The organism is Streptomyces sp. NPDC107559 (assembly GCF_055657365.1).
Map to the genome: position 1 here is coordinate 1 of NZ_JBVKBD010000033.1, position 56,272 is coordinate 56,272.

Consider the following 56,272-nt stretch of genomic DNA (forward strand, 5'->3'; position numbering starts at 1 on the left):
GGTAAGACGGGCACACGTGCCCGCACAGCGCGGTGAAGCAGGAAGCCACCAGAAGGGCCAGACGGCCCAGGCTGGAATCCCCGTCCTTTAGGGCGCGGAGCACGTCAAGAGATCCGCCGCCTGAAGACCGTCGCGTTCGCGCACCTGGACCATCGCACGCCCGCCAGGCCCTCCAGGTCGTGCGCTGGAGGGCCTGGCGGGCCCTGTGCTAGAAGGTCAGGTTCCAGGCGTCGATCTTGCCTGTGTCGGAGGCGGCGTTGTCGTTGACGCGCAGCTTCCAGGTGCCGTTCGCGACCTCCGAGGAGGCGTTTACGGTGTAGGTCTGGGCGATGTTGTCGGCGCTGGCGCCGGTGTGGTTGTGCAGCGTGTAGACGGTGCCGTCCGGCGCCACCAGGTCGACCTTCAGGTCACCGATGTAGGTGTGCTTGATGTCCACACCCACCTTGAGGGTGGCCGGGGCGTTGCCGGTCACGCCGGTTATGGCGATGGGGCTCTCCACGGTCGCGTTGTCGTTGATGGCGAAGTCCGCGAGGTTCTCGAAGTACTTACCGGGCGGCGGGGTGGTCCCGACGGCCTTGAGGGCGTCGACTTGTCCTTCGCCGAAGAACGAATTGTTGGCCGTCGTGCCCGTGCAGCGGCTGTCCGAGGGGCAGGCGATGTCGTTGGCCTGGGCGGCCAGCTTGGCGCGGATCTGCGCCGGGGTGATGCCCGGGTTGGCGCTGGCGATGAGTGCCGCCACGCCGACCACGTGCGGGGTGGCCATCGAGGTGCCGCTCTTGCTGCCGTAGCCACCGCCGGGGACAGTGGAGTACACGTTGCTGCCCGGCGCCGCGACGTCGATGACGCCCTGCCCGTAGTTGGAGAACGAGGCCTTGGTGACACCCGTGCCGTTGGCCGCGACCGTGACCACGCCCGGCAGTTCGGTCGGGATGTCGAGGCAGGCGTTGGTGATCGTGCGGGTGACCGGCGTCGAGTCGTTCGGGCTCGCGGAGTCGGTCGTCTTGTGGGCGAGGTCGTAGTTCTCGTTGCCCGCGGCGGCGATCTGGAGGGAACCCTTGCCCTCGGCGTACTCCTGGGCGCGCTTGACGCCCTCGATGATGGCGGCCTGGTCGATGTTGTCCGGGCAGTTGAACTGCCACGGGTCCGTGTAGTAGCTGTTGTTGGTGACCTTGAAGCCGTGGTCACCGGCCCAGACGAAGCCGCAGATGGTGTTCTCGGCGAAGAAGAAGGAGTTGCCCGGCTCAGCGACCCGGACCGCGGCGATCTTCACCCCGGGGGCCACGCCGACGACGCCCTTGCCGTTCTTGGCCGCGGCGATGGTGCCCGCTACGTGGGTGCCGTGCGTGTCGACGTCCCGCCAGGCGCCGACACGGGTGTCGGGCTTGCCGTAGGCGCAGGAGACCGAGTCGGCCGCGTCGAAGTTGGGCGCCAGGTCCTGGTGCTGGTCGTCCACACCGGTGTCCAGGATGCCGACCGTGACGGAGGCGGAGCCCGGGTTCACGGCCCAGGCCTGGTCGGCCTTGATCTGGCTCATGTCGGCCCGGACCGGCTCTCCTGCCGGGGTCGAGGCCTGGGCCGGGTTGGCCGGGAGCGCCGGGTTGTAGGCGTCGGCCGGGACGTCCGAGGTGCGCGTGGCGCCGACCTGCTGCACGCCGGCGACGCCGCGCATGGTGGCGGCGAATGTGCTGGACGCCGAGTGGGCGACGATCACGCCGATGGCGTCGAAGTTCGAGAAGACGGTGCCTCCGTTGGCCGCGATCGCGGAGCGGACCGCCGAACTGTCACCGGGGGCGGTGATCACGAGGTAGGCACGCGTGCCGGCCACCCAGGTCGCACTCTGGGAAGCCGGCACGGCGGCCGCAGCGTGGGCCTTGGCGGCTGGCGCGGGGGAGGGGCCGATGGGGAGCGTGCCCGCGAGGGCGCCCGGGGCGCCGAACACGAGGGCGGCACCGAGCGTGGCCGCCAGGACCAGCGTGCGTCTGGTCCGGCTCGATATGTGGGGTATCAATGCGTCCTCCGGAGACGGCCCGGCCGTGCTGAGGGCACCGGCCAGGCCGTACGAAACGAGTGGTGGATGCAAGATGCCAGGCGTGTGCTCCTGTACGGAAGTACCTTTCCGTACAGGGGCGTTATAGGGGAATGGCTGAAAAGGCGTACTCCGGGCATCGGGGGTCGGGATCCGCCGGGAGCTCTGCGACGTCGACCGCACCCTGGCGTACGCCGCCGACCTGGTGCCGGCCATCGACGGGGTGGACCGGCTGCTGGCGTGGTGGACGGCGAATAGGAGAAGGCGACGATGAGCATGTTCGGGGACGGCCTGGACGCCGCGGTCCACAGGGCGTTCACCCGCCCGGCGCCCAAGACCGCACCCGCGCAGATGCGCTACCTGGTCAAGCAGTACAAGGGCACCAGGGCGGTCGCCCAGTTGCTGCGGATCTCCCAGGGCACCGTCGAGCGGTACGTGAAAGACCAGATCAAAAACCGCGCCCGGACCTCGCCGCATGCCTGGAGCGCGAGGTGAAGGCCCGCTGGCAGCCCCAGATCCGGGCCAGGGCCCGCAAGAAGGCGGCGACCACCGGCGGCATCTTCTGGCGATGAGCGCTTTCGCTGACGCAGGAACGCTACGGCATCCGCTTCAGCCGCGCCGTCAGTAGCGCGGTGAGCCGGCCGGTGCTGCGTTTGGTTAGGCTGGCCGGCGACCGCGTGAGCTGCCACCACGCCGCCGACTGGGTCGAGCTTGGGAGCGTCCGGCGGCAGGTTGATGGAGGTCCGTCGTAACCGGGTGGTGAGCGCTTGTCCCTCAGGCGTGCGTACCGGCGCAGCGTCTTCGGGCCGATCCCTGCCGGGCGGATGGCCCTGGTCCGCCCAGCAGGTGATGCCGGCCTTGGCGAGAGCGTCGATGATGCCCCGTGCCCGCGTGCCGCCCGAACGTCGTGGACGGCACGGCCAGGGCCGGTGAGGCGCGGAGGCGGCGCCCCTTCGGATCGGCTGTGACCTGCAGGTTCATGCCGGGTTTTCTGTGCTTGCCTGAGCGCAAGGGACGGTCGGCGGCGGTCCGGTCGATCGGCAGAGGCGTCCCGTCCAGGATCACAGAGGCCTTCATCGATGCGGCCCTTCGGTTTCGGCGAGTGTGGGCCGAGGGCGGCCAGGGGCTCGACGGCTTCGGTGACGCACCGGTGCACGAGGGTGGCGCCGATCCCGAAACCGGCCGCGGGCTGGACACAGGACTGGCCGTCGCAGAGGTGGGCGAGGTGAGCAGGGCCTGTCGGCCCGCGCTCAGGCTCGCCATCGGGTGCCTGCAGAGCAGGATCACGCGTGGTCACCGGTCGCGACGTTGTCCTCAGAGCCGAACTGCAGGTTTGCCACATGTGCATCCTGCGGGGGGCGTGCTCGCGAAGTGAGTGCGAGTGGGGCGCCCGACGCGCGCGCTATCTGAGAGCAAAGTGCGGGGCACCCAGTGGACGTTCGGGTAGGAGGCGAACTCCCTGCCGTGTCCCACCAGCCCTCCACCAGCGTGATCCGGCGGCCCGGCAGCCGGGCGATCAGCTGTCGGAGGAGGGCTGATCCCTTCGCGGGGGTGGGGTTGACCATCAGCACCCCGCCCGCGGCACGGTGAGCAGGCTCTCCTGCATGTGAGAGCGGCTGGCCTCGGGCGAGATGGGAGCTGCCGCGGTCGTCAGACCGTTCCTCCGAGCCGCTGCGGGACTGACATGAAAGCCAACTCTTTCGCCGCCCGAAGAACGTCAACGGCCGTGATCTGGGGGATGCCGGCGCCTTGCTTTGTTGGTGAGTTAAGGGTTCTGGCACACATTCCGCGAGGACGATCAACGGCGTTCTGCCACCGTGACGTCCCGTCACCTGGCACCGTGGTGCGCGTACATTCACGATTCCATGACCCGGCAGAGCCGTTCGTCGCGGTGAGTTGCGCCAGGCTGTTCAGGCCCGTTGCAGCTCGGCGAGGTCGCTCAAGGAGGTGGACGGCCTGCCTGCCGTTCCGCCGGCCGCGCGGTGCGGGTCGGTCCGCGGGTGGCGGTGGTGCCGGCGGTTCCCGGTGTGCTGAGCCTCCGGTCCGGTGCGGGAACGGCGCCGTGGATCGTCGTAAGGCCCGCTTCCTACAACGCCGGTATGTCTATCTTCTTCGAGGAATCCGACACTAGTGTCTGGAGCGGCCTGACGCCGACCTGCGGGGAGCCGCACTGCGATGACTGTGTCCCTGAATGCTGCCGAAGCCGCCGCGCTGGCCGCCGTGGACGAGGCCGCCGTCGGCCGGACGCTGCTGGAACTGCTCGCTGTGCCGAGTGTGACGGGCAGTGCCGCCGAGTCCGAGCTGCAGCACATGCTGGCCCGACACTTCCAGCGGCTCGATCTCGAAACCGACTTGTGGTCCATGGACCTGCAAGAACTGCGTGCGGACCCTGATTACCCGGGCGCCGAGGTGCCGCGGGACGAGGCGTGGGGGCTGGTGGGCAGCACCCACGACGGCGGTGACGGACCGGTACTCGCCCTGCAGGGCCATGTGGACGTCGTTCCTCCGGGCGACCGGGCACGGTGGGTGGGCGACCCGTTCGTGCCCCGGGTCACCGGTGACATCGTCCACGGTCGTGGTGCTTGTGACATGAAGGCCGGTCTGGCGGCCGTGCTCGCGGCCATGACAGCCATCCGCGCCGGTGGGGTGCGTCTGCGAGGCCGTCTCGCGGCGCACTTCGTGGTCAGTGAAGAGGACGGCGGGCTCGGCGCGTTCGGCACGCTTCGGCGCGGTCACACCGCGGACGCATGCGTCATCGCCGAACCGACCGGCGGCGCGCTGATGACGGCGAACGCAGGCGCTCTGACCTTCCGCATCGAGGTCCCGGGCCAGGCGACCCACGGCAGTACCCGCTACGCAGGCGTCAGCGCCCTCGACGCCTACCTGCCGCTCCACCACGCTCTGGCCCGCCTGGAAGCCGCTCGCAACGCCGACCCCCACCCGTTGATGGCCGCCTACCCCGTCCCCTACCCGCTGTCCGTAGGGACGGTCCACGCCGGCGACTGGGCCAGCAGCGTCCCCGACCTCCTCGTGGCCGAGGGACGACTGGGAGTCCGGCTGGACGAGGACCCGGCCTGCGCCCGCAAGGAACTGGAGGACTGCATCGCCCGGGCCTGCGCCGACGACCCCTGGCTGCGCGCCCACCCGGCCACGGTGACCTGGCCCGGCGGTCAGTTCGCCAGCGGACGCATGCCGGACGGCCACCCCCTGGCAGCCCAGGTCGGTCGCGCCCACGCCGACATCACCGGCGGCAGGCCGCCCGGGGAACAGGGTGCGCCCTACGGCAGCGACCTGCGCCTGTACGCCGGACACGGCATCCCCACGCTCCAGTACGGGCCCGGTGAAGTCCGCTGGGCGCACGGGCCCCAGGAGCAGGTGTGTCTCGCCGATGTCCTGACCGTGACTCGCGCACTGATCCTGGCCTCGCTGCGTATCGTGGGCACGAGGTAGCCCTGCATGCGCGGGGACGCCGCGCAGACACGGCTGCCGGTCCGGTCCAGTGGCTCCGGCTCGCCCCGGCAGCGCTGCATCCAGGGTGCCCCCGGGTGCCGCGCTGCCCTGCCCGGGGCTGCCCAGGCGTCCCAGCGCTGGGGCTACCGGTACACCGGCTCGGGAAAGTCGATCTGGTCGGAGCAGGACCTTCCCTGAGCCCGGCTTCGGATCGGCGCCTGGCCCTCCCGCGTGCGGCGGGCCCGGCTCAGGCGACCGCCGCCAGGGTGTCCGCGAGCCGTCGCCGCGCCGCACGCGCCGCAGGGAGCGCCGCGAGAGCGACCGCACCCAGCACAGTGGCGGCCCCGAGGGCCAGCAGCAGTGCCCCCGGAGGGCTCTGCGCGATGCCCGCCCCGATACCGCTCGATACGCCCTGCTGGTCGATCAGCCAGAGCGCGAGCGGCACCCCGAGGGCGGCCGCGGCGAGGAACGCCGCCAGCGCCGTACAGCCCGTGGCCGTCATCGTGACCGCGGTGATCTGGCGCGGGGACAGGCCGATGGCCTTCAGCGCCAGCAGGTCGCGCTCGCCCTCGCGGACCGTGCCGCCGATCGCCGTGAGCAGCTCGACCAGTCCGATCAGGGCCAGGACGAGGACGAGGCCGGCCACGACCCCGCGCAGCGGCGAGAGCTCGTCGGCCGGGTTGGTCACCGCGTGCACGTCCAGCTGGTCGTGCCCGGCGGTGGTCAGACGCCCGGCGACGGTGTGCGGGTCCGCGCCGGGCCGCAGGCGCAGCTGGTAGAGGGCCGGGGTGATGCCGGGGTCGTTCTCGCGGAGGGTGTCGAGCGAGGTGGAGATGACGCGGCCGGCGTTCTCGGGTTCGATGCTGCGACCCACGATGTGCAGGATCTGCGGTTGGTCGCCGACGGTCATGCGGACCCAGTCGCCGACCCGCACGTTCAGCAGGTCGAGCAGGCCCTGACCGGCGACCGCCTCGTCACTGGCGCGGGGGGAGCGGCCCTCGGCGACGGCGTAGGGGTAGGGGGAGCGGGCGGTGCCGAGGCCGCTCAGGACGATGGTGGCCGTCTGGCCCGGGACCAGCGCGGCCACTTCGACGCCCGGGTAGACGGCGGCGACCTGCGGATCGCGGTGCAGCAGGCCGCGTACGTCCGCATCGCTGATTCCGTGGTGGGTGTGGACGGTCAGCGCGGCGGGGACACCCACCTTCTGCGGCTCGCTGTGGAAGCGGTCGAGGGTGGTCCACGCGCTCATGGCCACGACGATCAGCAGCAGCGGCAGCGTGAGGCGCGCCACGGTGGTCAGGGACCGCACGGGCCGCGCGACGGCCGCGTGCCAGCCGAGCACCAGGCCGGCCGGCACGCCGATGTCGATGGCGCGCCGCATCACCGTGGACAGCGGTCCCCTGGACCGGGCAGGGGTGATCAGCCGCCGCAGTGCGCGGCGTGCGGCGGTCGAGGGACCTCGGTGCGGGACCGGGCGCGCCGCCTGCGAGGGCGCCGACCACGCCGTCGGCGTCGGCCGGGTGCCCGGTACGGGCGGCACACGGCCTGCCCGCCAGGCGGCCAGCCCCGTCGTCGCCGCGATGAACAGCACGGCTCCCGCCGGGATGGCGCACTGCGCCAGGGTGTGGCCGGGCAGGATGCGCCACATGCGGACGGCGTCGCCCAGGCGGCCCGGGACGAGGCCGCCCAGGGTCTCGGTCACGGCCGACGCGGCCAGCGCGCCGAAGACGGCGTAGGCGATGTGCTGGCAGAGGAAGACGCGGACGACCTGACCGGGCGTGAATCCGATGGCCTTGAGGACCGATATGTCCCGCAGGTGGCCGCGGATGCGGGTGGCGATCGCCCCGTGCACGGCGAACCCCGCGGCGATCAGCGCGCCCAGGCCGAACAGGCCGAGCACCTGGCCGAGGAGCCGGTTGTCGCCCTGGGCCGCGGCGCGGGCCTGCTGCCAGGTGGAGACCTCGCCGATGGCACCCGTGCCCAGGAGGGTGACAGCGCGCTGGACGGCGTAGTCGGTGTCGGCCGGGTCGACCAGGCGAAGACCGACTACCTGGCCGGTGGGGTGCGGCACGGCGGCGGGCAGGGCCCAGACGAGACCGGGCTGCTCGCCGGCGCGGTAGCGGTCCTCGGGGCTGTCTGCGACCCCGACGACGGTGACCTTTTCGTCGCCGCCGGGCAGGCTGAGCGTGTCACCGGGGCCGGCGAGCAGAGCGCGGGCCAGGCTGCTCTCCAGGACCACGCCGCGGGGGGTGCCGGGGGCGAGCCAGTGTCCTGCGGTCAGGAGAGGGCGGCCCACGCGGGGGAGTTCGGGGGTGGCCCGCAGTTCCACGGCGGCCCGGGTGCCGCGGGAGGCGAGGGTCGTCGCGTTGGTGGCGTAGGGACCGGCGACCGCCTCGACCCCGTCCACGCCCCTCAGCTTGCCGAGGTCGGTCGCCGAGCCGGTGTGCAGCCAGACGTGCGCCCCGCGGGCCTGGGTGAAGGTGCGCTGCCAGGGGTTGGTGGCGTAGCCGAACAGCGCGGTGGCCAGCAGCAGCGACATGACGATGCCGGCGGTGGCGAGCACCAGGAACAGCGCCTCCCCGCGGTGGGTGCGCAGATCGGAGTGTGCCCAGCGCAAGGTGGCGCGCATGAGATCCATCCCTTTCGGGGGTCGTCGTACATCCGCAGGAGGGCGCGTCAGTCCTTGAGCTCGAGCACCCCGGACGCCCCCGGCCGGCGCGACGGCGCCCTGTCGAGTTCGGCGTCGTCGGCGATGCGCCCGTCGAAGAAACTGATCACCCGGTCCGCGGCGCTGGCGAGCCGGGCGTCGTGGGTGACCAGGACGATGGTCTGCCCCCGCTGGTGGAAGCGGGACAGCAGCCGCATCACCTCGCGGGTGCCCTTGCTGTCGAGGCTGCCGGCGGGTTCGTCGGCCAGCAGCAGCGGAGGGTGGTTGACGAGGGCCCGGGCCAGTGCGACGCGCTGCTGCTCGCCGCCGGACAGCTCGCCCGGCAGACTGCGCTCCTTGCCCGCGATGCCCAGGTCCGCGAGAAGCTCCTCCCGTTCGGCGCGCGCCCGCTTCGGGGAGGCACCGGCGAGGAGGGCGGGAAGCTCCACGTTGTCGGCGACCGACAGGCTGGAGACGAGGTTGAAGAACTGGAAGACGATGCCGATGCGCTTGCGGCGCTCGACCGCCCAGCGGGCCTCGCGCCAGGTGTCGGTGCACTCGCCGTCCAGCCAGAGGGAGCCGCTGTCGGGCTGCTGCAGCCCGCCCAGCAGGTGCAGCAGGGTGGACTTCCCGGCCCCGGATGGGCCGGTGACGGCGACGAACTCGCCGTGGCGGACGCTCAGGTCGACGCCGCGGACGGCGTGTGCCGGGCCGCTCTCGCCGTAGTGCGTCCGTATCAGATTCTCTGCGCGCAGCACGGGAGCGGGGCTGTCGCTCACTCCAGCTCCTCCAGCTCTTCCTGGCACCGCTCCAGCCAGTCGAGGTCGGCCTGAAGGTGCAGCATCGCGCCCTCGATCAGGAGGTGGGCGATGCGGTTGTCACGGTCTTCGGCGCCGGCCAGTTTGGACAGGTTACGCATGGAGTTGAGGTACTGGCGCCGTTGTTTGTTGATGAGGGCGATCCGGTCGGCGAGGCCGGTTCCCGGGGCCAGCGCCAGCTTCATGAAGAAGTCGTCCCGCACCCGTGGCTCGTCCTCGGGCCGTTCGAACCAGGCGCGCAGCTCTTCCTGCCCGGACTCGGTGAGGCGGTAGACCTTCTTGTTGGGCCGGCTGGACTGTTCGATGTCCTCGCCCTCGATGAGTCCCTGCTTCTCGAGGCGTCCGAGGGTCACGTAGATCTGGCCGACGTTCGGCTGAGGGTACGCGGAGCCCAGCAGTTGCTCAAGACCCTGCTTGAGCTCGTACCCATGGGCAGGTCCGCGTGCCAGAAGGGCAAGGAGGGGCTGACGCACTGCCGCGGTCCTCCCGTCCTCGTAATGTGTCCCTGGCCTCTAGTATCGCCCATACCTAACGGGTATACATGGCCTTCGGCCGTGGCGATGATGCCAGGTGGGTACGTGCGCAGGGAGGAACCTATGCGGTGGACGAAAGCCGCGGGTAGATGCCTCCTCGTTCTCGGCGTGGTGCTGACCGGGTGCGTCTCCTCGAACGAGGGGGAGACCGATGGCGGGGGCGGCCGCGGGCCGCTGACGCTGGCCACGGCAGGTGACCTCACCGGCTATCTGGGCACGGTGCTCGACGGCTGGAACCGCACGCATCCCGGTGAGCGGGTCACGCTCGTCGAACTGCCGGACTCCGCCGACGAGACGCACGCGCAGATGGTCACCGATCTGCGCGGCGGCGACCGGAGCCGGTTCGACGTCCTTAACATCGACGTCACCTGGACCTCGGAGTTCGCGGCCGCAGGATGGATACGCCCGCTGGCCGAGGACCGCTTCCCGCTCAAGTCGTTCCTCGAGCCGGTCGTGGAGACGGCGAAGTACGACGGGCGGCTGTACGCGGTTCCCTACGTCACCAACGCCGGACTGCTGCTGTACCGCAAGGACATCCTCGCCAAGGAGGGTGCGCCGCCGCCGACGACCTGGGCGGAACTGGAGCAGGACGCGAAGACCATCGCGCCGAAGTACGGTCTGGACGGCTATGCGGGCCAGTTCCTGCCCTACGAGGGCCTGACCGTGAACGCCGCCGAGACGGTGTACTCGGCAGGCGGCACCATCCTCGGCGGCGAGGGCGACCGTGTCACGGTGAACTCCGCGGCCGCCCGCCAGGGCATCGACTTCCTCGCGCGGGGCCTGCGCGAGGGGTGGATACCCAAGGCGGCACTCTCCTACAAGGAGGAGGAGTCCAAGCAGGCGTTCCAGGACGGCCGGCTGCTCTTCCTGCGCAACTGGCCCTACGCGTACGCCGTCGCGTCGGCGCCGGGTTCTCCCGTCGCCGGGAAGGTCGGCGCGGTACGGCTGCCGGGTCCCGACGGGCCGGGGACCAGTGTGCTCGGCGGCTCCGATCTCGCCGTCAACACCCATGCCGGGCACCCGGATTCGGCTGCCCGGCTGATCGCCTACCTGACCAGTGAGCAGGTCCAGCGCCAGGTGCTCACCCTCGGCGCGCTGCCGCCCGTGCGGGCCGCCCTCTACACGGACCCGGACCTGGTCAGGCGGTTCCCCTATCTGCCCACCCTGCGCTCGAGTGTGCTCAGCGCCGCTCCGCGCCCCAAGAGCCCGCGCTACGACCAGGTCAGTCTGGTGGTGCAGGCGGTGGTGCACGACGCGATGACCGGACACGAGTCGTCCGACGCGGCCGTTCGGCGGTTGGCCGAGGAGCTCGCCGCCATCCAGGGGCGCTGACCCCACCCCTCCTCTAGTTACTTGTTAGGTAACGCCAGGGTCACGAGTTGCCCCTTTAGGGTCTGATTTATGCGCATTTAAAGGACGTATATCTCGCGGCCTGTGCACTTTTCATTGACACGCTCCAGACATGTTTACTTAACATGCATGCATAACCACTGAGCACATAGAGACAGGCACTGGGTTGAACATGCACCGCTGGTGGCGCGACGCAGTCATCTATCAGGTGTACGTCCGCAGCTTCCTCGACAGCACCGGAGACGGCATCGGCGACCTCGCCGGAGTCCGGGCCGGCCTGCCGTACCTGAAGAAGCTGGGCGTCGACGGGATCTGGCTGAGCCCCTTCTACCCCTCGCCGCAGCACGACCACGGCTACGACGTGGCCGACTACTGCGACGTCGACCCGACCTTCGGCGACCTCGCCGAGTTCGACCGGCTGATGGCCGCCGCCGGACGACTCGGCATCCGGGTCCTCCTCGACATCGTCCCCAACCACTGCTCCTCCGAGCACCCGTGGTTCAAGGAGGCACTCGCCGCCGAGCCCGGCAGCGCGGCCCGCGCCCGCTTCCACTTCGCCGACGGCCGCGGCCCCGACGGCTCCGAGCCGCCCAACAACTGGCACGCCATGTTCGGCGGCCCGGCCTGGACCCGCATCACCGAGGCGGACGGCCGCCCCGGCCAGTGGTACCTGCACATGTTCACCCCGGACCAGCCCGACTGGAACTGGCGCAACCCCGAGACCGGCGCCGAGTTCGACCGCGTGCTGCGCTTCTGGCTCGACCGCGGCGTCGACGGCTTCCGCATCGACGTCGCAGCCGGACTCTTCAAGCACCCCGAACTCCCCGACTCCGACGACCCCGAGGCCGACGCCCGCACCCGCGACTCGGTCAACCCCCTCGCCTGGAACCAGCCCGAGGTCCACGAGGTCTGGCGCCACTGGCGAGCGGTCTGCGAGGAGTACACCGCCCGCGACGGCTCCGAACGCCTCCTGGTCGGCGAGGTCTCCGTCCCCACCGCCCGCGAACACGCGCAGTACGTCCGCCCCGACGAACTGCACCAGGCCTTCTTCTTCGACCTGCTCGGCGCGCCCTGGAGCGACGACGCCTTCCACAAGGTCATCTCCGAGGCCATGCAGGACATCGCCGGCACCGGGTCCACGGTCACCTGGGTCCTCAACAACCACGACCAGGTCCGCACCGTCACCCGCTACGGCGAACCCACACCGGAAGGCAGCGGCCTCGGCCCCGCCCGCGCCCGCGCCGCCGCCCTGCTCATGCTCGCGCTGCCCGGAGCCGCCTACATCTACCAGGGCGAGGAGCTCGGCCTGCCCGAGGTCATCGACCTGCCCGACGACGTCCTCACCGACCCGATCTTCCGCCGCACCGGCAGCCGGGACCGGGTCCGCGACGGCTGCCGGGTCCCGCTGCCCTGGTCCGGCCAGGCATCCCCGTTCGGCTTCACCTCCGGAACCGAGAGCGCCCGCCCCTGGCTGCCCCAGCCCGACTACTTCGCCGAGTACGCCACAGACCGCGCCCTCGCCGACACCCGCTCCTTCTGGCACCTCTACCGGGACGGCCTCCAACTGCGCGCCTCCCTGCCGCAGTTGGGCGAGGGATCACTGCGCTGGCTGGACACCCAGCCCGGCGTCCTCGCCTTCGTCCGCGGCGACGGCCTCGTCTGCGCCGTCAACTTCACCACCGCGCCCGTGCCCGCGCCGGTCGACGGCACCCCTCTTCTCGCCAGCGGCCCCTGCCCGACCGGGGTCCTCCCCGGCTCGACCGCCGCCTGGTGGATCAACGACCTCTGATCATCCAGCAGTCACCAGCACTCGAAGGGACATCAACGATGATGCGACGACGTACGACCCTGCTCACGAGCTGCACCGCCCTCACCCTCGCCCTCGGCGCCACCGCCTGCGGCGGCAACGACGCGGTCAGCGCCGGCGGCGGGGACAAGGCACTCAGCGGCCAGACCGTCACCGTGGCCGGGGTCTGGTCCGGCACCGAACAGAAGAACTTCCAGAAGGTCCTCGACGCGTTCAGTGCCAAGACCGGCGCCAAGACGCAGTTCGTGTCCACCGGCGACAACGTCTCCACCGTCGTCGGCAGCAAGATCGAGGGCGGCAACGCCCCCGACGTCGTCATGGTCCCGCAGGTCGGCGTCCTCCAGCAGTTCGCCAAGCAGGGCTGGCTCACCCCCCTGTCGGCCACCACCCAGAAGTCCGTCGACGCCGGCTACGCCTCCGTGTGGAAGAAGTACGGCAGCGTCGACGGCACCCTCTACGGCCTCTACTTCAAGGCCGCCCACAAGTCGACGGTCTGGTACAGCCCCGACGCCTTCAGCCAGGCCGGCGTCAAGCCCCCGACCTCGTACGACGACATGCTCAAGGTCGGGAACACGATCTCCGACTCCGGCCTGTCCGCGTTCTCCGTCGCCGGCCAGGACGGCTGGACCCTTACCGACTGGTTCGAGAACATCTACCTCTCCCAGGCGGGCCCCGAGAAGTACGACGCCCTCGCCGCCCACGAGCTCAAGTGGACCGACGCCTCCGTGGTCAAGGCACTCGGCACCCTCGGCAAGCTCTTCAAGGACAAGAAGCTCGTCGCCGGCGGCCAGAAGGAGGCCCTCAACACCGACTTCCCGGGCTCGGTGGAGAAGGTCTTCGGCCCCAAGCCCGACGCCGGCATGGTCTACGAGGGCGACTTCGTCGCCGGCGTCGCCCACGACCAGTTCAACAAGACCATCGGCAAGGACGCCGACTTCTTCCCCTTCCCGCCCGTAGACGGCGGCAAGGCCCCGGTCGTCAGCGGCGGCGACGCCGCCGTCGTCCTCAAGGACGGCAAGAACGCCAAGGCGGGCATGCAGCTCCTCGAATACCTGGCCACCCCCGAGGCGTCGGCCGTCTGGGCGAAGGCGGGCGGCTACCTGTCCCCGAACAAGAACCTCCCCCTCGACTCCTACGGCGACGACGTCACCCGCGCCACCGCCAAGTCCCTCGTCGACGCCGGCGACTCCGTTCGCTTCGACATGTCCGACCAGGCCCCCGCGGCCTTCGGCGGCACCAAGGGCGCCGGCGAGTGGAAGCTCCTCCAGGACTTCCTGCGCGACCCGTCCGACCCCAAGGGCACCGCGGCCGAGCTGGAGACCGCCGCGGCCAAGGCCTACAAGGGCTGACGGATCATGACATCCACCCTGGTCAAGGAGACGGTCGGCCCGCCGTCCGCCGGACCCGCCGAACGTGCCCGCCGCTCCCGGCGGCGGGCACGCCTCGGCGCCGCGCTGTTCGTCTTCCCGGCACTGCTCCTGCTCGGCGCGCTCGTCGTCTACCCCGTGCTGTTCTCCGTCGGCCGCAGCTTCTTCGACGCCTCCGGCACCCGCTTCGTCGGCGCCGACAACTACACCGAGATGTTCCGCGACCCGGCGACCCTCAAGGCCGTACGGAACACCGCCATCTGGGTCGTCGTGGCCCCGACCCTCCTGACCGGCCTCGGCCTCGTCCTGGCCGTCCTGGTGGAGAAGGTCCGCTGGGCGACCGCGTTCAAGCTGCTGCTGTTCATGCCGATGGCCGTGTCCTTCCTCGCCGCCGGCATCATCTTCCGGCTCGCCTACGACGAGGACCCCTCCAAAGGCGTGCTCAACGCGGCCGTCGTCAGCGTCCACGACGCCTTCAAGGACACCTCCGCCTACCCGACCGCGAGGGCCCGCGAGGGTCACGGCCAGACCGGGAGCCCCGACGGCTCCTACCGCACGAGCGGCCGCGTTTCGCCCGGCACGTCCGTGGACTTCGGGATGGTCGGCATCGCCCCCGCCGACGTCCCCGCCGACGCACGGCCCGCCTACCCGGCCGCCCAGCGGACGGCCGCGGACGACGAGGTCGGCGGAGTCGTCTACCTGGACTTCACCCCCGGCGGGGGAGGCAAGCAGGGCGTGGTCGACCGCAAGGAGAATGGACTGCCCGGCATGCGGGTCGAGGCGGTCGACGCCCACGGCAGCACCGCCGCGAGCACCACCACCGCCGTGGACGGCTCCTACCGCTTCTCCGGCCTCAAGTCCGGCACCTACACGGTCGAGCTGCCCGCCTCGAACTTCGCCCAGCCCTACCAGGGCGTGTCCTGGCTCGGCCCGGCCCTCGTCACGCCGGCCATCATCGGCGCGTACCTGTGGATCTGGACCGGCTTCGCCATGGTCCTCATCGGAGCAGGACTCGCGGCCCTGCCGCGCGACGCGCTGGAGGCGGCGCGGATCGACGGCGCCAACGAGTGGCAGATCTTCCGGCGGATCACGGTCCCGCTGCTGGCCCCTGTACTGACCGTGGTCTTCGTGACGCTCGTCATCAACGTGATGAAGGTCTTCGACCTCGTGTACATCATCGCGCCGGGCCCGGTGCAGGAGGACGCGACCGTCCTCGCCACCCAGATGTGGCTGGTGTCGTTCGGCGGTGGCAACAACCAGGGCCTCGGCAGCGCGCTGGGCGTGCTCCTGCTGTTGCTGGTCATCCCGGCCATGGCCTTCAACGTCCGCCGCTTCCGAAGGAGTCAGCGATGAACGCGATCCGGCGCGGCCTGGGCAACAGCCTGGTCCAGGCCTTCCTCGTGGTGACCGGCCTGGTCTGGCTCACCCCGCTGGCGGGACTGCTGGTGTCCTCGCTGCGCTCGGCCCAGGACACCGCCAAGGGCGGCTGGTGGACCGCGCTCTCCAGCCCCGGCCAGCTGTCCTTCGACAACTACTCGGCGCTGCTGAAGAACTCCGGCATGACGCAGTCGCTGTGGAACACGGTGCTCATCTCCGTGCCGACGACCTTCCTGGTCGTGGTCATCGCGGCACTCGCCGGCTACGCCTTCGCCTGGCTCGACTTCCCAGGACGCGACGGCATCTTCCTCGTGGTCGTCGCCCTCCTGGTGGTCCCGGTCCAGATCGGTCTCCTGCCGGTCGCGAAACTCTTCGGCGAACTGGGCCTGTTCGGCACCATTCCCGGCGTCGTGCTCTTCCACGTCGCCTACGGCCTGCCCTTCGCGGTGTTCCTCCTGCGCAACTACTTCGCCGAGATGCCGAAGGAGATGCTGGAGGCGGCCCGTATGGACGGGGGCACCGAGTGGCGCATCTTCGTACAGCTGGTCCTGCCGGTGGGCCGCCCGGCCATCGCCAGCCTCGCCATCTTCCAGTTCCTGTGGGTGTGGAACGACATGCTGGTCGCCCTGCTCTTCGCGGACAGCTCCTCGCAGCCACTGACCGTGGAACTCCAGTCGCAGATCCGCCAGTTCGGCAGCAACATCGACGTCCTCGCACCCGGCGCGTTCGTGTCGCTGGTGGTCCCTCTGGTGGTGTTCTTCGCTTTCCAGCGGTACTTCGTGCAGGGGGTCATGGCAGGCTCCGTGAAGTGAGGCGCCCCGGCGCGGGTGGGCAGCTCGTGAAGCTGCCCACCCGTATTCGATCCTTTGGCGCCCTCACCGCCACATCTGTACGAACACGGCACGCGGCTCAGAAGAGTACCGCCAGGGCTGTTTCGGCAGCGACGATCGTCAGGCCATGAAGGTGAGATGGGCGGGCCCTTGCCGGAGCCGGACGCTGGCCACGACTGTTTCGGAAAGGGCAGATTCCTTACGGACAGGCCGAACGGCGGCACGTCCGGCGCCGGCTCCGCCTGAAGCAGGCTCTGCTCGGCAGGTCTCGGGGCGGCCTGACCAGCAAAATCCATCTCGCCTCGGACCGCAGATGCCGCCCGCTCGTGCTTGTCCTGACCGCGGGGCAGGCGGCTGCCAGTCCGCAGTTCATCCCTCGAGACGAGAGTGTCAGCGCGCCGGGTCAGGGCCACAGATCGGCTCTGGCCTCGCCAGCGCAGCGGAAGGACGAGGCGGCCGCCCTCGGCGAGCTGTTCCCACCATGCGGTGGGCACGTCCCACAGGCCCACGGCGGCGAGCATCCGGTCGTAGGGCGCGTTCTCCGGCGCGCCAGTTGGGCGACCAGGACGAGATGGCCGCGCAGCTGGGCTATCTGCTGACCGTGGGCGCCCTGCCGCAGGTGTCGCTGGGCATCATCCCAAGCGCGACCGTGGCGCGCCCCATGTGGCCACTGGAGCTGTTCCACGTGTATGACGACGCGCTCGTGTCGGTGGAGCCGCTGGCGGTCCGGGTGCAGGTGACGCAGCCGTCCGAGATCGCTCTGTACGTGAAGGCGTTCGAGGAGTTGCGCGTCCTGGCGGTGCACGGGGCAGAGGCGCGGGCGCTGATCGTGCGCGCCATCGAGGCTCTCCACTGACTGCCCCGGACGCTCGGGCTGTCGGGTGATCCGGCGTCGGGCCGGACGGCGGTCCGTACCCGCACCGTGCTGGAGCGGCTGCGCGAGTTCGACGACGTGCCCGAGGTGTCCACGGTCCTCGCCGAGCACGGGCACCTGCTGCTCATCTAAAAGACCCGGCCGCATCGAGGCGCGGCCGGGTCGGGGTGCTCGTGCTCAGGGGCAGAGGCTCGCCTTGAGCGCGGCGTTGATGGCCGTGGCCTCGGCGTCGGTGACCTCGTGCTGGGAGGTGGAGAACCAGATCCTGGCGGTCTGGTTGGCGTTGCCTTCGCCGGTGATGGTGGAGCACTGGTTGCGGGCGTTGTCGATGGCCTTGTCCTGGTCGGTGACAAGCGAGGGGTCGATGGCCTTGAGTACGCCGATGAGCGCGGCCTGGGTGGCGGCGTCGGGCTTCGGCGGGATGCCAGCGGCCTGCTCGGCGTCGGCAATGTCCTTGCTGCTGACGGCTGTTGGCGTGCTGCTCTTGGCTGCGTCGGCCTCGCTGCCGCTGTCGCTGCTGCTACAGCCGACGAGAGTGACGGCGAGCAGTGCGGTGATGGCGGCCGCGGTGGTGCGGATGTGCATGATCCCCCCTGAGATGTTGCGCGTGAGGGACATCATCCGGCATCTCGGCTTTTGGTGAAAACGTGGGTTGGCCTGGCGTCCGGAAGATCTCCGGGATGCTGGGATCGGGTAATCGGGGCACGCTGATGTCATGACCTCTGCAAGACCTGTGATCGTGTACCCGCCCGACGAGCAAGGCGCCCGCCGTGTGCGCGCAGACGGGGCCATCCTCGGCCTTGCCTACTCGGTCCGGGACGTGGCGTCGCTGCTCCAGACCGCCGGCCTTCAGAGCTGGGACGAGATGGACGTGGTCCGCTCCGAGATGATCGAGTGGCGCGGCGGCGGGCCCGAGGTGTGGACGCACTGATATCCAGGAGTAGGCAGAGGGCCGAGTCCGCTCACGCTACCCGCGGAGTCGGGCGGCAACGGTAGGCGTCAGCAGTTACTCCAGGAGTAGTCGTCGGTCGCACTATCGACACATTCCTTGAGGTCGTTGACTGCGTCGTTCTGTGTGGCCTGGTCGATCGTGTCGAGGATTGTCTGAGCAGACGCCCGATCTGTCGCGGTGAAGCATGTGGGGTTCTGCAGGATCGCGTCGGTGAGCACAGCCCGTATCGGCGTCGTGAAACCCGATCCGCGCGTCAGTCGGTGTGCTCGATGGCCTCGAACGTGATCGTCTGGCGCGTGACCGGTCCATCACAGTGGCTGCATGCCTGTGTGACGGCCAGGTCGTGTCCGCAGGAGTGACGGACCCGGAGGGACGGTTCGGCTACGGCCCACTTGTTGCCCCATCGGAAGAGGCCGAGCAGCGTCGGCTGCAGGTCCCGGCCCGCCTCGGTGAGGTGGTATTCGTATCGGGGCGGATGCTCGCTGTACTGGCGGCGTTCGACGATGCCGGCGGCCTCGAGTTTGCGCAGTCGGTCGGCCAGGATGTCCTTCGACGCCCCCGTATAGCCCGCGATCTGTCCGAATCGGTGTACGCCGTAGGTCATTTCGCGGATCGCCAGCAGCGACCATTTTTCGCCCAGTACCTCGAGTGAAGCGGCCAGGGCGCAGGCCCTCACGCTCACGGGTTGGTCCGTCATGCCGAGTTTGCCGTCCGGTGCATCAGTGGTTGCCATGCCTCCAGGGTAGTCGGTTGGAGTTTCCAACTGACCCGTGTACTGTCGGTTGAGTCAGTCGTATTTCACAACCCGCTCTGGAGCAGTTCACCGTGACTCATGCAGAGCGTGCGCCCGCTGTCGGGCTCGACGCGTCGGACAACGAGCCTGAGGCCGAGACGCCTGTTCAGCTTCGGCGGGCCCGCTGGGTGCTCGCGCTGGGCAGCCTGGGCGCCTTCGTGGTCTTCCTGGACACCACGATCGTCAACATTGCCTTCCAGACGATCAGCCGGAGCTTCGACACCACGACGGGTCATCTCGCGTGGGTGCTCAACGCCTACAGCCTCGTCTTCGCTGCGATGCTCATCCCGGCCGGCCGCATCGCCGACCGCTACGGTCGCAAGCAGACCTTCATGATTGGCATCGCCGGCTTTGCTCTGATGAGCGCCCTGTGCGGCCTTGCGCCGAGCGCAGGCATCCTGATCGCCGGCCGTGCGCTCCAGGCGGTGTTCGCGGCACTCGTCGTGCCCTCGTCCCTCGCCCTCGTCCTGCACGAGTTCCACGCCCAGCGCAGGCATGTCGCCATCGGCGTCTGGGGCGCCATGGCGGCCGCAGCCGCAGCAGTCGGTCCGACCCTGGGCGCCTTGCTGACCGAATACGCCTCGTGGCGATGGATCTTCCTGGTCAACATCCCGATCGCGGCGATCATCCTCGGCTTTGGCAAGAGCCTCCTGCACGAATCCCGCGATCCCCATGCCTCCGGCATCCCGGACGTCCTCGGAACCGTGCTCATCGCTCTTTTCCCGGCGCTGCTGAGCTATTCCATCATCGAGGGACCCACCCGCGGCTGGTCGGACGGACTGGTTGTGGTCGGCTTCGTGCTGTCTGCCCTGGTCCTGCCCGTCTTCCTGTGGCGTACGTCCAGGGCGGCACGACCCATCATGGATCTTGCACTCTTCAAGGAGCGGCAGTTCCGCGATGTCAACGCAGCGACGCTGCTGTTCTCCACAGCGTTCTTCGGACTGCTCCTGGCCAACCTGATCTACCTCCAGACGGTGTGGCAGTACTCCGTCCTGCGAGCAGCGCTTGCCAGCGCGGCGGGGCCGGTCGTGGTGACGATCGTCGCCCGATCCACCACCAAGCTGGCCAGCGTCATCGGACACAGGAAGGTGCTGCTCGCAGGAGCGGTCCTTTGGACGATCGGCTGCCTGGGCTTCGCCCTGTCCGTGAATGCCTCGCACCACTGGGTGACGCACTGGCTGCCGTGGACGCTGCTGACCGGCCTCGGAATCGGCTTCACCCTGCCCGTGCAGTCCGGCGCCGCGGTGGCGAAACTGCCCCCGAACCAGTTCGCAGTGGGTTCCGCCATCAATTCCAGCTTCAGGCAGCTGGGCGCCGTCCTGGGCATCAGCCTCTTCGTGGCAATTCTCGGAACGCCCTCTCCGGCCACCGTAGTGGACACCTTCCATCACATCTGGTGGGTCTTCGCCGCTCTGGGACTTGCTGCCGGCGTCGTTCAGGCGCTGCCTCAGTTCCGGGGTGCTGGTGCCAGGGCCGAGACGGGCTGACCCGTTGATGTCCAAGGTCTCGGCCGCATCTTCTGCATCTTGGTTTGGCAGGCCGCACGCCGCTTGGCCGCACCTATATTGGCGAGGTGGACGAAGCCCAGGCGAGCGGTCAGGTATGGCGGGACGAGGTCCGTCTGCGTCCGACGGCTGAGCAGGATCGGGACGCGTTGGCTCGGCTGGTCAAAGTGGACGCGGACTCCTTTGAAGCCGAGTTGTACGAGCACGCGGCTGATCCCCAAGTGCTGCTGATCGATCGCGCCCAGAGGTCGCGGGCCGGACAGTACGCCAGGCACGTGCGGCGGCTTCTGGAGCGTCGCCGGCGCCAAGGCGGCTGAGCGGCGGCCTTCGGACCATCGGATCGTTGGTTGACGTGTGTCGTTGCGGGATCAGGCCATCGTGCCCGTCTTCTTCGGCGGCCCGGGCAAGCCAGGTCCTCTTGAGGGGGTGCGGGCCTGGACGGCTCGGCTCTTCCAGGACCTGGACAGGACGACCCAGCTGGTGGCGGAGGGCAGGACAGTGAGCCTGCAGATTCCGGTAGACGTCATTTTCGGCGAGGACGACCCCCACCTCGGCCCGGACGTGGCCAGACACGCAGCCGGTCTGCTGCTCCGCGACACCAGCCTGAACTTCATCAACGCACGCCCTTGGCTGCAGTGGGATGAACCCGAGGCCCTGGCCAAGGTGCTTACCCAGTCGAGGTAGCGAAGCACCCTACCCCACAAGGGAGTTGTGGCACCCAGCAGAACCAAGGTACCCGCCGGCCCGGACCGCGACGGCCGTCGATCCCAGCGCAAGAAGGCCGTGCACGCTCTGGTCCACAACCTGCTCGCCCAGGGCTATTCACGCCGGGCCGTCGCCCGGCACCTGGGCTGGAGCCTTAGCACCGTCCTGCGCTACGCACGTGCCGTCGACTGGCAGGACACCCTCCGCGAGAACCGGCCCCGCCCCACCAGGCTGGATCCTTACAAGCCTTACTTGGAGCGGCGGTTCGCCGCGGGATGCACGAGCGTCACCCGTCTGCACCACGAACTCCTCGCTGAGAACGCCCCGTCACCTACCAGATGGTCCGCGTCTACATCGCCACCCTGCGTGCCGCACCGGCAACAGCGCCTCCTCCACCGCCGACGGTCCGGCAGGTCACCGGCTGGCTCACCCGCCACCCCGCGACCCTGAGCGAGGACGACCGGACCGAGCTGACGAACGTCCTGGCTCATTGCCCGGAGCTGGATGCCGCCGCCCGCCACGTCCGGGATTTCGGTGAGATCCTCACCGGCCGTCTTGGGGTCAGGCTCCCCACCTGGATCGACGCCGTCGATGCCAGCCAACTGCCCGGCCTCACCGGCTTCGCACTTCATATGCTACGAGACCTCGACGCCGTGACAGCCGGACTCACCCTGGAGTGGAGTTCCGGCAGTGTCGAAGGTGCTGTGAACCACATCAAGAAGATCAAAAGGCAGCTCTACGGTCGAGCCGGATTCGAACTGCTCCGAAAGATGATCCTGCTGCAATGGCCTCTACGGCCACCAGGCAGCATGAAACTGGCGCCTCGTCACGCCATACGCAGGCCCCGCAACACACCAGCCTTGCAGGGCTGGCGAGCGATACCGAAGTGAACGACGGAGGCAAGACATGAAGACAGAAGCAGGCATGGATTCGCTCGGCTGGGCGGTGGCCTGGATGTGCGTGACCTTTACCCGCGGCCTGAGCCCAGAGGAGGTCTTCACCCGCTACGGGGCCGACCCGGACCAGGCGCGCCTGCTCGACTGGGACGCGGCCTCGGACCTGGTCTCGGGCGACTCCGACGATGGGATGGTCTCGCTGCTGCGGTCCGGGAGGATCGGTGACTGGGCCTTTTGTGTTGAGGAGGAAGGTGATATCGGCTTTGGGGAGGAATCGCTCGCAGAGTTGTCCCGGGGCACTGAGACCTACAGCCTGGCGACGACCGATGGAATGGACGTCTTCCAGTACTGGCGTGACGGCCAGTGCGTCGAGTACTTCGAGCCAGGCATGGAGCACACCCGGTCCGAACCACTCGGCCACTGGTGGGAACGGGTGGAGGCGGCACTCGCCGTGCACGAGGGCGAGGGTGCCGGGATGGCGCCGGTAGTGGCCCTCGTACTCGACCACCTCGGCATCACTCTGGACGACGCTACCCTCGCCGGGCCCTGGCCCAGCCTGACGCTCGCCGAGGACGACGCGCCGTCGGCGCCACCGGGCGACACCTACGCGGGCGAGGGACCGGTCCCGCCAGGGGCTGTCGAGATCTTGTAAGGCCCTACAGCGGTCACCCTCGCGTTCACTCCCCAAGATCTGTGACAGAGCCGTTCTTCGACCGCAGCTTGTTCAGCAGCAGCTGGTGCAGCTGATCCCAGACGCCGGCCTCGTTCCAGGCAGCGAGGCGGCGCCAGCAGGTCATGCCCGAGCCGAAGCTGAGCTCCTGCGGCAGGTACTCCCATTGGATACCGGTGTGCAGCACGAACAGGATGCCGCACAAGGCCTGCCGGTCGGGTGCTCGCGGTCGTCCCTCGACCCGCTTCGGCGGCGGATCGGGCAGCAACGGCTCTATGGGCGCCCACAGTTCGTCCGACACAGTCCAGGGCCGCGACTGACGCGTCCCCATGGCCCCATCGACGAGCAACCAAGCCGACAGTCAGATGATCAACCCGCTTCTGTTAGAGCCAGTTGACGATCCCTCCGCTGGTCAGCAGTTGATGGGAGAGTTACCGGAAGTGACTCGGCAGTAGTCCGACCCGAGTCCGCCGTCGACGGTGCCGGCGTTTGGGCCGACGGTGATGAAGTCGCTGTCGGCTCCGCCGAGAATCCTACCGGTCACCGCAGTACCGGCGTTGGCCGTGATGGAGTCGCCACCAGCGCCGCCGTTGATGGTGCCGGCAACGATGCCGTTGATGACGATGTAGTCGCTGCCGCCCAAGCCGTTGACGCTGTCACCCACGGCGAGGGCGCCGCAGCTGATGTAGTCGGAGCCGGTAGTACCGCTGACGGTCGTACCGGATGCAGGGCTGCCGTTGACCGTGCATGACGTCAGGGCTTGCGCAGGCGTTGCGGTCAGGGCGAGGGGAGCGGCCAGGAGAGAGGCGGCGCAGAGCGTACGTATCGCATGTCTGATCATGAAATGATTGGCTCATGGCGATTTCATGATCGCAATGCTGCACCATCGGTGGCGCCACCGTTCGGGGGCAGTCTCTCCCCGGGCGGGCCATCGAGACTGACGGTCAGCTGATCGGGGGGTTGAGCTGGATGTCCGAAGCCGGATTGAGCTTGACTCCATCGGGGATCTTGGATTTCCCGGTGTGCCAACGTGATCACCGGGCATGCTCGGGGCTGGGAGCAGCTGGACGGGCTTTGGCGCGACGCGGACGAACCTTCCCCCAGCGCTGGAGACATCCCGGACCTGGGGAAGGGCGAGGTCTTCGCCTGTCATGATCTTGGTATGGCTGGTGTGATCACGGCTTCGGAGCCTTCGTGGATAGTCCCGTTCGCCGGGCTGAGCCCGCGGCTCTTTCGGAAGCTGATCACAGCCCTCCGCAGTGAGGGCGCGGACGAGGTCCGCCCGGGGCGCCCGTGGTCGCTGCCGCTTGAGGCGGGTCCTGTTGGTGGCTGCATACGGGCGCACCAACCTGGCGTTGCGGCAGCTCACTCCACTGTTCGTCGTCTCGAAGTGCGCGGCCAATCGGGTTGTCACTCACACGGGGCCGTTGCTGGCAATCAAGCAACGGCAGCGGTTCCGCAAGGACACGGTGCTCATCGCGGACGGCACTCTTGTGCCGACCCGTGACCACGCTGTCGCGGAGCAGTCGAAGAACTGTCGGTATTCCACCAACCACCAGGTCGTCATCGACGCAGAGAGCCAACAGGTCGTTGTCGTGGGTCGTCCGGTGCCCGGCAACCGCAACGATTGCAAGGCCTGGTCTGAGCCCATCGGCGTCACGCAACCACCTTGGGAACGGGAAGGCGTCGACGACTGTCTGCCATCCTCCACCCCGCAGGACACCGGCGAGAACACGACTGAGCCGCTGGATCCGAGCGTGGTGAGCCCGCTACTGATCTGGGCGATCCGCATGGTCGACGACCTCGCGGACGACATCCTGGCCGCCTGGGTGGAATGGCGTCGCATGCAGCAGCTGGCCGCCACCAACCCGAGCTCGCCCGCAGGACTGGCCGCGCTTGATGACTACCTCTTGCCCCGACTCGCCGCGGGCACGGGCCTGCCGACCACCGAGTGGCGCGGCAAGACTGTCCTGGCCGCCACATTCATCGCGGCCACCGTCGGCTGCAGCGTCAACCAGGTCAGTGGCTTTCGACATCGCCACGAGCTCAGCACGCTGCAGCCAGGGCCCTGTCCGCTCCCGGTTCCGGTGACTGGGCAAATCGACGGCAGGCCCTGGCGCGCGCACCTCGATGTCAACGACGTCACGCCCTTGATGCGTCAGTTGGCCACCGCCGCGGTGATCGTCTGCCTCTATCTGACCGGCATGCGGCCGCAGGAAGTACAAGGTCTCCGGTCCGGATGCTGCCCCGATCCCGAGGACGGCGGCCGTCACCTCATCCGCAGTCACCACTACAAGAACGTCACCGACGACGACGGCCAGCACGTCTCGGCCGGGGAGGAACAGGAGGTCCCCTGGGTCGCCATCACCCCGGTCGTCCGCGCCATCCGCGTCCTTGAACGCATGGTCCCCGAGGGCGAACTGCTCTTCAGCTGCGCCCATCACGACTTTGCCCGCGGCCGCCAGCGCGGCGGCGCCTTGAAGAACAGCAGCATGAACCAGCGGATCGAGGACTTCATCACCTGGATCAACCGGGAGACCGAATCCCATGGGCTGCAGAACCAGGGCGTCCCCCAGGACCCTCACGGCGCCATCGGGCTCGGGCGGTTCCGCCGGACCCTGGCGTGGCACATCGCCAGCAGACCTGGTGGGCTTGTCGCACTCGCGATCCAGTACGGCCACATGCGCACCGTCCTCAACGCCCATACGTCCAGCGGCTACGGCAGCCGAAGCCGTCGCGGCATCCACAGCGTCCTCGACGTCGAGACCGCCCTCGCCGCTGTCGACACCGCCGCGCGGCTGCGGGACCGCCTCGCCGCCGGCGAGAAGATTTCCGGGCCCGCCGCCCGATGAGCCGTCACCGCCGCCGCCCAGGCGCCACGATTCGAGGGCCGCATCGTCACCCAGAAGTTCGCCAAACAAGCCGCCGACTACCTCGCCCGTGACGGCCTGGTCCTGTTCGATAGCCCCGACGCCTCCCTGATCTGCGTATTCAAGCGCGACAACGCGCTTTGAGAACCAGGACCCAACGCAACCGCCCCGAACCAATTCGACTGCCGCCCCGGCTGTGGGAACGCCGTCCGCCTTGACGGCCACGCGACCGAACTGCTGGAAGAGACCGACCGCATCAACCAACTCGCTGCCCTCTCCTCAGCCGCTGGCCAGGCGCCTCCGCATCGCCGCCGAGCAATACCGCGCCACCGCCGACACCCGCCACTCTGCCGCCCAACCCGCCGAGGACCTGTCGTGACCGAGCAATCCACCGACGAGCGGACGCGCATCCGTGCAGCCATCGACCGGCTCCTTACCGGCCGGCCCACAGCCTCCGACGGCGCGCTGACCGTCGTCGCTCTCGTGGTCGAGGCCGGTGTTCACCGCATGGCCCTTCAGAAGCGCCATGCCGACCTGAAACACGAGTTCTACGAGCGCGTACGCGCCGAGACGAAGCAACTCCCTGAATCGGACAAGCGGCTCCGGAAGACCGTCTCCGATCTGAAAGAAACTGTTGCCGCGCAGAAAGCCGAAATCACGGCACTTCGGCACCAAGTCACCCAGCTCGCGCTCGCGAACGCCGTCCTCAGCCGCCAGGGACACAACCTGAACGAGAACCCGGAGGAAGTACCGGACAATGTCGTCCGCCTGCACCCGAAGGAAGGGTGACCGCCAGATGCCCCCGCCGACCGTAGGTCCAGGACACCTCGTTACCCATTAGTCCCTGGCCAGGAACTTGGTGACGGTCTGGACGAAGTCGTCCGGACCGTCCACCCACGGGCTGTGCGCGGCACCTGCCTGGACGATGTGCTCGCCGCGCGGGAAGAGCCCAGCCACCTCAGCGGCGGAGTCCGGACGCGGGGAACCGTCCAGCTCGCCGGAGATCACCAGAACGGGCACATCCAGCTCAGCCAGTACGGCGCGGGCGGCGTCCGCGCCGTCGAAGGCGCCCGGAGCCAGGTAGGCATCCGCCGCCTCCAGGTCGAACCACTCCTCACACGCGGCGGCGTGCGCCTGCGCGGCGGCATCCCAGCGACCGTAGGACAGGCGGTCGAGCAGCACGAAGTCCGCGTCGCTCGCCTCCCCGGACACCGCCCGCTCGAAGGCCGGCCGGACCTCCTCGTACCAGGGCTCCTCCCGGCGCAGCTCCAGCGCCTCGCGCCGCCGCTCGACGGGGAAGTCGATGCCAGCAGTGCGCGCCCGCGCGCAGACCAGGACGAGCGAGCGCACCCGCTCCGGGTAGCGGGCCGCATAGGCCAGCACGAGGTCACCGGCGGCCGAGTGGCCGAGAAGATCCAACTGCTCCAGCCCAAGGGTGACGCGCAGCGCCTCGATGTCCTCGGCCTGCCGGTCCACCCGGAAGCCCGCGAGGTCTGCGGGCCTGGCCGAGTCCCCCGTGCCGCGCAGGTCCAGCAGCACCAGCTCCCGCTGCGCGGCCAGCCCACCGAGGTCGCCGAAGTAGGCGGAGCGCATCATCGGCCCGCCGGGGATGCAGACGAGCGGTCGGTCACCCCCCGAGCCCTTTCGGTGGTAGGCGAGGCGGGTCCCGTCGGGCACGTCGAAGGTCAGCATGAGCGGGATGCTTGCAGGTGGCGCGATAACCCGCCACGGAATAAGCGACCTGGCGCACCAATCCTGCACGCCCTTCGAAGGGCCTCCCGCTTCTGAAAACGATGCGTGGACCCTCTCGCCCGCAACCGCGAACATGCAGGCCACCCCGATGCAGCCAGCGGACGGCCGACCAGGCCGCCCACCACGGCTCCCGCTGGCCTGGTCGGCCCTGTCCCGGATCCGCGAACGAGTGGGCGACCGAGACGGGTCTCGACAGGCAGCGCGACGAGCCTTTGCCCTGGGTGCTTTGGATCTCTGCCCGCTGGCGGCCGCGTTGGACGGCTCCCGGCAGACGCCGTACGTTGGCGACCTTGCCGGTCTCGCGCCGGACGTGTTCCGAGTGGCGAAGGAGCCGCGCCCACAGGACGCGTGGATGGGATCGGTGCGCAACGCCGTGACGATTTTCTTGTCCCCGCACCTGCGGAGTGACCTCAGTTCCCTCTGCGCACCGCCCCCGCCAGGATCCATCCCTCCACTGCCTCGTACTGCTTTCTGTTTTCCTCAGCCTTCTGCCGCCCGGATACCACGGTTCCCAGCCACCCGAAAGCGAAGCCCAGTGGGATCGACGCTATTCCCGTCGTGGTGAACGGGAACCAGTTGAAGTCCGCCTGGGGGAAGGCGGAGAGCGGGGAGCCGGACACCAGGTTGGTGCCGGTCATGAGGACGAGGGTGGTGAGGGTGCCACCGATGAGGGTGGCCAGCAGGCCCGCGCGGGTGAAGCGGCGCCAGAAGAGGCTGTAGATCAGCGCGGGCGCCAGTGCGGAGGCGCCGAGGGAGGCCGACAGGAGAGCCAGCGGCTGCAGGTTGTGGTGCTGGACGAGGGTGGCCAGCAGGAGGGTGGGGGCGCCCACGGCGAGGGCGGACAGTCGTGCGATGGTCATCTCGCGGCGTGGAGTCGTCTCCCGCAGGCGACTGGCGAACACGTCGTGCGCGAGGGAGTTGGCGCAGGCCAGGATCATGCCGGCGACCGAGGCGAGCAGGGTGAGGAAGAGCGCCGCGGTGACAGTGGTAAAGAGGAAGGTCCCGGCGGTTGACACGTTCTGTCCGAACGCGGCCCGCGAGCCGAGCAGGTACGCCGTGCTGCCCTGTGGGTCGGCGCCCGCGATGACCTCGCGCCCGATCAGTGCCGTAGCGCCGAAGCCGACGACCGTGATGATCAGTACGAAGAGGGCTACGCACGGCACCGCCCAGGACATCGATCGGCGTACCTCGCGGGCACTGTTGGCGGTGTACATGCGCATGGTGACGTGTGGCAGGCAGGCGGCGCCGAGGACGACGGTCAGCTCCGAACTGAGCATGTCCAGACGGGGGCTGGAGCTGCCCGCGAATTCGAGACCCGAGTGCAGGAAGGACGATCCCACCCCGCTCTGCTGTCCGGCCGCCGCGAACAGCGTGCCGAGGTTCCAGTCGAAGCGGTGAAGCATCAGTACGGCGACGACGACGCCGGAGCCGAGCAGCATCACGATCTTCATGATCTGGATGAGGGCGGTGCCCTTCATACCGCCGATCGCCGCATAGCTGATCATCAACGCGCCGAGTCCGATGATGCAGCCCGTCTTCAGCGAGTCGTTGGAGAAGCCGAGGATGAACGCCAGCAGATCGCCGGTGCCGGCGAGTTGGATGAGCATCATCGGCACCAGCGCCACGATCGTCGCGCCGCATGCGGCCATGCGCACCGCCCGACCCGGCATCCGCCGCGCGAACGCGTCGCCCATGGTGAACCGGCCCGCATTGCGCAGCGGTTCGGCCAGCAGGAACATCATCAGCATGAGGGAGAGGGCGATACTCAGTGCCAGGACGACGCCGTCGTACCCGTCGAGCGCGATGACCCCGCCCGTGGACAGGACTGTCGCCGCGGAGATGTAGTCCCCGGCGATGGCGAGGCCGTTGCGCATCGGTGAGAGCGATCCGTACCCCGTGTAGAACTCGTCGAGGTCGTCGTGGTCGGGCCCCGCCATCACACACAGCAGCAGCGTGATCGTGGCGACCGACGTGAACGCCACCAGCGACATGGCCTGTGCCGAACTGCTGAACCCGTTCACAGCTCGCCCTCCCGCCTGGCGTCCAGTACGGCAAGCCGGCGGATGCGCTCGGCGAGCGGGTCGACCCTCCGCCGCGCCGTGTACTCGTAGAGGGCGATCGCCAGGCAGGTGACGGGTACCTGGAGCAGCCCGAGCAGCAGCCCCGTGGACAGCCCGTCCGAGACAGTGCCTGTCATCAGCGACGGTACGAACGCGGACAGGAAGAGGAACAGCGCGAAGTACCCGAGTGCCGTGAACGTCGCCACGCGCCGCAGTCGGCGGTACGCGCTGCGCAGGACGCGCAGGTCGCTGTGGTTGCCGAGCGCCGGACGGCGCGGAGTTCTTCTCTCCGGCTCGGGCTCGGGCCGCTGTGGCGGTTGCCAGGGGTAGGCGGAGTATGGGGGTGATGAGTCGAATGAGCCGTGGGGCCAGTCGTATGAAGGCGGTAGGTGGCGGCGTTGGTACTCGGGGGACGAGAACGCGTCAGTCATCCCGTGTCTCCTTGCGTGGCTCGGGCCCGTGCGGACCGCAGGGAGTGGGGGGTGAGCGGGACGCACGTTACTCATAGGTATGCGCGGTGCGGAAGTCTTTTGACAAACTGGTTGGTCGGTATCAAGCGCGGAGCGCCAGGTGACGTGCCACAACCAGGCCCGCGTTCAGAATCCGCGTGTGCGTTCGGCCGCGTCACGCTGCGCTCGTCCGAGGGGGATCTGGTGAGTGAGCCGGGCGGCCTCCCTCGACGTTGGCGGCGACGGCAACGGCGAGGGCGAGAGCGGTCGCGGCGGCGAGGCCGTCCTCGGTACGCCCCTGGATCAAGGCCAGGGCGCTGGTGTAGATGAGGGAGCCGGGCAGGAGGGGCCGAGTGACGCGGTAACGTAAGGCAAGGGCAAGAATTCCAGGTGGTTGGGGCCAGCCCAAGCCTGCGCGAGGAGACCTGAGCGAAGCGCAGTGATCGCGGTGGCACCGGTCACGGTGACGGTGTTGAAGTCGGCTTGCTCGGCGAAGACCCCGCAGACGGCCCAGGTGATGCCCGCGTTGAGCGCGACGACGGGGAGGATCCGGCGGGCGATCACACACGCGATCAGGCGGCCGCCGTTCCTGTCTCCTGGGCGAATGTCCTCGGCGGTGAGAAGACCCTGGCGCCGACCATCGACCCGACCATCATGGCGGTGAGTGTCGGCAGACTCGGCTTGACTGCAGGCGGAGGCCCCGGCTCCGGGGTGTCGGCCGCGCCATCGGTCATGACACACCTCGTTCGTGGACGCTCACGAATGGTTTGGGGGGTCGGCTACTGATCGGGGGTGGCTCCCTCGCCGCAGCCGACCTCAGCCAGATCACCCGTGCCGTGAAGCGCAAGCTCAAGATGCTGCAGTACCGACCAGAGGTCATCAATGGCTGCCTCGCTGGCACCGGCCTCGTGCTGGAAGCGTGAACACGTGGCCAGCCGATCGGCGATGGGGACTGCGCAGTCGGAGTCTAAAGTCGCTGGTCAGATACGGTGACGGGATGAACGAGAGCCTGCCTGCCGACGTAGCCGACGTGCTTGCGGCAGTTCTGAACGGGGTCACTCCGGTTCATGTCGCGCTCCAAAGGCAGGTTCCGCACCTCAGTGTGCGAGCGCGCTGCACATGTGGGTGTGGCACCGCCTACTTCGAGCTCGACACCAGCAAGGTGGACCCTGCACCCACCGGCCCCGGCACTGTTGTGGCGGCCGAAGCGCTGCTCTTCACCGAAGCGGGTGAGTGCCCAGGTGAGGTCCTGGTCTTCACCCAGGGCGGCTACCTGTCCTGGCTGGAAGTCTGTTCATGGAGCGACGACATCGAAGTAACACTGGCCGCCGCGCGTCACTGGTTGCAGACACGCTCTTGATCCCGAAGGACCAGCGCCCAACGGGCTCCGCGACACCGCCGACATCACGAATTCAAGTTCAGTGGCTGTCGGGCTTGGCGAAGGTGAGGACGCCGCCGTGCCGGCGGGGCCGCCCGCCCTTCGGGCCGGAGCGGGTCGCGGAGCATGACCCGGTCCGAGCGCAGGCGCACGATCAGCACAACCGGCAGGTCGGCCAGGGCGTGGGAAAGGTAGGTGACGTCGTAGCCGGCGTCCATCACGATGAGGATCTCCGGGGCGCCCTGCCGCCAGTGCCCGGCTTGCTTCAACCGCTCGATGACGTCGCGCAGTTGGGTGGCGGTGACGAGCGTAACTGGTCCGTCTTGTGGTCGCCACGTCCATAGACGTGGCAGAACAGCCGGTCGTCGCTGGTCGGGGCATCGGGGCATCGGGGCATCGGGGCGGAGCCAGTTGCTCACGTCCACGGTCAGCGTGATCCGCCCGTCACCGGCCTTTGGCAGCGGCAGGCCGGCCAGCGTGCGGCGCAACCGCGTCGGTTCCAGCCAGCCGCGGTCCAAAGCCGCGTACAGCGCGCCGTGCCCGCGCCGGTGCTCGACCGCCAGCGACAGCTCGACCCGGGTCTTCACCGGCCCGTCCGCGTACAACACCGCGTCCGCGAGTTCGAAGAGCGCGTCCTGGCGGGCGTAGAGGCATTCATAGAACTCAACCCGAAAGCGGGACAACACGTCCAACGCCTCGCCTGCGGGCGAATCGACAGACAGACTCATACGCAGCGGCCGTTCTCTTGTACTTCGTGACTCAACATCTCGAAGCGTGGAGAACGGCCGTCTCCGCTGTCCCGGGAAGAACCGCAGATGAGCAGGTCGAGTGACCTGCGACGTTAAACGTCAAGCTAGGAGTACCTCGACGTCGAGGAAGTGCTGGAAGCAGATGGCGATGCCTTCGTCGCGGGCGGCCGTGGTGTCGTGCATCTGTCCGGGCCACAGGGCATCGGTCCAAAACGTGGGGCGTTGCCCGTCGGCGACGACGGTGGCCTTCATCGTTGTTCTCCTTTTCATGCCGGAGACACCGAACGGAATGACGGCATGCGAGATACGCCCGGTACTGCCACCGCACTCCGATATGCGGCAGGTCCCGACCACCGTCCCCCGCGTGACGCGGCGCCCGCACGATCGCCTCGGCTTTGGTTCTGCGGCATGGCCTCGTGCAAGATCCCCTCCAGGACCACCGCGACGCCGGCCTCGATTCTCTGAAGCACCGGATGTCCTCGCGGCCGATCCGACGCCGGTCGCGGGCGGAGTTGCCGTGCTTCCCCGCCCACGAGGGTGGTTATCGTCCGGCCTGCAAGGCTGCCCAGGTCTGCGGGCCGACGTCGCCGTCGACGCCGAGGCTGCGGGTGGTCTGGTAGTCGCGCACGGCTTGTTCGGTGTTGGGGCCGAAGTCGCCGTCGATGCCCACGGTGCGGCCGAGTGCCGCGGTCAGTGCTCGCTGCAGTCGGCTGACGTCCGCGCCGGTCGACCCGTTCTGCAGCGCCGGTGTCGAGCCGTACGACAGCAGGGCCGTCCAGGTCCTGGGGCCGATGTCACCGTCGGCCGTGAGGCCCCGGGCGGACTGGAAGGCCTTCGTCGCCGTTTCGGTGTTGGGCCCGAAGTCGCCGTCCGGTTCTCCCGGATTGTGTCCGGCGGCGATCAGCCGGCATTGCGCCGCCTTGACCGGACTGCCGGTGGATCCCTGCTGGATGAGGGGGTACGCAGTGAAGTCGAGGTTGACGCCGCTGCAGGTGGGCGCTGGTGTGCCGCCGCAGTTGTTGCTGGTGACGTTCCGCCAGGTCTGGCCGTTGGCCTGGCCGTACTCGACGCCGTTGAACCAGGGGCGGATCCGTTCGGAGGTGGAGTTGCCCCAGGTGGCGGATCCGTTGTGTCGGCGTCGTAGGCGAGCTCGAAGTGCAGGTGCGGGTGGTTGTTCGAGGTAGGCCCCGTCCTGCCGACCCGGCCGATCAGCTGGCCGCGCTGCACCGTCTGGCCGACGCTGACATCGCGGCTCTGCAGGTGCAGGTATGTGGTGAAGTAGCGCTGCCCGTGGTTGATCTGGATCACGTTGCCGGCGTTGGAGTGGTAGAAGGACTGCCGGACCGTGCCGGAGGCCGGAGCCAGCACCGGTGCTCCTTCGGTGCCGACCTGGTCGGGCTCGCGGACCATGTCGAGCGCGGGTGCGTGTGCCCAGGTGTCGAGTCGCCACTGCTGGCCGCAGGTGAAGGGCAGTTGGAAGGCGATGGGCGGGGCCGCCGCGGCGGCCGGCGCCGCGGCCTGCCAGGGCAGGACGACGAGGGCGGCAACAGCCACGAGCAGTCTGCCGAGCAGCCCTGGGCTGCGCGTGCGGATGAGGGATATCAACGTGTCTCCTTCTTTGGTGCCGAGTTCATGCGTGTCTGGCGCGGGGTGTGCGGGCGGCGATGGGACGGCAGGTGCCCTTCCGCTGTGGCTGGGCGCTGCGGGACGGCCGCGTTCGGTCGCGGTGTGCCGCCCGCATGGCGGTCACGATGAGGGCCGAGGTGGGGGCAGCCATGTACGGCCCTCATCGTGAGCTCGCCGGCGGGGGAGCGACCGGTGCGTTGAGCGTGCCCTGCGTCGGTATAGCCCGGATATTTCCGAAGGTCACCCGGCCGCCCTGGGCGGTGGTGCCAGGCACGGACCGCTTACAGGGGAGCACGCCGCGTCGGCGGCGTGCCCGGGTCAGGGCTGCGGGCAGAGCGCGCCGGTGTCCTGGCCGGGGAGGTGGCGGTCGAGTTGCGCCGCGGTGGGCGGTGGGGCGGTGGCTCGGCAGATGCGCCGGATGGCTTCGGTCGCGGTCAGCGGCCAGTGGATGATGCGCTGGTCGGCTCCCGCGGACAGCAGGGTTCCGTCCGGGGTGAACGCCAAGCCCTGCACGTCTGCCGAGTGGCCGGTGAGGGTGGCGATGCGCCGGTGGGTTCGTACATCCCAGACGACGATGGTGTGATCCTCACCTGCCGAGGCGAGGAGGCGTCCGTCCCTGCTGAAGGCGAGCGTACCGACCGCTGCGGTGTGGCCGGTCAGGGTGCCCCGGCCTTTCCCTGTCTGGGTCGACCACAGGCGCACCGTGTGGTCCGAGCCGGCGGTGGCGATCAGATCGCCCGCCGGAGTGGCCGCGATGTCCTGCGTGGACCCCTGCGCGGCCGGGAAGGCCTTCACCAGCCGGTCGTCGGCGGTGCTCCACACGGCGATGCCGCCGGCCGGTGTGCTCGCGACGAGGAGGCCGCCCCGAGCGGGGTAGGCCATGGCGGTCGAGGTGCGCGGGCCGGCCGGCGCCGGCAGCGGACGGGGGTGTGCCGGGTCGCTGACCCTCCAGCGGAACGTTCCTCCCAGGGACATCACGGTGACCGTGCTGCCGTCCGGGCTGAAGGCGACGTCCGTACCGGTGCCTATACCGGTGAAGGCGATGGTGGTGTAGCGCCGCCCGGTCGACGGGTTCCACAGAGTCAGGGTGTGGTCGCGCGTCACGGCCGCCAGCACCGTGGCGTCCGGGTTGAACGCGACTGCCTTGACATGGTCGGAGTGTCCGCCCAGCAGCCGTTCGGCAGCACCGGAGGCATTCCAGATCCGTACGGACCTGTCGTCGCCGGCGGAGGCGACGAGCCGGCCGTCGGGGCTGACGTCCACGTCGTTCACGGCGCCGCCGTGACCGCTGAAGGGAAGGGCCGTCCGGCGCACCACGATGGTGCGTCCCAGGCCGCCCGAGACCACCGTGCTCGCGTCCGGTGCCAGGTCCAGAGCCATGGTCTCCGAGCGGAACCGGTCGGCGTGGCGGGCGATCTGCTCGCGGCGCCGGTAGTCCCAGATCGAGATCATGCCCTCTTCGTCGGCGATCGCGATCCGATCGCCGACCGGCGCGGAGATCATCCAGGGGAAGGCCGTCTGCACCGGGAGGTCGGCGAACTGGCGGGCCGAGCGGCCGGTCAGGCGCCAGAACCTGATGCCGTGTTCTTCGGAGGCCGTGGCCAGGACATCGGATGTGGAGCCGAACCGGGCCACCTGGGCGCCTTCGGTGTTCAGCTCGAAGCGACGGCGACCGGTTTCGATGTCCCAGACGGCCACCGTCCCATCGGTACGGGTGACGGCGAGCGAGCGCTGATCGCCGGCCAGGCTGAGTGCCGCGGGCATACCGGTGGGCAGGAACACGGCCTTGCCACCGCCCAGCGTGGCTACCCGTGTGCCCTCGCCCGTGCCGTAGGCCACGACCGTGCCGTCGGCGCTGAAGGCCAGACCGTTGCTGAGGTCGCCGGACACGACCTGCTTGAACAGCACCTTCCTCGACCGGACCTCCCGCACGACGACCGAGCCTCCGGTCGGCTGCTTCGGATTGTTCAACCGGGCCAGGGACGCCAGCCGGGTACCGTCGGCGTTGAAGGCCACCCTCAGCGCGAAGAACCCCTGGGGGAGCGGCTTGACGACATGCTCGGTGAAGGAGGCCAGCCTCGTGCGTCGGTTCGGATCCCACAGCTCCACGGTGCCGTCGCTGGTTGCCGCGGCCACCAACGAGCCGTGAGGGGACAGGGCCAGGCCGAACGACGCGGGCCCGTTCGTGTTGAGTACGACGCTGGGCTGCGCGGACGCCGACGTACTGATCACCGCGCCCAGAGTGTCGGCGTCGGGATGCAGCCGATAGGCGGCCAGGGCGAGGGACCGGGCGACGTCCGGGTCGGTGGCGACCAGCGAGCGCGACGTGAGCGCGGCCTGATGGGCCAGGACGGTCAGGTGCTCGCGCTGTGCCACCTGCCGCTGCTGCCAGGCGGCACCGCCCCCGGTCACGGTCGCCGCCAGCAGCACCGCCAGCACCATCGCCAGGACCCTCAGCCGGCGGACCCGGCGCCGCGCCGCAGCGAGTTCGGACTCGGCCAGCTCCTCGCTGGCGTCGAGGAACTCACGCTCCAGAAGGTTCAGCTCCGAGCGGTGCGGGCGCGCCTCGGCCAGCCCGGAGCCCCGATAGAGCCCTCCGGCGTCCCGCCCCGACTGCTGCCAGACTCGGGCCGCGGCGGTGAGCCGCTGCCGTACGACCAGGCGCCGGCGGTCCTCGCTCAGCCAGGCCCGCAGCCTGGGCCACGCCACGATGAGCGCCTCATGGGCGATCTCCACCCGATCCTCGTCCACGACCACCAGGCGCGCCGCCACCAGCTCGTCGACCACATCCGCGACCGCCGCGGCCGGGCCCATCCCGTCGAGTTCGGTTTGCGGGACCCGCCGCCGGCTGTCCCGCACCCCGTCCTCGTCCAGGTTGATCAACCGCTGCATGAGCCGGCGCACCAGGTCCTGCTCGGCGGGTTCGAGCTCGGCGTAGACGTGCTCGGCGGTCTGGGCGATCGCATCGTGCATCCCGCCCCCTGCCTGGTACGCCGCGAGGGTCAGGGTGCGGCCGGCCCGGTTGCGCCAGGTCTCCCGCAGCGCGTGGGACACCAACGGGAGTGCGGCGGCAGCGCCGGAGGCCTCCGCCACCACGGTGGCCAGCAGATCGGCGTCGACCGAGCAGCCCTCAAGATCCGCCGGCCGGACGATCAGCTCTCGCAGTTCCGCGGCCGACGGCGGACCGACCAGCAGCTGCGCCTCGCTCATCAGCGCCGGCGCCAGCCCGCTCAGCCCGGTCATCTGGACGAAGAAGTCCGCACGGACACTGAGCACGACCTTCGTTCCGGCATGGGACGCCGCTAACAGCCCGGCGACGAATTCCTCCCGCACCGTGGGATCGGAGCACACGGTGAACAATTCCTCGAACTGATCGACCACCAGCAGCACCTGACCGGCGGGCCGGTCGTGCTCGGCGAGCGCGGCCGCGAGCTGTTTCACCGGCTGGTCGGTCGGCGTCATCATGACCGGCTGCCACCGAGCGGTCGTATCCCGCCGGATCCGGCCCAGTAGGCCCGCCGCCAGCAGCGAGGTCTTCCCCGATCCCGACGCGCCGAACACGACGACCACGGGGAAGCGTTCCACGCGCTCCCACAGCAGCCCGCACAGCCGGTCGCGACCGAAGAACCGGTCGTGATCCGAGGAGGTGAACGCCGGCAGGCCCCGGTAGGGGTTGGCCCCGACCGGCACCAGTGCCGCGACGGGGACCGGAGAGGGCATGAGGCCCTCATCGCCGCGGAGCATCGCCTGGTGCAGGCGCTGCAGACCCGGGCCGGGCTCGACGCCCAGTTCGGTCCCGTACAGCGCATGGGTCCGCCGGTAGAGCTCGAACGCCTCGGCCTGCCTGCCCGAGCGATACAGGGCCGTCATGAGCTGGCCGCGGAGCGACTCCCGAAAGGGGTGCCGGGGCAGCAGCTCCGTCAGCTCCGCGACCACCTCGGCATGCCTGCCGAGGGCCAGACCGCAATCGGCCCACCGCTCATGCACGGCAAGACGCAGCTCCTCCAGCCGGGCCGCCCGGGTCGCGACGGCTTCGGTATCCAGGAACTCCGCGAACGCGGGCCCGTTCCAGCACCGCAGCGCCTCACCGTGCAACTCCTGCGCGCCCGCTGTCTCACCCTGTCGCAGGGCCTCCTCCGCCTGGAGGGCCAGCCGTTCGAACCGCGTGGCGTCCAGCGCATCACCCGCCACCACGCGATAGCCGTCGCCCTGCCGTTCGATGCGCTCCGGGCCCAGGGCCTTGCGCAGTAGATGGACGTACAGCTGCAGGTTCTTACGCGCCGAGCGCGGCGGTCGCTCGCCCCACAGTGCGGTCATCAGGAGCTCCGAAGGCACGGGCCGGTCGGGCCTGCTCAGCAGGACCGCGAGCAGCAGACGCACCTTGGGCGATCCGATGTCGACCGGCAAGCCCCCGCGACGGACCGCCAGATCCCCCAGAATCCCCAACTCCACTCGGCCGCCCCCCAAGGCTGCACGGATCAACGCTGGCGGCCCGAAGGTACACCAGTCCCTGCGAAGCAGACCCGCGCCGGCCCGCCCGACCCACGCATGACGCCGCACTGACGCGGATCAGCGGACTGCCGCCTGGTGCGGCGGCCGGCACCCCCTTGGCCGCATGCCCCAAAGATCCGCGATGCGCAGCCGGCCGAAGCCACGCCCGATCACCTGCCGCAAGCATCCCCATCAGGACTTATACGGGTCCTATACCGCGTCTTACAACGATCGCTTCCCGTACCGGGCCCACCCCTCCTAGGCCCCTCCGATCAAGGAAGGAACGTGTGCGCCCATCCAGAACGACGCCGACCAGTCCAACAGGCACCCCCCGCCGTGGAGATGACGTCGGAGTCGTAGAGAACGCGAAAGGACACAGCGTGAAGCTCGGGTTCAGCTCGGGAAGCGATCAGAACACCCATCAGCGGACCACTGGGAAGGCAGGACAGCACATGCGTACAAAGCTCGCGGCAGTCGCAGGAGTGGCCGCCATGACCGCCACGCTCGGACTGGTCGGCGCGTCCCCCTCGGCCGCCGGCCCCAACTGCGCCTCCGGCTACCACTGCGTCTTCTACACCGACATCAACTCCGCACGGCAGTCCTTCTTCAACTCCGATCCGGACTTCTCCAACGACACCTTCGACGAATACAACGTGAGCGGGGTCGGTCAGAACCACCCGGTCAACAACAACGTCTACTCGGCCAGCAATTCAAGCACCGGGAACTACGAGAGCCACTACTGGGACAACACCAACGGAACGGGCTTCCTGTTCTGCCTGAACCCCGGTCACTACGTCAACTCCGCCTCCACCGTCGACCAGGCGGGCACGCAGAACGGCGATCCGCTGCCCTCCGGCCTCCGGGACCGGGCCAGCCGGCTGACGCTCCCGGGCCGGACGTCGACCGACTGCTTCTGACCTCGGTGAACGTGCGGGCCCGGCGCAAACCGGGCCCGCACCTTCCGGACCTCGACAGGATTCACATGGCACTGAGCTTCCACGGCACTCGCCGGCACATCGCCGCCTGCGTCCTGACCGCCACTGTGGGCGCAACGATCTGGGCGCTCGCCGACGCGAGGGCCCAAAACCCCGAACCCCGGCCCCATCGTCCGCTGTCCCCGGCCGCACTGGCCGAACAAGGCTTGCGTCCGCCGATCTACACCCAGCTCTACGCCTGGACCCAGAGTGGCGAACAGATCGCGACCGCCCAGCAACAGGTCCTCGTCGCCTGCATGGCCGAGCGCGGATTCACCCTCAAGCCCGCTCCCGTGGCGAAGGCGGGTGACGCGGCGGTGTCCCGCCCGACTCCGTTCGGTCTCGAGACCCTCGAAGAAATCGGGGCGGACAGCCAGACGCAGGCGCCACCGGAGCAGCCGCAAGGAGAGGCCTTCAACCGCGCCCTCTACGGCAAACCCGGAAACGAGATCTCCGTCAAGGGCAAGCTGCTCAAGGTGACCATGCCGGCGAGCGGCTGCCAGGCCGAGGCGGAGAAGCACATGCTGGGCGACGGCCGGGTGCGGTGGACGGAACTGCGGATGCAGCTCAACGAAGGGGAGCAGACAGCGTTCAAGTGGCTCAAGCACGACTCCCTCTTCCGCAAGGCGAACGAGAACTGGCGGCAGTGCATGCTCACCAACCGCGTCCAGGCCAAAGACCCCCTCGACCTGATCAGAGCCTTGCCGCCCGACGCGGACATCCGCACCCACCCCGCAACCAAGGCGGACGTCCACTGCAAGCAGGACACCGGATACCTGCGCACCGCCTACGCCAGACTCGCCGTGATGCAGCAGCGCTGGCTCGACGATCACCCCGACGTGCTCAAGGACCGCACCGAGCTGCGGGACAGGCAGCTGAGAATCGCCCGCCAGGTCCTCCAAGGGCAGACCGGCTGAGCACCCCGGCGCACCCGATCTGCCCCGGCCCGGCGGCACCGGGTGCTCACGGCTGGGTGTGGTAGCGGAGGTAGACCACGCCGCTGGTGAGCCGGCGTTCGTCCAGGAGCTCGAAGCGGAGCCGGGCCCCGTCGGGGAGGAAGGGCTTGCCGCCGCCCAGCACGGCGGGGCCGACGAACAGGTGGTACTCGTCCACCAGCCCTGCGGCGATCGCGTGGGCGGCGAGGGCGGCCCCGCCGACGGTGAGGTCACGTTCGGAAGATGCCTTCAGCCGCCGAACCGCCTCGGGGTCGAAGTCCCGTTCGATCCGGGTCCGGGTGGTGGAGGCCGACTCCAGCGTCCTGGAGTACACGACCTTGTCGGCCGCCTGCCAGATCTCCGCGAACTCCCGCGCCCCGGGCGACTGGCCCGCGATGGACGGGTCGGTCTCCCAGACAGCCATCATGTCGTACAGTCGGCGCCCGTACAGGTAGGTCCCGACCGGCCGCAGCACGTCGGTGATGAAGGAGTAGTACTCCTCGTCCGGTGCCGCCCAGTCGAAATTGCCGTCCGCGTCGGCGATGTAGCCGTCCAGGGACACATTGAACATGTAGATCAACTTGGCCATGCGAGCCTTCTCCCAGGTCGGGGCTACGTGTGTGTCCCGCAGCACGCTAGCCCGCGCCTGTGACAATGCCCGGCGAACGGCACGGTCACCGCTGCGAAGGGCTGCGTCTGGGACTGCCGCGGCTCCGGCGGTTCCGACCGGCCCGTTCGCGGACCCGGCCGCGCAGCCGGTGGTGCAGCTCGGTGACCAACGCGCCGTCGCGCCAACAGCGGAAGAAGGCATACACCTGGTCCCACGCCGGGAAACCTGCGGGCATCGCCCGCCACTTGACGCCGTTGTCGACCAGATAGAACACCGCCCGGTGGCAGTACCCCTCCGGGCGGCCACCGCGGCCTTCCAGACAGGCCAGCACCGGCAGAGCCGTGCGCACCACCGCCCACTCGGCGTCCGTCAGATCCGACGGATACCGGCGCACCCGCACCGGATGGTCGACGGCATTGCCGAGCTCGCGGGTCCGGGCGACGGCTGCTTCGCAGGGCTGGTCGCTGCCGACGTACAGGTACTGATCCCACTCGACGTGCACGGATGCGGGAGACCGGAACCCTGCTGCGGAAATGGATCAGTTCGTGTCATCTCCCGCCGGTGCCGGGAACCGGCAGCGTAGACGTCGGATCCGGCTGGGACACTGCGGGCGTGAATCGCGAGACACCCACCGGCCCGTTCAACGCTCCCGCCGGCTCCCTGGCATCCAGAGCGCGCGCAGAACTCACCCGTACCAATTGGGAGGAGCTACCGCACGTCTGCACAGGTCGGCACAGCGTGCCCGACACGCCGGGCGTTCTTGTCGCGATGCTCGCTGCCGACCCAGTAGATCGGGTGAGGGCCGTGGGATACCTGTACCGGCTGCTGCTCAATCGAGGGCGCGTGTTCCCTGCGACTGCGCCAGCCGCACTGATCATCGCCACCCTGCTCGACGCCGCGCTTGAGCCTGCGGCCCCGCCTGAGCCTGCGCCCGAGGAACCCGTCGCGGTCCCGGGAAGGCAACCGGGATATCAGGGGCCGTGGCGGATCGCGCGGAGCGAGGAGCGCGCAGAGTGGACGTTCACGCCATTCGTCGGAGTCGGCCCCGCTGCACTTCGGCATGACGCTGGAGGAGATCACCGACGCCCTGGACGAGCAGCCGACCGTAACGTCCCGCTCCCACGACGGTGGGCGGGAACAGCTTGTCTACGCCGACTTCGCCGCCACTGCTATTCAGAGCCCTTTTCCGAGACGACCGCCTGGGATGCGTGGCGGTGAACGCGCTCGACGGCCCCCAAGTGAGACTCGACGACGTTCCGTTGACCGGCTGTGTGCCGTCCCAGCTGGAGGACTGGCTTCTCCGCCGCATTGCGCGACTGTCTTACAGCGTCGCAGGCGACCCGATCTGCACCGACCTCGGCCTGGCGATCCGTTCCCAACGGGCCAGCGACGTCATGCTGACCCGACCACTCTTCCTGCTAGGCGAATGGCACGACCTCTGGCACTCACTGCCCCAAGAGGAATGGAACTTCGTGTAGTGCCCGCGTACGTCCACTGCCAACCGCCCCCACCCACCAGCTGGTCATCGACAGCGACGAGCTCCAGGAACGCCTGAGGGAAGGCCCCTGCTTCGACGCCGTCCGCAGCTCGCACGGCGAGCGGGTCTTCCGCATCGCCGACCTCACCGCCGAACACCAGCGCCGGCCCGCCTACGCCCCGCAGGCCCACAAGCTCGGGGTGGGCAGCATGATGGGCTTCCTGTTGTACACCGAGGGGCAGGACCTCGGCGCCCTGAACCTCTACTCCCGCGAACCCGACACGTTCACCGCCACCAGCGAGACGGCCGGCTGGCTGCTGGCCTCCCATGCCGCGGTCGCCTTCTTCGCTGCCCGTACCCACGCCCAGATGGAACAGGCCGTCGCTACCCGCCACACCATCGGCGAGGCCATGGGCATCCTGATGGGCGCCCGCCACCTCACCGAAGAAGAAGCCTTCGACGTACTGCGCAGCTACTCGCAGGAGAAGAACATCAAACTCCGTGAGATCGCCCGCCGCATCTGTGTCCCGTACCGCGCGCTCGCCGGCGTCGTGGTCGCGCACCGCGAGGGTCACTTCGGCCCCCGCGGCGGCGAGCGCCTGGGCGGTTCCGAAGCCGGGGCTGCTCACGCGACGCCGGGCGCAGAGGCTTGGGTCTGAGTGTCAGCCGGTGGTGAGGGGCATGACCCTGCGGTACACGGGCACGGCGATCGCCGCGACGGCGACGTGCATGAGAAGCAGCGTGAGCACGCCGACCGTGCCGCCGTCGTCGAACAGGAAGAAGTCGGGGACGAAGGACAGCACGACGACGGCCGGGACGAGGATGCGCAGCAGTTTCTGCGGGTTCTTGGATGCCTTGCGGACCACGGCCCATCCGGCGGCGCCCGTGATCGCGCCCAGGGCGGTCAGGAAGATGTAGGAGCCGGGGTTCAGGGGGCCGAAGTCGTCGGGCTTGTCCGCGATCGCGCGTGCGATCAGGGCGAGGACGGCGTTGACCGCGCTGGCTGCAACGATCGCGGCGAGCACTCCGCCCGCGGTGGTCAGCAGGCTGGGGCGGGCAGCAGGGGTGCGGGTGAGGGAAGACATGACGCTGGTCATCTCCAAGGCGAAAGGGGGGTCGGGGTTCGGGTAGCGCTCAGAAGGCGTGCGGGCCGAAGCGGCCCCAGGCCAGGACGGCGGCCAGCGCCAGCAGGACGACGTTGATGGTGATCACGGGGAACTCTTTGCGGCGGGCGTGTGTGACGGCCGCGCCGATCATCAGCAGGAACACGCCCGTGGCGGCCACCGGGACCAGGACCGGGGCGACGTCGACGAGCGGCGGCAGGATCAGCCCGAGGGCGGCGAGAACCTCAAGGGTGCCGATGACCTTGACCGGTCCTGCGCCGAAGTCCTTCGCCCAGCCCAGTCCGGAGGCGGCCAGCTGTTGCGGTGTGCGGCTGAGCTTCATCGCTCCGGCTGGCAGGAACACGGCCGCCAGCACACCCGCGACGGTCCACAGGAAGACACTCATGGGCTCTTACTACCTATCCAGAAAACTTCAAGCATGGACTGACCGTATCGCACTTTTACTTCAAGCTAAGAGTAAACGTGTTGGCATTTTGTTCCATGCTTGGAGTATGTTGGGGTCATGGAAGACGCACCGGAGACGACCGAGCCACAGTGGCTCGACCCCGACGAGCAGCAGCACTGGTACGCGTTCGCCTATGTGCTGACCCAGCTGCCGGCCGCGCTGGAGGCGCAGATGCAGCGGGACGCGGGCATCGCGCACTTCGAGTACGTGGTGATGTCCGCGTTGTCGTTGGCGCCGGAGCGCACCCTGCGGATGAGCGAGGTCGCCCTGTACGCGGGCAGCACGCTCTCGCGGCTGTCCAACGTGGTCATCCGGCTGGAGAAGCGCGGCTGGGTGCGCCGCCATCCCGACCCCTCCGACGGCCGCGCCACCCTGGCGACCCTCACCGACGACGGCATGGACAAGGTCAAAGCCGCGGCGCCCGGGCACGTCGCAGCCGTGCGCCGTCTGGTCATCGACCCGCTGACCAAGGCGCAGCAGCGTCAGCTCGGCGCCGTCTCCCAGCGTCTTCTCGCCGCCCTGAACGCGCCGTGCCCCACCGACTGGGCGCCGCCCGGCACCACCCTGCCGGCCGAGCAGGGCTGACCCCCGCCCGCACGGCCCCTTACGTCTGCGCTCACCCGGCCGTCCGGCCGGGGCCCCACCCCCTCAAGGAGCTTTGTCATGCCCACTATCGCCATCGTCGGAGCCGGCCCGGGCCTGGGACTGTCCATCGCCAAGGTCTTCGGCGGCCACGGCTTCGACGTCGCCCTGATCTCCCGAAGCAAGGACAAGCTCGACGCTCTCGTCGCCGAGCTCGCCACCGCCGGGATCACCGCGGAGGGCTTCCCCGCCGATGTCGCCGACCCGGCCCAGCTCACCGGCGCGCTCCAGCACGCGATCGCACGGTTCGGGCGGATCGACGTGCTGGAGTTCTCCCCGCACGCGGGCCTGACCAGGACCGCACCCAAGGACGTCACCCTCGACACCCTGCGCCCGCAGATCGACAGCCTGCTGTTCGGCGCGGTCGCCGCCGTGCAGACGGTGCTGCCCGGAATGCTCGAAGCGGGAGCCGGCACTGTGCTGTTCACCACCGGCGGCGGCGCCATCAACCCGTACCCGATGCTCGCCGACGTCAACATCGCCCAGGCCGGCCAGCGTAACTGGGCGCTCAACCTGCACAACACCCTCGCCGAGCAGGGCATCTACGTGGCGAACATCGCCATCAACCTCATGATCGGCTCCCAGGCCCCCGCCGGTGTCCCCTTCCGCGCGCCGGACGAGATCGCCCTCGACTACTGGCAGTTGCACACCCGCCGTGACCCGGCCGTCGCTGAACACCTCATCGCCTGACCCACCCCCAACCGGACATACCAGCCGGCACACCCCCCGACATGACGGCCCGACCCGTGACAGCAAGGGCCGCCGTGCGATGCGCCCTGCCCCCGCACCCCGAGAGGAACCGTCCTCCATGTCCGAGTCCGAGCGCCCCCGCTACATCACCGCCGACCAGCAACTCGCCACCCTCCACGCCGTCCTGGCCCAGCACCCCACCAACACGCAGGACCTGCTGACCGGCGCGGACACCGGCACCGGCCCTGACGAACCCGCCACCGACGGCGCGTCGCCCCAGACCACCGAGGGCCCGTACTACATCGAGCCCTCCCGGCAGTTCGGCTCCCGCCAGGACATCACCGACGGCCGCCCCGGCCTCCCTCTCGACCTGCGGCTGACCGTCCGCCACGCAGGTAATGGCGCGCCCGTGGCCGTGGCCCTCGTCGACGTGTGGCACTGCGACGCCCTCGGCTACTACTCCGGCCACCTCGCCCACGACCCTGACACGTTCCCCACCAACATCGGCGACACCGGCCGCGTCACCCCCGGCGACGACTCACGCTTCCTGCGCGGCTCACGCCCCACCGCCGCCGACGGGATCGCTGCGTTCACCACCATCTACCCCGGCTGGTACTTCACCCGCAGCATCCACATCCACGTCAAGGTCACCGTCGACGGCCAGGAGCTGTACACCGGCCAGCTCTACCTGCCCGAGGAGTACAACGAGGCCGTCGGCGCCCTCCCGCCCTACAACCGGCACACCACCCTGGAACGACTGCGAAACGAAGACGACCTCGTCTACCGCACCGCCGGCGGCAAGGACCTCCTCCTCGACGTGAGGCCCCTCGACCCCGACCGTCTGGATGCTGGCCTCACCGCCGACTTCACCCTCACCATCGCGCAGGCCTGACCAGCAGCGCACCCTCAGGGAGCACCCCGATGAACACCATTCTCGTCAGCGGAGGCAACAGCGGCATCGGCCTGGAAGCGGCCCGCACCTTCCTCGCCCGCGGCCACCGCGTCGTCCTTCTCGGCCGCGACAAGGACAAGGGCGCCGCCGCCCTCTCCTCCTTCGGCGCCGCCGCCGACCGCGCCCAGTTCCACTCCGTCGACCTCTCCACCCACGACGGCGTCCGCGAAGCCGCCGACCGCGTCCTGCACGACCACGACCGCATCGACGCGATCCTGCACTCCACCGGCGTCTTCACCTCCCGCGACCTGCGCACCCCCGACGGACTGCACCCCTTCTTCACCGTCAACTACCTCAGCCGCTACCACCTCACCCAACTCCTGCTGCCAGCGCTGCGCCGCGCCGAGCAGCCCCGGGTCGTGATGATGACCGCGAAGGTCCCCCCGTCCACCCTGGTCGATGTCGACAAGGACGGCTTTCCCCACTTCGAGCCGTTCGACTTCCGGCGCATCCGCCTGCCCGTCCAGGTCGCCAACCACCATTACGCCGCCCATCTGGCCCGCACCGAACCCGGCCTGACTGCCGGTGTCGCCAACGCCGGGGCCGCCAAGACCGACATCCTGCGCCTGATGCCCTGGCCCGCCCGCGCCATCGCCACCGTCGCGGGCCCCCTGTTCTTCGACTCCGTGGCCACCTCAGCCCACAACGTCGCCGAAGCCGTCCTGCGCGACGACTGGACCGGCCCGACCTACTGGGACAAGCCCGGGGCCTTCGACCAGCGCATCCCTATCACCGTCGACGAGGCGGTCACCCAGCGCCTGATGGCCATGTCCCACGACCTCACCGGGATCTGACCGCTTCCGCATGAGCAACCCGCCGGGATCACGGACCTCCTCCATGTAGATCCGGCGCAGGCTCACGCCTTGCGATTGGCGCCTTGCGCCACACACCCAGCCCCCACCCGCGTGCACCACCCTTAACCGGCGTCGTGCACGCGGGTTTCCCGCTTCTACCGTCCAAGGTTCCAGGAAGCCCACGCGCTTCCCTCGGGGCCGTGCTGGAGGCCGAGGGCACCGAGCTCCACCAGCCGTACCGGGATCGGCGCACGGCCGTGGAAGACCTCCTCGCCCGCAACGTACTCACCGTCCCCTTCACCCTGGCTCTCGGCGCGTCGTACGCCGCCCAGACCCTGTGATGAAGCACCTTCCCACGCTGTGCGTTGGCCCTCTGCGGCATCCCACTCGGTCGTGGACAACGGACAAACACAAACCCTGTCCATAACTTCGGCTCGGCGGCCCATCCGGGCCGCAGGTCGGGCCCGGGCACGGGGGCGGTCAGCATCGGCTTTGGCAGTGTCCACGTCACCCGGCATGCCTTCCACCCGGCCCCCTGATCCGTGTAGGGGCCGCCGGGGTGACGGGTGGTCAAGCAACTCTGCCGGACGGGTCAGGATGGTCCGACGGTCAGTCATGGCGGGGAGCTCCATCGTCGCCATGACTGACCGCTGATCTTCAGCGCACCACACCTCGGGCCCCACCGCGGCTGATCCAGGAGTCACCGGCACCGAAGGAACCATTATGAGCACGTCCAAGCCGCGCAAGGAGATGTGTCTGCGGGGCGGACGTCGCGGCTGTTACTCACTTTCGGGTGACGGCCTGGCCGGCGTCGGCCCGGTGCGGAGTGGTGATCGAGCCGTGTTGCTCAACGCTCGCGCGGGTGCACAGCTTGGTGGGGCATCGGCTGCGAGCACGGGCAACATACGTGAGTAGTGCATCTAAGAGTCACAGGAATATGGGCAACAGGTAACACGCGGCGCGTTTCCGACGCAACTGGCGCGTGTGGTGGGCAGGGTGTGGGTGTGGCCGATCGGGCCGCGAATCCCGCACACCGCACCGTCTCCCGCGGCGGCCCCCGAAAAGGGGCTGCGCCTCGGGTGGGGTGCCTGCACCATCAGGGGGACTCATGCCCGCAGCTGGAGGGCGCCGTCCTCGGCGAGAGCGTCGGTGTCCCAGGTGAGGGCGGGTGTGACGCCGTCGCTCAGGGCGAGCGGCCAGGTGATGGCGCTGCCGTCTGCGCTCAGGGTGACGGCGGAGGGGGAGATGTTGGACCAGGTGTCGGTGTCGGCGCGCCGGTACTGGAAGGTGACGCCCGTCAGGTCGGCGGGTCCGGCGGCGGTGAGTGTGACCGAGTGTCCGATTTCCTCACCGTTGAGGGGTGCCGTGAGACCGGCGCCGCCCACGTGGAAGGTGTAGACGGTGGTGGCGGAGGTGTTGCCCGCCTTGTCGGTGTCGGTGACGGTGTCGGTGACGGTCAGCTTGTGGCTGCCGTCGTCGACCGGGGTCAGTTCGATCGCCTGGGCCGCTCCGGCGGCGGTGACCACGGTGGTCGCAGCGCTGTCGAGGGAGTAGGCGAACGACTTCAGGCTTGTGTCGCCGCAGGCCAGGGTGAACGTCCCGGTGTCGCCCGCGTCACCGGCCCAGGCGTCGTAGGGGAAGTCCGGAGTCGAGGCGGCCGTCTACGACTTCGCCTTCGGCCCCAACGACCGCAACCAGGGCGGCACCCTGGACCTGCACGAGGACAACGGGCAGATCGCCCTGAAGGAAGCCGGGCTGATGGAGGAGTTCACCCGCCTCGCCCGCCCCGAGGGCCAAGAGATGCGCCAGTTCCACGCGGCCGACGCAACGATCCGCTCCCACCAGCGCCCCACCGAGGACCAGTTCTCCGCCCCCGAGATCGACCGCGGCCAGCTGCGCGACCTCCTGCTGAACTCGCTCAAGCCCGGCACGGTCCGCTGGAACCACGCCCTGCAGAGCGTCGAAGGACCGGACGACGGCCCCCGCCAGCTCCACTTCGCCGACGGCACCGTCATCGAGGCCGACCTCGTCATAGGCGCCGACGGCGCCTGGTCCAAGGTCCGCCCCGTCCTCTCGGACGCCACCCCCCAGCACATCGGCATCAACTACCTCGAAGCCTGGTTCAACGACGTCGAGACCCAGGACCACTTCATCGCCGACCTCGTCGGCCAGGGCAGCGCCATGGCAGCCGACGGCGAACGCTGCCTGTTCGCTCAGCGCAACAGCGGCGGCCACATCCGCGTTCACATCATCCAGGCCGTCGCCGCCGACTCGCTGGCACAGGCCGGGCTGAACAGCCAGGACACTGAAGGCATCCGCGCCCTGCTCCTGGACCGCTTCGGCGACTGGGCGCCCAGCCTCCTCCGCCTGGTTACCGAAAACGACGGTCCCTACATCGACCGCCCCCTCTACGCCCTGCCCGTCCCTCACACCTGGGAGCCCAACCCCACCGTCACCTTGCTCGGCGACGCCGCCCACCTCATGCCCCCGCTCGGCGTCGGAGTCAACCTCGCCATGCTCGACGCCAGCGAACTCGCCCTCGCCATCGTCGGCCACGACACAATCGCCGACGCCATCCGCGCGTACGAGAAGACCATGCTGCCCCGGTCCAACGAGATGCAGAAGATGGTGGACGGCGCCACCACCGGCCTGTTGGCCGACGAAACGTTCGACCCCAGCCAGATCGACGCCGACTGACCATACGTCCCACCTACGAACGAACGCCGTGTCGCGGTCGCCGCCCCTGCCCGAGGACAACGACCGCCACGCAGCCGCCCAATCAGGCGCTTCATGCGCGGCATGCAGGATGCCTTTTGCGGATCCCGTCAAGTCAGGGATGGCCCGCCTTACCTCCGTCGCGGCGGACCATCCCTGCGTTCTAGGACCAGCGCATGCCGAGCTGATCGAGTTCGACGCGGCGTTCTGTGCTCAACTTGGCGGCCCGGCGGCGGGTGTTGTCGAGCCACGCTCCCAGCTTGTGCTCGATGCCGTCCACGATCTCCACGGCCTTGCGGGGCACAGCCAAGTGGCCTTCGCGGGCGTGGAACTGGCGGGCGGCGGTGAGGTTCGCGGCCCACCGCGCGTCCTGCGACCGGGGCGCGCCCGGCACCGGCTCACCCTCCGCCGGGGGCTCGATCCCGACGTTCTCCAGGAGCCATTGCTGCGCGGGCATCAGCTTGTCCCACCCGGCCCGCTGCCCGGCGATCCACACGCCCAAGTCCTCGCCCTGGACGATGAGTTCGCCCGCCCCGGCGGGAAGGGCGCCGCAGGATTTGACGTGTGCGAGGGTGAGCCGGTAGGCCCGCTGCCAGCTGATGTCCCAGGCCGGGCACCATCCTGGGTCGAGGTCGGCGAGTGCTTCCGCCCGGGACTCCGGGAGCTCGCCCGTGTACGGGATGGTTTCCCCGTTCTCCCGCCGCTGGGCGTTTTCGGTCGCTTTGCGGGCGGCTGCGCGGGCGTTCTTCACGAAGGTCCCGATGGGGAAGTCGTCGAAGACGGCTGTGGTGGGTGGGAGGAGGTGTGAGTGTGTTTCGGTGTAGGCGCGGGCGACGGCGAGGCCTGCTTCCCACGCGGACGCCTGGACCGACCACACCATCCCGAGCGTCTCCAGCTGCTCGACGCGGGTGGCTTCCAGGGTTCCGGCCGTGTAGTACCGGCGCTGGTCGGCGATCCATACCCCGAGCGGATGCCCGCCGGCTGCACCCCAGTCCTCGGGCGAGACGTAGGTGTACGGGACGCGCAGCTCGGTGTTGCCGGTCTCGCGCAGCCATCTGGTGGCGACCCCGATGCCGCGCCGCCAGTACGCGGCTTCGGGGTCGATGACCCGCAGCCGTACGAACCGTGCGAGGGCGGCGGGGTCGCGTTCCTCGCTGAACCTGAGCACCCCGGCCGCCGCCGCGCTGAGAGGGACGATGTCGTCCCCGTCGTCCTCGTGGTCGTGGTTGTCGTCCGCGCCCAGTCGAGGGCGGGCGTTGCGGACGCGGGGGTCGGCGAGTGCTTCGATCGTGTCTGTGTCGTGAGCGCGGAGCGCTCCGAGGATCTTGGCGAGGGCGCCGTAAGCGTCCGAGGTGAGCAGCCCGTTGGCGTCCTCGCCTTCCCCGAGGAACACCGGGACGATCAGCGTGGCGAGTTTCCCGGCTCCGGGCCGCGTGCGCAGGGCGCGCCCGACCATCTGCACGATGTCCACCATGGAACCGCGGGCGTCGGCGAAGAGCACCGCGTCGCATTCGACGGTGTCGACGCCCTCACCCAGCACCCGGACCGAGGAGAGCACGCGCAGTTCCGCGCGTACGTCCCGCCCGTCGGTGTCCGGCTCGGAGAGGAAGTCGGAGGCGAACTCGTCCAGGACCTGGCGGCGGTGTGCGGGGGCGTGTTCGCCGTACAACCACTGCGCCCACACCTGGTCCGACGGCGGGAAGGTGTCGGGGTCGTCCTCGGCGAGCCGGGCGGCTGTCACGGGCACAGCGGCCGCCATGGCTTCCGCCTCGTTGACGCGGCTGTGAAAGCTGAGCACCCGCCGGAACCGCTCTTCAACGGCCGCGTGCATGAGTCCGGTCTGGACGGCCGCGAGGCGGGCCCCGCGTACGGCGTCGGACCCGGTGGCCTCGGTGGTGAGCGCGGCGTACAGGCCGGGGTCGCGGATGTCCAGGCACAGCACCTGATACGGCGCCACCAGCCCAAGACGGATCGCCTCGGACAGCTTCAGCTTGTAGGCGACGGGGCCGAAGACGGGGGAGTCCTCGTCCATGGAGGCGACCAGCCGCGGGCGGTCCCCTTCGGCCTCCCACACCCGTGCCGTGGCGGTCATGTACAACCTTCGCACCGCCGGGATCTGAGACTGGTCGTGCACGGCCGCCCACGGCTTCAACCCGTCCCCGCTCACCCGGTGTGCCTCGTCCACGACCATCAGGTCCCACACCGGCAGACCCGCAGCGTGCGCACGCTGGAGCGTGCCCATGCCGACCGACGCGTACGTCGCGAACACCGTCGCGGTTTCGGGCCCGGCCGTCCATGCGATCAATTCGTCCGGGTCCGTGGTGCAGGGCAGGCCCTGACTGTCCGCACCCCGCAGGGAACACACCCCGATCATCGCGCCGCGACGGTCGCCTGCCCGCCACGCGCCGGCCGTCTGCACCAGCAGGTCCAGGGTCGGCACCAGGACCAGCACCCGGCGTGCGGAGAGACGGATCGCCGACTCCACCCCGACCAGGGTCTTGCCCGAGCCGGTCGCGGCGATGACCTGGGTGCGCAGTCCCTCGAGCGGGATCCCCGCACCTGGCCGCTCCGAGAGGTGCCGAAGGACCGCGTCGACGGCCTCGACTTGATGCGGGCGAAGGGCGACGGTCACGATGGTGCTCTTTCTGGTCTGTGAGCTCTGGTGACTGGGTGGGCGGGCGGCCGTGCGCGGCAGTGGACGGCCGTCCTCTGGATTTGCAGGGTGGGTGCGGCGGTTTTTAGGTGTCCGTGGATGTCGTGAAGCGCCCGCCCTCGGCCCTGCGGGCTGCGTGACGGCCGCGCCCGGGGCGTGCCTCGTGTGCCGCGCGGACCTGCGACGCCGGATACAACGACTGGCCGCTCCGGCCGGGTTCGCGACTGTGGGCGACGATGCCCCACCGGGAGAGCTGCCTGCGGGCCGAACCGGTCGCCGATTCCCCCGTGAACCCCAGGTAGTCGGCCACCACCGTCACGGTCCACAACTCCCCCGGTGGGGGCGTGGAGGAAGCAGGGGGAGGGTCCGTGGTCATCACTACGCGCCCTTCGGGCAGGTGAGGAAAAGACGGCTCGCACCTCATAATGCCTCAAGGCGAGGCGTTATGGTCATGCATTTAGGGAAGTCGGCAGAATTCCCGCCCTCTGCCTGCTGCCGCGCCACCCGCCCGTGGCCCTGTCAGCCGCCGATCAGTGTCAGAAGTACGGGAAGGCCAGCCGCGATGCCCCCGTCGGGAGCCTGTTGTCAGAACTGATCGCTGCTCTATGCGACTGAATCACTGCAAAATGTGGCGACCGAGTAGAGGGAATACGTCAGGGCTTGCCGATCATCAAGGTGTCGCTTTCGGGGCTGGGACTCGTTGGTGTCGTATGCGCATCCCGGACGAGACTCGAGACCGACTTGTCGTGAAGTTCGCGGTGTTGTTCCCGCATCTGGACGGACGGCAGCGGCGGCTGCTGATGGCTTCGGAGGCCCGCGGGCTGGGGCACGGAGGTGTCCGGGCCGTGGCCAGGGCGGCCGGGGTGAGCGAGACGACGGTCCGCAAGGGGAGGTCCGACCTGGAGGCGGGCCAGTGTCTGCTGGGGCGAGTGCGGCGGCCGGTCGGCGGCCGGCCGCCTCAGGTTCCAGTCTCCAGGTGTCCACGATCAAGGGGAAGCTTCAGTCTGCTGCGTCGGGCGCTGACCGCCACGGGGATCGCGGGTGCGTTCTTCGGCGCCGGCCTGATCGCTTCCTCTGACGCGCAGGTCGTCGACCACCCCGTTTACGGTGCTGTGGTTGCGGCGCGTGCCGCGCCCTGGCTGGGGGCAACCGCACGGGGGCAGGGGGCAGGGGGCTGTGGTCGGGTGCGGGGGAGTCTGTGGGTTCCCTGCCGGGTGGTGAGAAGGCTGTCAGGCCCGCCCCGCACGCGCCAGATCACTCGTGGAGCGCAATTCGGCGGCTCGGACGTCCTCCGCGTGCACGTCGTCACACGAAGGCGGGCCCCGCCGGCGTCCGGCGAGGCGTGACCGGCCCGGGTGTCGCTGCAGGCCCCGAAGGTGCTTGCCGCACTCCCGCCGCACGCGGTCGCGATGCTGTGCGACGCGCTGGACATCGCCAGCTGTGACTCGTGGACCTGACCGCCGTTTGATGCCCGCGCCCCCGAAGACGAAGACGTTCGCGCGGCCGCGGTCGGATCGCTGACCGCCGTCCACTGGATCAACCGCGCAGCAGGCCGTCTGTATGTGATCGACGTCATCTGGCTCGGGTAGCCAGCCCGCACACCAAAGCGGCCCCTTCCACGGCATTGCAGATGCCGGGGAAGGGGCTGCTTCACACCACCGCGAACTTGCCCGCCGTCGGCAGATCACGAGAGAACCGCAGGCAGGAGCCCCATCAGCCATCTCCCCGTCGTCCCCGGTCGGTGAGGTCTCGGCATGCCAGGACCCGGCCGGGCCGTTCGGCCCCTGTGCTGCGACGGGGTGTCATGGCCAGCCTCTCAGCACAGGCCCTCGGGCTGGGACGCCCGGCAGGTGTTGCGCTCGAAGGCGTTGCCGCTCTGGGCGGCCTCCTGGTTGACCAGGTCGGCGGGGGAGTTGTCGCGCAGCGAGTTGTTGCTGATCCGGTTGTTGTCACTGGTGGCGCCGACGAAGCTTTTGAAGAGCACGATGCCGCCCGACAGCGGGGAGGCGCCGGAGTTCCCGGTGACCACGTTGCCGGTGACGTCATTCGTGTCGGTGCCGGACAGGACGATGCCCGCGCCCTGGAGGAACGGCAGCCGCTTGGTCTTGGCGCAGTATTTGTTGTTCTTCATGACCTGGTTGCCGCGCACGGTCAGCGCGCCGGCCTTCGGCTTGTTCTCGTCGCCGACGATGGAGACGCCCATGCAGTTGCCGGTGATGTCGTTGCTCGTGACGGTGAGGTTGCGCAGTCGGCGGATGGTGATGCCGATCCGGTTGCCCGTCAGGGTGTTCTGCGTGATCTGCGTGTGGTTGGTGTCGACGCTGCCCTGTTCGGTCGTGAGCGTGTTGGCCAGGAAGATGCCCGCGTCCCCGCTGTTGCGGACGGTGTTCTGCCGGTACAGGCTGTGCCGGGAGCGTTCCTCGGCGAGGCCCCAGACGGTGTTCTTCTCGGCGGTCACGCGCTGCACGGTCAGCCCGTCGGTCGCCAGGGCCATCACCCCGGCGTAGGAGAAGCCCGTCACTTTGAGGTCGGAAACGGTGACACCCGTGAGCCGCTGGGTCTTGGTGCCGGACACGCAGATGCCGTTGCCGCGCTTGCCGCAGTCGTCCGCGGCCTTCGCGGCCGGCTGGAGGACGGTGGTGTTGCCCATGCCGCGCAGGGTCAGGCCGGGCGTCGTCACCTTGACGCTCTCGTGGTACGTGCCGGGCAGCACCAGCACGGTGTCGCCCGCCTTGGCGGTGTCCACCGCCTTTTGGATCGACTCCCCCGGGTGCACGGTGTGCGTCCGCTGTGCCGTGTCAGTTGATGCGGCGGTGGCGCAGGAGCCGACGAACGCTACCGCACTCACGAGAAAGGCGATGTAACGTTTCTTCATCTTCGGTATGTTATGGCCTGATAGCTCGTTGGACTGCCGGATGGTCCGTCCGAGGGCATGTCACGAGCGGGCGAGGGAGCCGGGTGGGTGTGGTTTCTATGCAGGAGGCCTGTGCGCCATCCGGGAGATGGTCGGCGCACAGGCAGGCTGCATCGCGCTCTACTCGGCGCTCAGGGTCGCCTCCGTCTGCTTCTCGGCGTCATCGGCACGGATCATGCCCAGGTGCACGTACGGGCTGCCCTGCTGGGTGACCACCGGACGGACGCTCAGGCGGGGACGGCGAGCGAGGCCGGGGCAGTCCGGATCGTCTCGGCGGCGCGGGCAGCCGTCGCGCGCCGGTCCTGCATGAGCGGTCTCGGAACCGTCCGGGGTGGGTCGCAGTGGCCCCGTCGGACGGGCAGCGCCGCCCGACGGGGCGGGCCCGCGTGTTCGGTGTTGACGCGGCCCGCGTCACCCAGTTCGCCAGAACCCTGCCGCTCGCGTGACCCGACCCGGCCCGCGTCGGGGTGCTGCCCGCCCGCACCCGCGGGTACCGCACCCGGGCCCGGCTGTGGGCATGGGCCGACAACCCCGTCGGCGGGGTTGTCGCACCAGCAGCGGGCGCCCGCCCGGTGTGGGCCCCAGGGTTCGCGCGGCGAAGGCTCTGCCCGCGCGTCCGGTGGCCGCTGAGGCGCTGGCCACCGGGCCCGGACGGAAGGCGGGGTTCAGCCGTCGCCGACAGGCGGGTCCGCCCGACGCACTGGAACGCCCCCGCGACTGACCACATCGTGCTGCGCCTCTTAAGGCCCGCCCAACCCGATGTTCAAACGCTGCTGCTCCAAGTGAACGGAGTCAGATGCCGCATCAGCGCGGCGTCCCCTGCCGGTGTCCCGAGCGTCATCGGCGTATCCGTGCTCGGGACACCGGGATCTTGATGCCGGTTTCGTTCGGGTCGAGGATGGTGCACCGCGCCAGGGAGGCCACCAGCTGGTTGCCGACCACCCACTTGATGGACCAGCTGCTGGTGAGGTACACGTCGGCTTTTTGTCGGCTCAAGCGCAACCGGGGGGTCGCCACCCGGTTCGACAAACTCGCCCTCCGCTTCGAAGCCACCGTCCTGATCGCTGCGATCGTCGAATGGCTGTGACCTGCCGGAAGTGCCGAGGCGGCATCGCATGCTGACCGCCAACCGGGGTGAACGGAGCGAGCGGAGACAGCGCAGATGGGGGCCCAGTACTACGGCGCCGACAGCGAGAGCGGTGACCGCATCGACGACCCGGACGAGCACGCTGTTCATGATGATCAGCGACCTCAACGACTCCGACAACACCTTCGTCGTCGTCCAGCCCGACGAGGACGATCCCGTCTGGTTCGCCTCGGTGGCTGTCCTGGACGATGGCGGCTACGAGATTGTTCGCCGCGATACCATCCG

Annotated in this window: 46 protein-coding genes and 12 pseudogenes (1 of these 58 cut by a window edge); 32 read left to right on the top strand and 26 right to left on the bottom strand. The window is 69.4% G+C overall.

Annotated elements, in window-relative coordinates:
- Positions 1-208: 208 nt before the first annotated feature.
- Entirely contained in the window at positions 209-2,008 is a 1,800-nt protein-coding gene (locus ACZ7OY_RS42850) for a S8 family peptidase (protein ID WP_472250923.1), read from the bottom strand.
- Between the two features lie 288 nt (positions 2,009-2,296).
- On the opposite strand from ACZ7OY_RS42850, the pseudogene tpg reads away from it, so the two are divergent.
- Positions 2,297-2,586 (top strand): annotated as a pseudogene (tpg, locus tag ACZ7OY_RS42855) (telomere-protecting terminal protein Tpg); the annotation flags it as partial.
- Between the two features lie 264 nt (positions 2,587-2,850).
- Here tpg and ACZ7OY_RS42860 read toward each other — a convergent pair.
- A pseudogene (locus ACZ7OY_RS42860) lies at positions 2,851-3,297 on the bottom strand (transposase); the annotation flags it as partial.
- 904 nt (positions 3,298-4,201) lie between these two features.
- Here ACZ7OY_RS42860 and ACZ7OY_RS42865 point away from each other — a divergent pair.
- Entirely contained in the window at positions 4,202-5,476 is a 1,275-nt protein-coding gene (locus ACZ7OY_RS42865) for an ArgE/DapE family deacylase (RefSeq protein ID WP_472250924.1), read from the top strand.
- Positions 5,477-5,482: 6 nt separating this feature from the next.
- Positions 5,483-5,674 (top strand): hypothetical protein, encoded by a 192-nt coding sequence (locus tag ACZ7OY_RS42870; protein ID WP_472250925.1) that lies wholly within the window; start codon positions 5,483-5,485, stop codon positions 5,672-5,674.
- A gap of 49 nt (positions 5,675-5,723) precedes the next feature.
- Here ACZ7OY_RS42870 and ACZ7OY_RS42875 read toward each other — a convergent pair whose 3' ends face one another.
- From ACZ7OY_RS42875 to ACZ7OY_RS42885, 3 genes are read right to left on the bottom strand one after another with little or no spacing between them, the layout of a single operon-like run.
- Complete coding sequence (locus ACZ7OY_RS42875) at positions 5,724-8,105, bottom strand: FtsX-like permease family protein (protein ID WP_472250926.1); 2,382 nt, start codon at positions 8,103-8,105, stop codon at positions 5,724-5,726.
- 47 nt (positions 8,106-8,152) lie between these two features.
- Positions 8,153-8,902, bottom strand: a complete 750-nt coding sequence (locus tag ACZ7OY_RS42880; RefSeq protein WP_472250927.1) for an ABC transporter ATP-binding protein — start codon at positions 8,900-8,902, stop codon at positions 8,153-8,155.
- Positions 8,899-9,414 (bottom strand): PadR family transcriptional regulator, encoded by a 516-nt coding sequence (locus ACZ7OY_RS42885; protein ID WP_375984473.1) that lies wholly within the window; start codon positions 9,412-9,414, stop codon positions 8,899-8,901. Before ACZ7OY_RS42885 ends, ACZ7OY_RS42880 begins: the two co-directional genes overlap by 4 nt.
- 123 nt (positions 9,415-9,537) lie before the next feature.
- On the opposite strand from ACZ7OY_RS42885, the gene ACZ7OY_RS42890 reads away from it, so the two are divergent.
- The 6 genes and pseudogenes from ACZ7OY_RS42890 to ACZ7OY_RS42915 form a co-directional block, all read left to right on the top strand.
- Positions 9,538-10,806 (top strand): ABC transporter substrate-binding protein, encoded by a 1,269-nt coding sequence (locus ACZ7OY_RS42890; protein WP_472250928.1) that lies wholly within the window; start codon positions 9,538-9,540, stop codon positions 10,804-10,806.
- Positions 10,807-10,996: 190 nt separating this feature from the next.
- Positions 10,997-12,613 carry a glycoside hydrolase family 13 protein gene (locus ACZ7OY_RS42895; protein WP_472250962.1) on the top strand — a complete coding sequence of 539 codons (1,617 nt, stop codon included), beginning with the start codon at positions 10,997-10,999 and terminating at the stop codon, positions 12,611-12,613.
- 38 nt (positions 12,614-12,651) lie between these two features.
- A complete protein-coding gene (locus ACZ7OY_RS42900) occupies positions 12,652-13,980 on the top strand; it encodes an ABC transporter substrate-binding protein (RefSeq protein WP_472250929.1) in 1,329 nt (442 codons plus the stop codon).
- Positions 13,981-13,986: 6 nt separating this feature from the next.
- Positions 13,987-15,351 (top strand): ABC transporter permease, encoded by a 1,365-nt coding sequence (locus tag ACZ7OY_RS42905; protein ID WP_472250930.1) that lies wholly within the window; start codon positions 13,987-13,989, stop codon positions 15,349-15,351.
- Positions 15,348-16,187, top strand: coding sequence for a carbohydrate ABC transporter permease (locus ACZ7OY_RS42910; protein ID WP_469395437.1), 840 nt, complete (start codon positions 15,348-15,350; stop codon positions 16,185-16,187). Before ACZ7OY_RS42905 ends, ACZ7OY_RS42910 begins: the two co-directional genes overlap by 4 nt.
- 218 nt (positions 16,188-16,405) lie before the next feature.
- Positions 16,406-16,582: pseudogene (locus ACZ7OY_RS42915) on the top strand (IS5-like element ISDge16 family transposase); the annotation flags it as partial.
- A 57-nt stretch (positions 16,583-16,639) separates the two neighbouring features.
- Here the strand turns inward: ACZ7OY_RS42915 and ACZ7OY_RS42920 are convergent.
- Positions 16,640-16,726 (bottom strand): annotated as a pseudogene (locus tag ACZ7OY_RS42920) (hypothetical protein); the annotation flags it as partial.
- Between the two features lie 29 nt (positions 16,727-16,755).
- Here ACZ7OY_RS42920 and ACZ7OY_RS42925 point away from each other — a divergent pair.
- Positions 16,756-17,061: pseudogene (locus tag ACZ7OY_RS42925) on the top strand (Scr1 family TA system antitoxin-like transcriptional regulator); the annotation flags it as partial.
- 195 nt (positions 17,062-17,256) lie between these two features.
- Here ACZ7OY_RS42925 and ACZ7OY_RS42930 read toward each other — a convergent pair.
- Complete coding sequence (locus tag ACZ7OY_RS42930; RefSeq protein WP_472250931.1) at positions 17,257-17,664, bottom strand: hypothetical protein; 408 nt, start codon at positions 17,662-17,664, stop codon at positions 17,257-17,259.
- A 130-nt stretch (positions 17,665-17,794) separates the two neighbouring features.
- On the opposite strand from ACZ7OY_RS42930, the gene ACZ7OY_RS42935 reads away from it, so the two are divergent.
- Complete coding sequence (locus tag ACZ7OY_RS42935; RefSeq protein ID WP_472250932.1) at positions 17,795-18,010, top strand: hypothetical protein; 216 nt, start codon at positions 17,795-17,797, stop codon at positions 18,008-18,010.
- 274 nt (positions 18,011-18,284) lie between these two features.
- Here the strand turns inward: ACZ7OY_RS42935 and ACZ7OY_RS42940 are convergent, their stop codons facing one another.
- Entirely contained in the window at positions 18,285-18,764 is a 480-nt protein-coding gene (locus tag ACZ7OY_RS42940) for a winged helix-turn-helix transcriptional regulator (protein WP_472250933.1), read from the bottom strand.
- A gap of 92 nt (positions 18,765-18,856) precedes the next feature.
- On the opposite strand from ACZ7OY_RS42940, the gene ACZ7OY_RS42945 reads away from it, so the two are divergent.
- From ACZ7OY_RS42945 to ACZ7OY_RS42970, 6 genes are all read left to right on the top strand, one after another.
- Positions 18,857-20,311 (top strand): MFS transporter, encoded by a 1,455-nt coding sequence (locus ACZ7OY_RS42945; protein ID WP_472250934.1) that lies wholly within the window; start codon positions 18,857-18,859, stop codon positions 20,309-20,311.
- Positions 20,312-20,397: 86 nt separating this feature from the next.
- Positions 20,398-20,646 carry a hypothetical protein gene (locus ACZ7OY_RS42950; RefSeq protein ID WP_472250935.1) on the top strand — a complete coding sequence of 83 codons (249 nt, stop codon included), beginning with the start codon at positions 20,398-20,400 and terminating at the stop codon, positions 20,644-20,646.
- 61 nt (positions 20,647-20,707) lie between these two features.
- Entirely contained in the window at positions 20,708-21,013 is a 306-nt protein-coding gene (locus ACZ7OY_RS42955; RefSeq protein WP_472250936.1) for a hypothetical protein, read from the top strand.
- A gap of 99 nt (positions 21,014-21,112) precedes the next feature.
- Complete coding sequence (locus ACZ7OY_RS42960; RefSeq protein ID WP_472250963.1) at positions 21,113-21,484, top strand: helix-turn-helix domain-containing protein; 372 nt, start codon at positions 21,113-21,115, stop codon at positions 21,482-21,484.
- Entirely contained in the window at positions 21,373-21,924 is a 552-nt protein-coding gene (locus ACZ7OY_RS42965) for a transposase (protein WP_472250937.1), read from the top strand. Before ACZ7OY_RS42960 ends, ACZ7OY_RS42965 begins: the two co-directional genes overlap by 112 nt.
- Before the next feature lie 16 nt (positions 21,925-21,940).
- Positions 21,941-22,582, top strand: coding sequence for a DUF6461 domain-containing protein (locus ACZ7OY_RS42970; protein WP_472250938.1), 642 nt, complete (start codon positions 21,941-21,943; stop codon positions 22,580-22,582).
- A gap of 58 nt (positions 22,583-22,640) precedes the next feature.
- Here the strand turns inward: ACZ7OY_RS42970 and ACZ7OY_RS42975 are convergent.
- Both ACZ7OY_RS42975 and ACZ7OY_RS42980 read right to left on the bottom strand, forming a co-directional pair.
- A pseudogene (locus tag ACZ7OY_RS42975) lies at positions 22,641-22,931 on the bottom strand (transposase); the annotation flags it as partial.
- A gap of 81 nt (positions 22,932-23,012) precedes the next feature.
- Positions 23,013-23,441 carry a hypothetical protein gene (locus tag ACZ7OY_RS42980; RefSeq protein ID WP_472250939.1) on the bottom strand — a complete coding sequence of 143 codons (429 nt, stop codon included), beginning with the start codon at positions 23,439-23,441 and terminating at the stop codon, positions 23,013-23,015.
- A gap of 321 nt (positions 23,442-23,762) precedes the next feature.
- Here ACZ7OY_RS42980 and ACZ7OY_RS42985 point away from each other — a divergent pair.
- Together ACZ7OY_RS42985 and ACZ7OY_RS42990 are read left to right on the top strand one after the other, a co-directional pair.
- Positions 23,763-24,246 (top strand): annotated as a pseudogene (locus ACZ7OY_RS42985) (transposase family protein); the annotation flags it as partial.
- A gap of 1,599 nt (positions 24,247-25,845) precedes the next feature.
- A complete protein-coding gene (locus tag ACZ7OY_RS42990; protein ID WP_472250940.1) occupies positions 25,846-26,259 on the top strand; it encodes a hypothetical protein in 414 nt (137 codons plus the stop codon).
- A 48-nt stretch (positions 26,260-26,307) separates the two neighbouring features.
- On the opposite strand, the gene ACZ7OY_RS42995 is transcribed toward ACZ7OY_RS42990, so the two are convergent.
- From ACZ7OY_RS42995 to ACZ7OY_RS43005, 3 genes are all read right to left on the bottom strand, one after another.
- Entirely contained in the window at positions 26,308-27,162 is an 855-nt protein-coding gene (locus ACZ7OY_RS42995; protein WP_472250941.1) for an alpha/beta fold hydrolase, read from the bottom strand.
- A gap of 470 nt (positions 27,163-27,632) precedes the next feature.
- Positions 27,633-29,213, bottom strand: a complete 1,581-nt coding sequence (locus ACZ7OY_RS43000; protein ID WP_472250964.1) for a sodium/solute symporter — start codon at positions 29,211-29,213, stop codon at positions 27,633-27,635.
- Between the two features lie 26 nt (positions 29,214-29,239).
- A complete protein-coding gene (locus tag ACZ7OY_RS43005) occupies positions 29,240-29,713 on the bottom strand; it encodes a DUF485 domain-containing protein (protein WP_472250942.1) in 474 nt (157 codons plus the stop codon).
- A gap of 1,015 nt (positions 29,714-30,728) precedes the next feature.
- Here ACZ7OY_RS43005 and ACZ7OY_RS43010 point away from each other — a divergent pair.
- Positions 30,729-31,091, top strand: a complete 363-nt coding sequence (locus ACZ7OY_RS43010; RefSeq protein WP_472250943.1) for a hypothetical protein — start codon at positions 30,729-30,731, stop codon at positions 31,089-31,091.
- Positions 31,092-31,135: 44 nt separating this feature from the next.
- On the opposite strand, the gene ACZ7OY_RS43015 is transcribed toward ACZ7OY_RS43010, so the two are convergent.
- From ACZ7OY_RS43015 to ACZ7OY_RS43035, 5 genes and pseudogenes are all read right to left on the bottom strand, one after another.
- Positions 31,136-31,837 (bottom strand): transposase, encoded by a 702-nt coding sequence (locus tag ACZ7OY_RS43015; protein WP_472250944.1) that lies wholly within the window; start codon positions 31,835-31,837, stop codon positions 31,136-31,138.
- A gap of 126 nt (positions 31,838-31,963) precedes the next feature.
- A pseudogene (locus ACZ7OY_RS43020) lies at positions 31,964-32,137 on the bottom strand (transposase family protein); the annotation flags it as partial.
- 262 nt (positions 32,138-32,399) lie between these two features.
- Positions 32,400-32,867 (bottom strand): annotated as a pseudogene (locus tag ACZ7OY_RS43025) (peptidoglycan-binding domain-containing protein); the annotation flags it as partial.
- Entirely contained in the window at positions 32,759-33,268 is a 510-nt protein-coding gene (locus ACZ7OY_RS43030; protein ID WP_472250965.1) for a M23 family metallopeptidase, read from the bottom strand. The gene ACZ7OY_RS43030 and the pseudogene ACZ7OY_RS43025, both read right to left, overlap by 109 nt.
- Before the next feature lie 534 nt (positions 33,269-33,802).
- Positions 33,803-37,891 carry an nSTAND1 domain-containing NTPase gene (locus ACZ7OY_RS43035; RefSeq protein ID WP_472250945.1) on the bottom strand — a complete coding sequence of 1,363 codons (4,089 nt, stop codon included), beginning with the start codon at positions 37,889-37,891 and terminating at the stop codon, positions 33,803-33,805.
- A gap of 575 nt (positions 37,892-38,466) precedes the next feature.
- Between ACZ7OY_RS43035 and ACZ7OY_RS43040 the strand changes: the two genes are divergently transcribed.
- Entirely contained in the window at positions 38,467-38,892 is a 426-nt protein-coding gene (locus tag ACZ7OY_RS43040) for a hypothetical protein (protein ID WP_472250946.1), read from the top strand.
- Between the two features lie 65 nt (positions 38,893-38,957).
- Entirely contained in the window at positions 38,958-39,866 is a 909-nt protein-coding gene (locus ACZ7OY_RS43045; protein ID WP_472250947.1) for a hypothetical protein, read from the top strand.
- Positions 39,867-39,912: 46 nt separating this feature from the next.
- Here the strand turns inward: ACZ7OY_RS43045 and ACZ7OY_RS43050 are convergent, their stop codons facing one another.
- Positions 39,913-40,473 carry a dihydrofolate reductase family protein gene (locus tag ACZ7OY_RS43050; RefSeq protein WP_472250948.1) on the bottom strand — a complete coding sequence of 187 codons (561 nt, stop codon included), beginning with the start codon at positions 40,471-40,473 and terminating at the stop codon, positions 39,913-39,915.
- Between the two features lie 85 nt (positions 40,474-40,558).
- Positions 40,559-40,996 (bottom strand): transposase, encoded by a 438-nt coding sequence (locus ACZ7OY_RS43055; RefSeq protein ID WP_472250949.1) that lies wholly within the window; start codon positions 40,994-40,996, stop codon positions 40,559-40,561.
- Positions 40,997-41,708: 712 nt separating this feature from the next.
- On the opposite strand from ACZ7OY_RS43055, the gene ACZ7OY_RS43060 reads away from it, so the two are divergent.
- Together ACZ7OY_RS43060 and ACZ7OY_RS43065 are read left to right on the top strand one after the other, a co-directional pair.
- Positions 41,709-41,972, top strand: a complete 264-nt coding sequence (locus ACZ7OY_RS43060; protein ID WP_472250950.1) for a hypothetical protein — start codon at positions 41,709-41,711, stop codon at positions 41,970-41,972.
- A gap of 25 nt (positions 41,973-41,997) precedes the next feature.
- Positions 41,998-42,495 (top strand): annotated as a pseudogene (locus ACZ7OY_RS43065) (GAF and ANTAR domain-containing protein); the annotation flags it as partial.
- A 138-nt stretch (positions 42,496-42,633) separates the two neighbouring features.
- Here the strand turns inward: ACZ7OY_RS43065 and ACZ7OY_RS43070 are convergent.
- Together ACZ7OY_RS43070 and ACZ7OY_RS43075 are read right to left on the bottom strand one after the other, a co-directional pair.
- Complete coding sequence (locus ACZ7OY_RS43070; protein WP_472250951.1) at positions 42,634-43,056, bottom strand: DUF6069 family protein; 423 nt, start codon at positions 43,054-43,056, stop codon at positions 42,634-42,636.
- Positions 43,057-43,105: 49 nt separating this feature from the next.
- Complete coding sequence (locus ACZ7OY_RS43075) at positions 43,106-43,480, bottom strand: DoxX family protein (protein WP_472250952.1); 375 nt, start codon at positions 43,478-43,480, stop codon at positions 43,106-43,108.
- Between the two features lie 117 nt (positions 43,481-43,597).
- Here ACZ7OY_RS43075 and ACZ7OY_RS43080 point away from each other — a divergent pair, with 117 nt between their 5' ends.
- From ACZ7OY_RS43080 to ACZ7OY_RS43100, 5 genes are all read left to right on the top strand, one after another.
- Positions 43,598-44,125 (top strand): MarR family winged helix-turn-helix transcriptional regulator, encoded by a 528-nt coding sequence (locus ACZ7OY_RS43080; RefSeq protein WP_472250953.1) that lies wholly within the window; start codon positions 43,598-43,600, stop codon positions 44,123-44,125.
- A gap of 78 nt (positions 44,126-44,203) precedes the next feature.
- Positions 44,204-44,872, top strand: coding sequence for an SDR family NAD(P)-dependent oxidoreductase (locus ACZ7OY_RS43085; protein ID WP_472250954.1), 669 nt, complete (start codon positions 44,204-44,206; stop codon positions 44,870-44,872).
- Positions 44,873-44,990: 118 nt separating this feature from the next.
- A complete protein-coding gene (locus ACZ7OY_RS43090; protein WP_472250955.1) occupies positions 44,991-45,764 on the top strand; it encodes a dioxygenase family protein in 774 nt (257 codons plus the stop codon).
- 29 nt (positions 45,765-45,793) lie between these two features.
- Positions 45,794-46,618, top strand: a complete 825-nt coding sequence (locus ACZ7OY_RS43095; protein WP_472250956.1) for an SDR family NAD(P)-dependent oxidoreductase — start codon at positions 45,794-45,796, stop codon at positions 46,616-46,618.
- A gap of 200 nt (positions 46,619-46,818) precedes the next feature.
- Positions 46,819-46,959: a hypothetical protein gene (locus ACZ7OY_RS43100; RefSeq protein ID WP_472250957.1), complete on the top strand. Its 141-nt coding sequence runs from the start codon at positions 46,819-46,821 to the stop codon at positions 46,957-46,959.
- A gap of 765 nt (positions 46,960-47,724) precedes the next feature.
- On the opposite strand, the gene ACZ7OY_RS43105 is transcribed toward ACZ7OY_RS43100, so the two are convergent.
- The gene (locus ACZ7OY_RS43105; RefSeq protein WP_472250958.1) at positions 47,725-48,144 is read right to left on the bottom strand and encodes a hypothetical protein; all 420 of its coding nucleotides are present in this window, start codon (positions 48,142-48,144) and stop codon (positions 47,725-47,727) included.
- A 214-nt stretch (positions 48,145-48,358) separates the two neighbouring features.
- Here ACZ7OY_RS43105 and ACZ7OY_RS43110 point away from each other — a divergent pair, with 214 nt between their 5' ends.
- Positions 48,359-49,315, top strand: coding sequence for an FAD-dependent oxidoreductase (locus ACZ7OY_RS43110; protein ID WP_472250966.1), 957 nt, complete (start codon positions 48,359-48,361; stop codon positions 49,313-49,315).
- A 181-nt stretch (positions 49,316-49,496) separates the two neighbouring features.
- Here the strand turns inward: ACZ7OY_RS43110 and ACZ7OY_RS43115 are convergent, their stop codons facing one another.
- Complete coding sequence (locus ACZ7OY_RS43115; RefSeq protein ID WP_472250959.1) at positions 49,497-51,965, bottom strand: helicase associated domain-containing protein; 2,469 nt, start codon at positions 51,963-51,965, stop codon at positions 49,497-49,499.
- A 731-nt stretch (positions 51,966-52,696) separates the two neighbouring features.
- On the opposite strand from ACZ7OY_RS43115, the pseudogene ACZ7OY_RS43120 reads away from it, so the two are divergent.
- A pseudogene (locus tag ACZ7OY_RS43120) lies at positions 52,697-52,939 on the top strand (ISAzo13 family transposase); the annotation flags it as partial.
- An 863-nt stretch (positions 52,940-53,802) separates the two neighbouring features.
- On the opposite strand, the gene ACZ7OY_RS43125 reads toward ACZ7OY_RS43120, so the two are convergent.
- Positions 53,803-54,861, bottom strand: a complete 1,059-nt coding sequence (locus ACZ7OY_RS43125) for a right-handed parallel beta-helix repeat-containing protein (protein ID WP_472250960.1) — start codon at positions 54,859-54,861, stop codon at positions 53,803-53,805.
- A gap of 876 nt (positions 54,862-55,737) precedes the next feature.
- Positions 55,738-55,875 (bottom strand): hypothetical protein, encoded by a 138-nt coding sequence (locus ACZ7OY_RS43130; protein ID WP_472250961.1) that lies wholly within the window; start codon positions 55,873-55,875, stop codon positions 55,738-55,740.
- Positions 55,876-56,062: 187 nt separating this feature from the next.
- Between ACZ7OY_RS43130 and ACZ7OY_RS43135 the strand changes: the two are divergent.
- Positions 56,063-56,272: pseudogene (locus ACZ7OY_RS43135) on the top strand (hypothetical protein) (it continues 94 nt past the right edge of the window).

Coding starts and splice junctions, on each gene's coding strand:
- ACZ7OY_RS42865 (WP_472250924.1), top strand. CDS start 4,202: ATGACTGTGTCCCTGAATGCTGCCGAAGCCGCCGCGCTGGCCGCCGTG.
- ACZ7OY_RS42870 (WP_472250925.1), top strand. CDS start 5,483: ATGCGCGGGGACGCCGCGCAGACACGGCTGCCGGTCCGGTCCAGTGGC.
- ACZ7OY_RS42875 (WP_472250926.1), bottom strand. CDS start 8,105: ATGCGCGCCACCTTGCGCTGGGCACACTCCGATCTGCGCACCCACCGC.
- ACZ7OY_RS42890 (WP_472250928.1), top strand. CDS start 9,538: ATGCGGTGGACGAAAGCCGCGGGTAGATGCCTCCTCGTTCTCGGCGTG.
- ACZ7OY_RS42895 (WP_472250962.1), top strand. CDS start 10,997: ATGCACCGCTGGTGGCGCGACGCAGTCATCTATCAGGTGTACGTCCGC.
- ACZ7OY_RS42900 (WP_472250929.1), top strand. CDS start 12,652: ATGATGCGACGACGTACGACCCTGCTCACGAGCTGCACCGCCCTCACC.
- ACZ7OY_RS42905 (WP_472250930.1), top strand. CDS start 13,987: ATGACATCCACCCTGGTCAAGGAGACGGTCGGCCCGCCGTCCGCCGGA.
- ACZ7OY_RS42910 (WP_469395437.1), top strand. CDS start 15,348: ATGAACGCGATCCGGCGCGGCCTGGGCAACAGCCTGGTCCAGGCCTTC.
- ACZ7OY_RS42930 (WP_472250931.1), bottom strand. CDS start 17,664: ATGCACATCCGCACCACCGCGGCCGCCATCACCGCACTGCTCGCCGTC.
- ACZ7OY_RS42935 (WP_472250932.1), top strand. CDS start 17,795: ATGACCTCTGCAAGACCTGTGATCGTGTACCCGCCCGACGAGCAAGGC.
- ACZ7OY_RS42940 (WP_472250933.1), bottom strand. CDS start 18,764: ATGGCAACCACTGATGCACCGGACGGCAAACTCGGCATGACGGACCAA.
- ACZ7OY_RS42965 (WP_472250937.1), top strand. CDS start 21,373: ATGGTCCGCGTCTACATCGCCACCCTGCGTGCCGCACCGGCAACAGCG.
- ACZ7OY_RS42970 (WP_472250938.1), top strand. CDS start 21,941: ATGAAGACAGAAGCAGGCATGGATTCGCTCGGCTGGGCGGTGGCCTGG.
- ACZ7OY_RS42980 (WP_472250939.1), bottom strand. CDS start 23,441: ATGATCAGACATGCGATACGTACGCTCTGCGCCGCCTCTCTCCTGGCC.
- ACZ7OY_RS42995 (WP_472250941.1), bottom strand. CDS start 27,162: ATGCTGACCTTCGACGTGCCCGACGGGACCCGCCTCGCCTACCACCGA.
- ACZ7OY_RS43000 (WP_472250964.1), bottom strand. CDS start 29,213: ATGTCGCTGGTGGCGTTCACGTCGGTCGCCACGATCACGCTGCTGCTG.
- ACZ7OY_RS43005 (WP_472250942.1), bottom strand. CDS start 29,713: ATGACTGACGCGTTCTCGTCCCCCGAGTACCAACGCCGCCACCTACCG.
- ACZ7OY_RS43010 (WP_472250943.1), top strand. CDS start 30,729: ATGAACGAGAGCCTGCCTGCCGACGTAGCCGACGTGCTTGCGGCAGTT.
- ACZ7OY_RS43015 (WP_472250944.1), bottom strand. CDS start 31,837: ATGAGTCTGTCTGTCGATTCGCCCGCAGGCGAGGCGTTGGACGTGTTG.
- ACZ7OY_RS43030 (WP_472250965.1), bottom strand. CDS start 33,268: ATGGTCCGCGAGCCCGACCAGGTCGGCACCGAAGGAGCACCGGTGCTG.
- ACZ7OY_RS43040 (WP_472250946.1), top strand. CDS start 38,467: ATGACCGCCACGCTCGGACTGGTCGGCGCGTCCCCCTCGGCCGCCGGC.
- ACZ7OY_RS43045 (WP_472250947.1), top strand. CDS start 38,958: ATGGCACTGAGCTTCCACGGCACTCGCCGGCACATCGCCGCCTGCGTC.
- ACZ7OY_RS43050 (WP_472250948.1), bottom strand. CDS start 40,473: ATGGCCAAGTTGATCTACATGTTCAATGTGTCCCTGGACGGCTACATC.
- ACZ7OY_RS43070 (WP_472250951.1), bottom strand. CDS start 43,056: ATGTCTTCCCTCACCCGCACCCCTGCTGCCCGCCCCAGCCTGCTGACC.
- ACZ7OY_RS43075 (WP_472250952.1), bottom strand. CDS start 43,480: ATGAGTGTCTTCCTGTGGACCGTCGCGGGTGTGCTGGCGGCCGTGTTC.
- ACZ7OY_RS43080 (WP_472250953.1), top strand. CDS start 43,598: ATGGAAGACGCACCGGAGACGACCGAGCCACAGTGGCTCGACCCCGAC.
- ACZ7OY_RS43085 (WP_472250954.1), top strand. CDS start 44,204: ATGCCCACTATCGCCATCGTCGGAGCCGGCCCGGGCCTGGGACTGTCC.
- ACZ7OY_RS43090 (WP_472250955.1), top strand. CDS start 44,991: ATGTCCGAGTCCGAGCGCCCCCGCTACATCACCGCCGACCAGCAACTC.
- ACZ7OY_RS43095 (WP_472250956.1), top strand. CDS start 45,794: ATGAACACCATTCTCGTCAGCGGAGGCAACAGCGGCATCGGCCTGGAA.
- ACZ7OY_RS43125 (WP_472250960.1), bottom strand. CDS start 54,861: ATGAAGAAACGTTACATCGCCTTTCTCGTGAGTGCGGTAGCGTTCGTC.